The organism is Metabacillus mangrovi (assembly GCF_009711125.1).
In the GTDB taxonomy this organism is placed as follows: domain Bacteria; phylum Bacillota; class Bacilli; order Bacillales; family Bacillaceae; genus Metabacillus_B; species Metabacillus_B mangrovi.
Genome location: NZ_WMIB01000006.1, coordinates 57,275 through 114,340, shown reverse-complemented (window position 1 = coordinate 114,340; position 57,066 = coordinate 57,275). Strand labels below are relative to the sequence as shown.

At 45.9% G+C, this 57,066-nt stretch carries 53 protein-coding genes, 1 tRNA gene, 1 pseudogene and 3 riboswitches (1 of these 58 running past the window's edge); of the genes and pseudogenes, 37 read left to right on the top strand and 18 right to left on the bottom strand.

Annotated features, from left to right (window positions below):
• Window positions 1–11 precede the first annotated feature (11 nt).
• Window positions 12–85, top strand: a tRNA-Gly gene (locus GKZ89_RS08690).
• A gap of 78 nt (window positions 86–163) precedes the next feature.
• Here the strand turns inward: GKZ89_RS08690 and GKZ89_RS08685 are convergent.
• The gene (locus GKZ89_RS08685) at window positions 164–829 is read right to left on the bottom strand and encodes a B3/B4 domain-containing protein (RefSeq protein WP_155112015.1); all 666 of its coding nucleotides are present in this window, start codon (window positions 827–829) and stop codon (window positions 164–166) included.
• Window positions 830–905: 76 nt separating this feature from the next.
• Here GKZ89_RS08685 and queG point away from each other — a divergent pair, with 76 nt between their 5' ends.
• The 8 genes from queG to GKZ89_RS08645 all read left to right on the top strand — a co-directional run bounded on the left by queG (window position 906) and on the right by GKZ89_RS08645 (window position 10,039).
• The gene (gene queG / locus GKZ89_RS08680; RefSeq protein WP_155112014.1) at window positions 906–2,039 is read left to right on the top strand and encodes a tRNA epoxyqueuosine(34) reductase QueG; all 1,134 of its coding nucleotides are present in this window, start codon (window positions 906–908) and stop codon (window positions 2,037–2,039) included.
• Window positions 2,040–2,445: 406 nt separating this feature from the next.
• A complete protein-coding gene (locus GKZ89_RS08675; RefSeq protein WP_155112013.1) occupies window positions 2,446–3,336 on the top strand; it encodes an amidase domain-containing protein in 891 nt (296 codons plus the stop codon).
• Window positions 3,337–3,382: 46 nt separating this feature from the next.
• Window positions 3,383–3,856 (top strand): tRNA (uridine(34)/cytosine(34)/5-carboxymethylaminomethyluridine(34)-2'-O)-methyltransferase TrmL, encoded by a 474-nt coding sequence (trmL, locus tag GKZ89_RS08670; RefSeq protein WP_155112012.1) that lies wholly within the window; start codon window positions 3,383–3,385, stop codon window positions 3,854–3,856.
• A gap of 327 nt (window positions 3,857–4,183) precedes the next feature.
• Window positions 4,184–6,079 carry a PrkA family serine protein kinase gene (locus GKZ89_RS08665; RefSeq protein ID WP_155112011.1) on the top strand — a complete coding sequence of 632 codons (1,896 nt, stop codon included), beginning with the start codon at window positions 4,184–4,186 and terminating at the stop codon, window positions 6,077–6,079.
• A gap of 652 nt (window positions 6,080–6,731) precedes the next feature.
• Window positions 6,732–6,881: a hypothetical protein gene (locus tag GKZ89_RS08660; RefSeq protein WP_155112010.1), complete on the top strand. Its 150-nt coding sequence runs from the start codon at window positions 6,732–6,734 to the stop codon at window positions 6,879–6,881.
• Window positions 6,882–7,154: 273 nt separating this feature from the next.
• Complete coding sequence (yhbH, locus tag GKZ89_RS08655; RefSeq protein ID WP_155112009.1) at window positions 7,155–8,315, top strand: sporulation protein YhbH; 1,161 nt, start codon at window positions 7,155–7,157, stop codon at window positions 8,313–8,315.
• Between the two features lie 124 nt (window positions 8,316–8,439).
• Window positions 8,440–9,393 carry a sugar kinase gene (locus GKZ89_RS08650; RefSeq protein ID WP_155112008.1) on the top strand — a complete coding sequence of 318 codons (954 nt, stop codon included), beginning with the start codon at window positions 8,440–8,442 and terminating at the stop codon, window positions 9,391–9,393.
• A gap of 1 nt (window position 9,394) precedes the next feature.
• Window positions 9,395–10,039, top strand: a complete 645-nt coding sequence (locus tag GKZ89_RS08645) for a bifunctional 4-hydroxy-2-oxoglutarate aldolase/2-dehydro-3-deoxy-phosphogluconate aldolase (RefSeq protein WP_155112007.1) — start codon at window positions 9,395–9,397, stop codon at window positions 10,037–10,039.
• Window positions 10,040–10,087: 48 nt separating this feature from the next.
• On the opposite strand, the pseudogene GKZ89_RS08640 reads toward GKZ89_RS08645, so the two are convergent.
• Window positions 10,088–10,306: pseudogene (locus GKZ89_RS08640) on the bottom strand (substrate-binding domain-containing protein); the annotation flags it as partial.
• Window positions 10,307–10,420: 114 nt separating this feature from the next.
• On the opposite strand from GKZ89_RS08640, the gene GKZ89_RS08635 reads away from it, so the two are divergent.
• Genes GKZ89_RS08635 through GKZ89_RS08625 form a run of 3 tightly spaced genes read left to right on the top strand, consistent with a single transcriptional unit; the run spans window position 10,421 to window position 12,658 of the window.
• Window positions 10,421–11,221, top strand: coding sequence for a transporter substrate-binding domain-containing protein (locus GKZ89_RS08635; protein WP_155112006.1), 801 nt, complete (start codon window positions 10,421–10,423; stop codon window positions 11,219–11,221).
• Between the two features lie 18 nt (window positions 11,222–11,239).
• Complete coding sequence (locus GKZ89_RS08630; protein WP_155112005.1) at window positions 11,240–11,905, top strand: amino acid ABC transporter permease; 666 nt, start codon at window positions 11,240–11,242, stop codon at window positions 11,903–11,905.
• A 12-nt stretch (window positions 11,906–11,917) separates the two neighbouring features.
• Window positions 11,918–12,658 (top strand): amino acid ABC transporter ATP-binding protein, encoded by a 741-nt coding sequence (locus tag GKZ89_RS08625; protein WP_155112004.1) that lies wholly within the window; start codon window positions 11,918–11,920, stop codon window positions 12,656–12,658.
• Window positions 12,659–13,038: 380 nt separating this feature from the next.
• Here GKZ89_RS08625 and GKZ89_RS08620 read toward each other — a convergent pair whose 3' ends face one another.
• A complete protein-coding gene (locus GKZ89_RS08620) occupies window positions 13,039–13,461 on the bottom strand; it encodes a pyridoxamine 5'-phosphate oxidase family protein (protein WP_155112003.1) in 423 nt (140 codons plus the stop codon).
• Window positions 13,462–13,647: 186 nt separating this feature from the next.
• On the opposite strand from GKZ89_RS08620, the gene GKZ89_RS08615 reads away from it, so the two are divergent.
• From GKZ89_RS08615 to GKZ89_RS08590, 6 genes are all read left to right on the top strand, one after another.
• Entirely contained in the window at window positions 13,648–14,274 is a 627-nt protein-coding gene (locus GKZ89_RS08615; protein ID WP_155112002.1) for an FMN-dependent NADH-azoreductase, read from the top strand.
• A gap of 192 nt (window positions 14,275–14,466) precedes the next feature.
• Window positions 14,467–14,934, top strand: coding sequence for a divergent PAP2 family protein (locus tag GKZ89_RS08610; protein ID WP_155112001.1), 468 nt, complete (start codon window positions 14,467–14,469; stop codon window positions 14,932–14,934).
• A gap of 175 nt (window positions 14,935–15,109) precedes the next feature.
• Window positions 15,110–16,498, top strand: a complete 1,389-nt coding sequence (bcaP, locus tag GKZ89_RS08605) for a branched-chain amino acid transporter BcaP (RefSeq protein ID WP_162356613.1) — start codon at window positions 15,110–15,112, stop codon at window positions 16,496–16,498.
• Between the two features lie 91 nt (window positions 16,499–16,589).
• On the top strand, window positions 16,590–16,919 hold the full coding sequence (locus GKZ89_RS08600) for a DUF3889 domain-containing protein (RefSeq protein WP_155112000.1): 330 nt from the start codon (window positions 16,590–16,592) through the stop codon (window positions 16,917–16,919).
• 111 nt (window positions 16,920–17,030) lie between these two features.
• Window positions 17,031–17,138, top strand: a riboswitch (SAM riboswitch).
• A gap of 87 nt (window positions 17,139–17,225) precedes the next feature.
• Window positions 17,226–18,578, top strand: a complete 1,353-nt coding sequence (locus GKZ89_RS08595) for a Na+/H+ antiporter NhaC family protein (protein ID WP_155111999.1) — start codon at window positions 17,226–17,228, stop codon at window positions 18,576–18,578.
• 418 nt (window positions 18,579–18,996) lie between these two features.
• Window positions 18,997–20,109 (top strand): acyltransferase, encoded by a 1,113-nt coding sequence (locus GKZ89_RS08590; protein ID WP_162356610.1) that lies wholly within the window; start codon window positions 18,997–18,999, stop codon window positions 20,107–20,109.
• A gap of 70 nt (window positions 20,110–20,179) precedes the next feature.
• On the opposite strand, the gene GKZ89_RS08585 is transcribed toward GKZ89_RS08590, so the two are convergent.
• Genes GKZ89_RS08585 through GKZ89_RS08570 form a run of 4 tightly spaced genes read right to left on the bottom strand, consistent with a single transcriptional unit; the run spans window position 20,180 to window position 24,113 of the window.
• The gene (locus GKZ89_RS08585) at window positions 20,180–20,446 is read right to left on the bottom strand and encodes a hypothetical protein (protein WP_155111997.1); all 267 of its coding nucleotides are present in this window, start codon (window positions 20,444–20,446) and stop codon (window positions 20,180–20,182) included.
• Complete coding sequence (locus tag GKZ89_RS08580) at window positions 20,424–21,539, bottom strand: GerAB/ArcD/ProY family transporter (protein ID WP_155111996.1); 1,116 nt, start codon at window positions 21,537–21,539, stop codon at window positions 20,424–20,426. Before GKZ89_RS08580 ends, GKZ89_RS08585 begins: the two co-directional genes overlap by 23 nt.
• Before the next feature lie 13 nt (window positions 21,540–21,552).
• The gene (locus GKZ89_RS08575; RefSeq protein WP_155111995.1) at window positions 21,553–22,728 is read right to left on the bottom strand and encodes a Ger(x)C family spore germination protein; all 1,176 of its coding nucleotides are present in this window, start codon (window positions 22,726–22,728) and stop codon (window positions 21,553–21,555) included.
• Window positions 22,725–24,113: a spore germination protein gene (locus GKZ89_RS08570; protein ID WP_155111994.1), complete on the bottom strand. Its 1,389-nt coding sequence runs from the start codon at window positions 24,111–24,113 to the stop codon at window positions 22,725–22,727. The genes GKZ89_RS08575 and GKZ89_RS08570 overlap by 4 nt, the downstream gene beginning before the upstream one ends.
• Before the next feature lie 449 nt (window positions 24,114–24,562).
• Between GKZ89_RS08570 and GKZ89_RS08565 the strand changes: the two genes are divergently transcribed.
• From GKZ89_RS08565 to abc-f, 4 genes are all read left to right on the top strand, one after another.
• Entirely contained in the window at window positions 24,563–25,231 is a 669-nt protein-coding gene (locus tag GKZ89_RS08565) for a cobalamin B12-binding domain-containing protein (protein ID WP_155111993.1), read from the top strand.
• The gene (locus GKZ89_RS08560; RefSeq protein WP_155111992.1) at window positions 25,209–26,315 is read left to right on the top strand and encodes an ATP-binding protein; all 1,107 of its coding nucleotides are present in this window, start codon (window positions 25,209–25,211) and stop codon (window positions 26,313–26,315) included. Before GKZ89_RS08565 ends, GKZ89_RS08560 begins: the two co-directional genes overlap by 23 nt.
• Before the next feature lie 155 nt (window positions 26,316–26,470).
• Entirely contained in the window at window positions 26,471–26,584 is a 114-nt protein-coding gene (locus GKZ89_RS21485) for an RAxF-45 family protein (protein WP_338324907.1), read from the top strand.
• A gap of 177 nt (window positions 26,585–26,761) precedes the next feature.
• Window positions 26,762–28,558, top strand: a complete 1,797-nt coding sequence (abc-f, locus tag GKZ89_RS08555; RefSeq protein ID WP_155111991.1) for a ribosomal protection-like ABC-F family protein — start codon at window positions 26,762–26,764, stop codon at window positions 28,556–28,558.
• A gap of 59 nt (window positions 28,559–28,617) precedes the next feature.
• Here abc-f and GKZ89_RS08550 read toward each other — a convergent pair whose 3' ends face one another.
• The 4 genes from GKZ89_RS08550 to GKZ89_RS08535 all read right to left on the bottom strand — a co-directional run bounded on the left by GKZ89_RS08550 (window position 28,618) and on the right by GKZ89_RS08535 (window position 31,139).
• Window positions 28,618–29,313, bottom strand: a complete 696-nt coding sequence (locus GKZ89_RS08550) for an LrgB family protein (protein ID WP_155111990.1) — start codon at window positions 29,311–29,313, stop codon at window positions 28,618–28,620.
• On the bottom strand, window positions 29,303–29,677 hold the full coding sequence (locus GKZ89_RS08545; RefSeq protein ID WP_155111989.1) for a CidA/LrgA family protein: 375 nt from the start codon (window positions 29,675–29,677) through the stop codon (window positions 29,303–29,305). The genes GKZ89_RS08550 and GKZ89_RS08545 overlap by 11 nt, the downstream gene beginning before the upstream one ends.
• A gap of 45 nt (window positions 29,678–29,722) precedes the next feature.
• Window positions 29,723–30,124, bottom strand: a complete 402-nt coding sequence (locus tag GKZ89_RS08540) for a carboxymuconolactone decarboxylase family protein (RefSeq protein WP_155111988.1) — start codon at window positions 30,122–30,124, stop codon at window positions 29,723–29,725.
• A gap of 115 nt (window positions 30,125–30,239) precedes the next feature.
• The gene (locus GKZ89_RS08535; protein WP_155111987.1) at window positions 30,240–31,139 is read right to left on the bottom strand and encodes a LysR family transcriptional regulator; all 900 of its coding nucleotides are present in this window, start codon (window positions 31,137–31,139) and stop codon (window positions 30,240–30,242) included.
• Between the two features lie 146 nt (window positions 31,140–31,285).
• Between GKZ89_RS08535 and GKZ89_RS08530 the strand changes: the two genes are divergently transcribed.
• The gene (locus GKZ89_RS08530) at window positions 31,286–31,897 is read left to right on the top strand and encodes a flavin reductase family protein (RefSeq protein WP_155111986.1); all 612 of its coding nucleotides are present in this window, start codon (window positions 31,286–31,288) and stop codon (window positions 31,895–31,897) included.
• 105 nt (window positions 31,898–32,002) lie between these two features.
• On the opposite strand, the gene GKZ89_RS08525 is transcribed toward GKZ89_RS08530, so the two are convergent.
• Window positions 32,003–33,229 (bottom strand): M14 family metallopeptidase, encoded by a 1,227-nt coding sequence (locus GKZ89_RS08525; protein ID WP_155111985.1) that lies wholly within the window; start codon window positions 33,227–33,229, stop codon window positions 32,003–32,005.
• 130 nt (window positions 33,230–33,359) lie between these two features.
• On the opposite strand from GKZ89_RS08525, the gene GKZ89_RS21480 reads away from it, so the two are divergent.
• Complete coding sequence (locus GKZ89_RS21480) at window positions 33,360–34,856, top strand: methyl-accepting chemotaxis protein (RefSeq protein WP_338324906.1); 1,497 nt, start codon at window positions 33,360–33,362, stop codon at window positions 34,854–34,856.
• A 77-nt stretch (window positions 34,857–34,933) separates the two neighbouring features.
• Window positions 34,934–35,512: an NAD(P)H-dependent oxidoreductase gene (locus GKZ89_RS08515; RefSeq protein ID WP_155111984.1), complete on the top strand. Its 579-nt coding sequence runs from the start codon at window positions 34,934–34,936 to the stop codon at window positions 35,510–35,512.
• A gap of 104 nt (window positions 35,513–35,616) precedes the next feature.
• Here GKZ89_RS08515 and GKZ89_RS08510 read toward each other — a convergent pair whose 3' ends face one another.
• Together GKZ89_RS08510 and GKZ89_RS08505 are read right to left on the bottom strand one after the other, a co-directional pair.
• Window positions 35,617–37,380: a glycoside hydrolase family 66 protein gene (locus tag GKZ89_RS08510; protein ID WP_155111983.1), complete on the bottom strand. Its 1,764-nt coding sequence runs from the start codon at window positions 37,378–37,380 to the stop codon at window positions 35,617–35,619.
• 74 nt (window positions 37,381–37,454) lie between these two features.
• Complete coding sequence (locus GKZ89_RS08505) at window positions 37,455–39,998, bottom strand: glycoside hydrolase family 31 protein (protein ID WP_155111982.1); 2,544 nt, start codon at window positions 39,996–39,998, stop codon at window positions 37,455–37,457.
• Between the two features lie 456 nt (window positions 39,999–40,454).
• Here GKZ89_RS08505 and GKZ89_RS08500 point away from each other — a divergent pair, with 456 nt between their 5' ends.
• Window positions 40,455–41,285 carry an aldo/keto reductase gene (locus GKZ89_RS08500; protein ID WP_155111981.1) on the top strand — a complete coding sequence of 277 codons (831 nt, stop codon included), beginning with the start codon at window positions 40,455–40,457 and terminating at the stop codon, window positions 41,283–41,285.
• Between the two features lie 373 nt (window positions 41,286–41,658).
• On the opposite strand, the gene GKZ89_RS08495 is transcribed toward GKZ89_RS08500, so the two are convergent.
• Window positions 41,659–42,546 (bottom strand): RluA family pseudouridine synthase, encoded by an 888-nt coding sequence (locus GKZ89_RS08495; RefSeq protein ID WP_338324905.1) that lies wholly within the window; start codon window positions 42,544–42,546, stop codon window positions 41,659–41,661.
• 148 nt (window positions 42,547–42,694) lie between these two features.
• Between GKZ89_RS08495 and GKZ89_RS08490 the strand changes: the two genes are divergently transcribed.
• Window positions 42,695–43,096, top strand: a complete 402-nt coding sequence (locus tag GKZ89_RS08490) for a DUF5365 family protein (RefSeq protein ID WP_155111980.1) — start codon at window positions 42,695–42,697, stop codon at window positions 43,094–43,096.
• Between the two features lie 234 nt (window positions 43,097–43,330).
• Here the strand turns inward: GKZ89_RS08490 and GKZ89_RS08485 are convergent, their stop codons facing one another.
• Window positions 43,331–43,801: a thioredoxin family protein gene (locus GKZ89_RS08485; RefSeq protein WP_155111979.1), complete on the bottom strand. Its 471-nt coding sequence runs from the start codon at window positions 43,799–43,801 to the stop codon at window positions 43,331–43,333.
• Window position 43,802: 1 nt separating this feature from the next.
• Window positions 43,803–44,234: a disulfide oxidoreductase gene (locus GKZ89_RS08480; protein WP_155111978.1), complete on the bottom strand. Its 432-nt coding sequence runs from the start codon at window positions 44,232–44,234 to the stop codon at window positions 43,803–43,805.
• A 325-nt stretch (window positions 44,235–44,559) separates the two neighbouring features.
• Here GKZ89_RS08480 and GKZ89_RS08475 point away from each other — a divergent pair, with 325 nt between their 5' ends.
• The 6 genes from GKZ89_RS08475 to GKZ89_RS08450 all read left to right on the top strand — a co-directional run bounded on the left by GKZ89_RS08475 (window position 44,560) and on the right by GKZ89_RS08450 (window position 50,823).
• Window positions 44,560–45,561, top strand: a complete 1,002-nt coding sequence (locus GKZ89_RS08475; protein WP_155111977.1) for a LacI family DNA-binding transcriptional regulator — start codon at window positions 44,560–44,562, stop codon at window positions 45,559–45,561.
• A gap of 11 nt (window positions 45,562–45,572) precedes the next feature.
• Complete coding sequence (locus tag GKZ89_RS08470; RefSeq protein ID WP_155111976.1) at window positions 45,573–47,255, top strand: glycoside hydrolase family 13 protein; 1,683 nt, start codon at window positions 45,573–45,575, stop codon at window positions 47,253–47,255.
• 117 nt (window positions 47,256–47,372) lie between these two features.
• Window positions 47,373–47,804, top strand: coding sequence for a CBS domain-containing protein (locus tag GKZ89_RS08465; protein WP_155111975.1), 432 nt, complete (start codon window positions 47,373–47,375; stop codon window positions 47,802–47,804).
• Window positions 47,805–47,907: 103 nt separating this feature from the next.
• Window positions 47,908–48,576: an HAD-IA family hydrolase gene (locus GKZ89_RS08460; protein WP_162356608.1), complete on the top strand. Its 669-nt coding sequence runs from the start codon at window positions 47,908–47,910 to the stop codon at window positions 48,574–48,576.
• A gap of 50 nt (window positions 48,577–48,626) precedes the next feature.
• Window positions 48,627–50,171 (top strand): bifunctional GNAT family N-acetyltransferase/carbon-nitrogen hydrolase family protein, encoded by a 1,545-nt coding sequence (locus GKZ89_RS08455; protein ID WP_155111973.1) that lies wholly within the window; start codon window positions 48,627–48,629, stop codon window positions 50,169–50,171.
• 100 nt (window positions 50,172–50,271) lie between these two features.
• Window positions 50,272–50,823 (top strand): glycerol-3-phosphate responsive antiterminator, encoded by a 552-nt coding sequence (locus GKZ89_RS08450; RefSeq protein ID WP_277753213.1) that lies wholly within the window; start codon window positions 50,272–50,274, stop codon window positions 50,821–50,823.
• Window positions 50,824–51,063: 240 nt separating this feature from the next.
• On the opposite strand, the gene glnA is transcribed toward GKZ89_RS08450, so the two are convergent.
• On the bottom strand, window positions 51,064–52,407 hold the full coding sequence (glnA, locus tag GKZ89_RS08445) for a type I glutamate--ammonia ligase (RefSeq protein ID WP_155111971.1): 1,344 nt from the start codon (window positions 52,405–52,407) through the stop codon (window positions 51,064–51,066).
• 107 nt (window positions 52,408–52,514) lie between these two features.
• Window positions 52,515–52,654: riboswitch (cyclic di-AMP (ydaO/yuaA leader) on the bottom strand.
• A gap of 33 nt (window positions 52,655–52,687) precedes the next feature.
• A riboswitch (cyclic di-AMP (ydaO/yuaA leader) is annotated at window positions 52,688–52,816 on the bottom strand.
• Window positions 52,817–53,280: 464 nt separating this feature from the next.
• Between glnA and GKZ89_RS21185 the strand changes: the two genes are divergently transcribed.
• The 4 genes from GKZ89_RS21185 to GKZ89_RS08425 all read left to right on the top strand — a co-directional run.
• Window positions 53,281–53,685 (top strand): hypothetical protein, encoded by a 405-nt coding sequence (locus GKZ89_RS21185; protein WP_241680178.1) that lies wholly within the window; start codon window positions 53,281–53,283, stop codon window positions 53,683–53,685.
• A 207-nt stretch (window positions 53,686–53,892) separates the two neighbouring features.
• Window positions 53,893–54,711, top strand: a complete 819-nt coding sequence (locus tag GKZ89_RS08435) for an MIP/aquaporin family protein (protein ID WP_155111970.1) — start codon at window positions 53,893–53,895, stop codon at window positions 54,709–54,711.
• Between the two features lie 13 nt (window positions 54,712–54,724).
• On the top strand, window positions 54,725–56,215 hold the full coding sequence (glpK, locus tag GKZ89_RS08430) for a glycerol kinase GlpK (RefSeq protein WP_155111969.1): 1,491 nt from the start codon (window positions 54,725–54,727) through the stop codon (window positions 56,213–56,215).
• 155 nt (window positions 56,216–56,370) lie between these two features.
• A protein-coding gene (locus tag GKZ89_RS08425) for a glycerol-3-phosphate dehydrogenase/oxidase (protein ID WP_155111968.1) crosses the window boundary here: on the top strand, window positions 56,371–57,066 show its beginning. Its footprint extends 963 nt past the window's final position; 696 of the gene's 1,659 nt are visible here — the first part of the coding sequence; its start codon is at window positions 56,371–56,373; its stop codon lies off the right edge, out of view.

Here is a 57,066-nt window from a genome sequence, read left to right as displayed (position 1 = left end):
CATCAAGACATGCGGGTGTAGTTTAATGGTAAAACCTCAGCCTTCCAAGCTGATGTCGTGGGTTCGATTCCCATCACCCGCTCCATACATATGTTACTAACGCAGTGCTTCGTTGAGGTATTGCGTTTTTTACTGTGCAAAAAAGCCTGCGGTTGGCAGGCTATTATAAAATAATTTTATGTTCTTCCGTTCCGCCGTGAATCTGGACGAACATTGAGGTCAATGCTGATAACAGTTTTTCTGCTTCGGCTTCTTCCATGGAAGGGGCGAAGTAGATCAGCTGCAGGGCATTAACCGTTTCAGGTGAAGCAGCCGTTCTTCTGCTGTCGACATATGGACTTCCAAATGCTCCTGCTGAATCGGAGGAAAGGATCTTTTTGTCCATAGAAACGTCCCTTCCGTTTATCGCTTCATATGTATCAGCTTCCCGCCCTATGCGGATCTCTACATCGCCATGTATTCGGTTCAGATCATAGATGCCCATCGGAATTTTATATTCCAATGAGAAAAAGTTATTCAAATCAACAGCAGAATGAATGGTTTCGAGATATTGCTGCTTTTTAATCCGGCGGAACAGTGCTTCCTGTGAAGGGCGGTACCGGTTCGGGTCTGTGCCTGTCTTTTTAAAAAGACTCCGCCATTCCTGTACTTCAGGAATGTCTTTGATTTCCTTTTGCTCAAAGTCAAAATATAACGATTCCTGAAACAGCCTCATTCTGCCCTGCAGCATCTGGGGGGATTCCCCCACTTCAATGCCGCGGTAAAAGGCCGCTCCTATTTTAAATGACGGTTCAAGACGATTAAGCTCTTGATTTACTTTGATTTCCATTTATCCGGCCTCCTTGATTTGGTACCATAATCTTATCATAGTGTCACGGAAATACAGAAGAAAGGAGACTAAGGCGATGAACCTCCAAACATTAAAAAGTGAAGTGATCGATTTCAGCAAATCCATCGGAATTGATAAAATCGGATTTGCGAGTGCAGATACATTTGAAACATTAAAAGGCCGCCTGCTTATGCAGCAGGCACTTGGCTATCAGTCAGGCTTTGAAGAGCCCGACATCGAAAAGCGCACGAATCCCGGACTGCTTGTTCCGAAAGCTAAGTCAATCATCGCGATCGCTCTTGCCTATCCATCAAAATTGAAAGATGCACCGAGAAGCACGAAGGAAGACCGGCGCGGGATTTTTTGCCGTGCTTCCTGGGGAAAAGACTACCACGATGTCCTGCGTGAAAAGCTAGCAAAGCTGGAAGCTTTTTTAAAGGAGAAATCTCCGGATATCCTGGTCAAGTCGATGGTGGATACCGGTGAGCTTTCGGACCGGGCTGTTGCCGAACGTGCCGGTATCGGCTGGAGCGGAAAAAACTGCGCCATCATCACACCTGAATTCGGCTCTTACGTTTACCTCGGTGAAATCGTGACAAATATTCCGTTCGAACCGGATCAGCCAGTTGAAGACCAATGCGGAACCTGCAATAAATGCGTGGACGCCTGTCCAACAGGAGCTCTCGTCCAGGGCGGCCAGCTGAACGCCCAGCGCTGTATCGCTTACCTGACGCAGACAAAAGGTTTCCTGCCGGAAGAATTCAGACAAAAAATCGGCAACCGGCTGTACGGCTGTGACACGTGCCAAACGGTCTGCCCGGAAAACAAGGGGAAGGATTTTCACCTGCATGAAGAGATGGAGCCGGACCCAGAGCTTGCCAAACCAAGCCTGAAACCATTGCTCACCATTTCGAACCGGGAGTTTAAAGAGAAATTTGGTCATGTATCCGGCTCCTGGAGAGGGAAGAAGCCAATTCAGCGGAACGCCATCATCGCACTGGCCCATTACAAGGATGATACCGCTGTTCCAGACCTGTACAAGCTGATGAAGGAAGACCCAAGACCGGTCATCCGCGGAACCGCCGCCTGGGCGATCGGGAAGATCGGGCATGCGGAATCAGAAGAATTTTTACAGCAGCAGCTTGAAACCGAAGAAGACAGCGACGTGCGGAAAGAAATCGAAACCGGACTGAAACTTTTGAGAACATAGCATAACAGGGAAAAAAGCCGGGATCCCCGGCTTTTTTTCTTTGAACGGATGGTGGGATGCCAGGCAACACTGGAAAAGGTGGGATGCCAGGCAAAAATGCCAGGCAACGCTGGAAAAGTGCGGGATCCCCGGCTTTTTTTCTTTGAGCGGATGGTGTGATGCCAGGCAACGCTGGAAGAGGTGCGATGCCAGGCAAAAATGCCAGGCATCGCTGGAAAAGTGAGTGATCCCAGGCGAAAATGCTATGCAACACTGGAAAAGGTGTGATGCCAGGGAACGCTGGGAAAAGCGCGATGCAGGACAATACCAGAAGAAGGTGCGATGCCGAGAACCTGCGAAAAACACTGATACTCCCGCCCGCCGCTTCATATTCATATAAATGAAGAACGGGAAGCGGGGGGACAGGATGGAGGAAATATTGGTAACGGCAGCTGAGAGCCGGCTGGATTATATTGTGAACGGGAAAGCACGGAACCTGCCTTTTATGGAGGATAAGGAGAAGCTTGCGCTGGAAAGAAAAGCGGAAGAGCTTATGGTGCGGAAAACTCCCGCGGTCAAAGGCTCGTCTAATATAAAAGTAAAAGAAGTGCGGGAGCTGCAGGGGAAAAAGGAAGTAGCCTACGTGCTGCATGAAAAATGGCTGATCCAAAATGAGGACAGCTTTTATCTGGAGGAAAAGGTGAGCCGGCGAAGGGCTTCTCTAACAGATTCAGAGGTGCTGGAGGATTGGGCGGAAGAGCGGCTGGGCGAAACGGGGGAGCCTGATCTTACTTTGGAGGAGTCTGATGGGCGGAAAGGCTTCCGCTATGACAGGATGGGAGCTGTTCAGTATGCGGAGCGCTGGTGGAACAGCCACAACAGCCAGTACAAAAATTTTGATGTGAACTGCACGAATTTCGTTTCCCAGTGCCTGCACAGCGGCGGGGCGCAAATGCGGGGGTATCCAGGTAAGGGAACAGGCTGGTGGATGCAGAACAATGCCTGGAGCTACAGCTGGTCGGTTGCCCATTCGATGAATCTGTTTTTGCCGAGGTCCAAAACGGGACTTCGGGCGGCGAAAGTGCAGTCGGCAGAAGAGCTCAGACCGGGGGATGTCATTTGCTATGATTTTCAGGGGGATGGGCGTTTTGATCATACGACCTTTGTCGTTGCAAAGGATAAAAACAATATGCCCCTCGTAAACGCCCAGACGTCCAACAGCCGGATGAGGTACTGGTCGTATACGGATTCGACTGCCTATACTCCGAATATCCGCTATTCCTTTTACCGGATTCAGGATGATTCAGAGAAGGGCTGAACCGTGCTATAATGGACAGGATTGAATACTAGCAGAGGTGACGATTTTGGGAATACATGTAGTATTGTACCAGCCGGAAATCCCGGCCAATACGGGAAACATCGCCCGTACGTGCGCAGCGACGAACACGGTCCTTCATTTGATCCGTCCGCTCGGGTTCTCAACAGAAGATAAAATGCTGAAGCGTGCCGGGCTCGATTATTGGGAGCACGTGGATATCCGCTATCACGATTCACTTGAAGAGCTTTTTACTGAATACAGCGATGGGGAGTTTTTCTACTTGACGAAGCATGGAAAGCAGCCGCATACTGTTTTTGACTATTCAGACGCCAAGAAGGAGTATTTCTTTCTTTTCGGAAAAGAAACGACAGGACTGCCGAGAGACCTGATTGATGCCAATCTGGACCGGTGCCTGCGCCTTCCGATGACGGAGCATGTTCGCTCCCTTAACCTTTCCAACACTGCCGCGATTCTCGTGTATGAAGCATTAAGGCAGCAGGATTATCTGGATCTTACATGAAAAAACGGCCTTCCTGACGGAGGCCGTTTTCGTTATTTCCGGATTTTCGGTTTATCATTGTACCCTGCTGTAAAGATGGAAACGAGAAAAGTGAGGCAGACTCCAAGCACCAATGCGGTCTTCATATAAGCCCTCCCAAAGTATAAGTCCAATATGTCCCAATTATACGCCAATATGTAAGCGCTGTGAATTGTATTCGGGCTCTTTTTTAAAAAATTCAGTCATATCGATTGCTTGTCAAACAATATGAAAAACAAGAATGATAAGCCCCCCTCCTTCATAAAGTTTAATAATCTCTACGATGCACCAAAGATGAAGGAGGTCCTTATGGATATCTTAAAAAAGATTGAAAGGTTCAGAGAAGATGAAGAGCGGTTGAAATGGGAAGGAACCTTTGTGGAATATTTGGAGATATTGAAGACCCGTCCATATGTAGCACAGTCTGCCCACTCACGGGTTTATAATATGATCAAGGATTTTGGAATTGAAGAAGAAAACGGGGTTAAAAAATACAAGTTTTTCGATCAGCAGCTGTTTGGGCTGGAGGAAGCACTTGAAAGGCTCGTGGAGGAATATTTTCATCCCGCAGCCAAAAGACTCGATGTCCGCAAACGGATCCTGCTTCTCATGGGACCGGTAAGCGGAGGGAAATCGACACTTGTAACGATGCTTAAGCGAGGCCTTGAAAAATACTCCCATACGGATAATGGCTCAGTCTTTGCCATAAAAGGCTGCCCGATGCATGAGGATGCCCTTCATTTAATTCCTCATCATCTCAGACAGGATTTTTACGAGGAGTACGGGATCCGGATTGAAGGCAACCTGTCGCCGCTTAATATGATGAGGCTCCAGGAAGAGTATGGCGGACGGATCGAAGATGTGGTCGTGGAGCGTGTCTTCTTTTCCGAGGATAAGCGTGTCGGGATTGGAACGTTCAGCCCGTCCGATCCAAAATCACAGGACATTGCCGATCTGACAGGCAGCATCGACTTTTCCACGATCGCTGAATACGGTTCAGAATCAGACCCGCGTGCATACCGTTTTGACGGCGAGCTGAACAAGGCGAACCGGGGGATGATGGAGTTCCAGGAGATGCTGAAGTGCGATGAAAAATTTTTATGGCACCTGCTGTCTCTGACTCAGGAAGGGAATTTCAAGGCTGGCCGCTTTGCCTTGATCAGTGCCGATGAGCTGATCGTCGCTCATACGAACGAAACGGAGTACCGCTCGTTCATTTCCAATAAGAAAAATGAAGCCCTTCACTCCAGGATCATCGTCATACCGATTCCTTACAATTTAAGAGCCACAGAGGAAGAACGGATTTACGATAAAATGATCAGTGAGAGCGATGTGAACGATGTCCATATTGCTCCGCATACCTTGAAGGTTGCTGCGATGTTCTCCATTTTAACAAGGCTGAAGGAAGCAAAGCGAAGCGATATCGATCTGGTGAAGAAGATGAGGCTGTATGATGGAGAAAGTGTGGAAGGCTACAATACAGTGGACCTTGAGGAATTAAAGAAAGAGTACCAGGATGAAGGCATGAGCGGGATTGACCCCCGCTACGTCATCAACCGGATTTCCTCTACCATCATACGTAAAGAAAATCCGTCCATCAATGCCCTAGATGTGCTGCGGTCCCTTAAGGAAGGGCTCGACCAGCATCCATCGATCTCCCAGGAAGACCGGGAGCGCTACCTGAACTTTATTTCCGTTGCCCGGAAAGAGTATGATGATATTGCGAAAAAAGAAGTGCAGAAGGCCTTTGTGTACTCGTATGAAGAGTCCGCGAAAACGCTTATGGATAACTATCTGGACAATGTAGAGGCATACTGCAATAAAAACAAGCTCCGCGATCCGCTGACAGGGGAAGAGATGAATCCGGATGAGAAGCTGATGCGCTCGATCGAGGAACAAATCGGCATTTCCGAAAATGCCAAAAAAGCATTCCGCGAAGAAATCCTGATCCGCATCTCCGCCTACGCACGCAAAGGCAAGCGCTTTGACTACAATTCCCATGAAAGACTGCGCGAGGCCATTCAAAAGAAGCTGTTCGCCGACCTGAAGGATGTTGTAAAAATCACAACCTCCACCAAAACACCGGATGAGCAGCAACTCAAAAAAGTCAACGAAGTCGTCGCAAGACTCATCGACGAACACGGCTACAACTCCACCTCTGCCAATGAATTACTGCGCTATGTAGGAAGCTTGCTGAACCGATAAAATTCTGTAAAGCCGGGGAAACCCGGCTTTTTCTGTTGGAAAGGAATCTCTGGCAGCAGCGGATAAAGGGAATTGCTGACTTACCGGGGATAATTGCTGACTTTTTTCAATAATTGCTGACTTAACGGGGATAATTGCTGACTTTTTTCATTAATTGCGGACTTTCGAGAAGTAATTGCTGACTTCTAAAGATAATTGCTGACTTAGTGCAGTTGGCTGCTGAACGGGTTGAAGGTGCTCTGACCCCACTTCTGCTAAAGCACTAAACCTCCGTCCCCTATGCCGTCCATGTCTGTGCTGTCAAGGGATCAGCCGGGCCTGCCTTGTTCCCCGGCTGCGTTAAAGCGGTGAGGGTCAGAGCTGAGCTCTGACCCCACTTCTGCTAAAGCACTAAACCTCCGTCCCCCATGCCGTCAAAGTCTTTGCTCTCAAGCAATCAGCTGGGTCTACCCTGTTCCCCGGCTGCGTTAAAGCAGTAGGGGTCAGAGCAAAAAAAACCAGACCTCAAAATCAATCCAAGAAAAACCCTGGTCCATCTCCTAAAACCCGAGTACACCGTAAACCCCATCTCATCCCGGATTTCTCCCCCTGTTTCACCCCGGCTGACGACGGGTATTAGAAAGATATAACCACATCTAAGGAGATGATCTTCATGGATCAGAAGAATCCTAAATCAGAAGAGAACAGTGAGATGAAGGATAAGCGTGATGTGACCGAGTATTCGACCATCATGGAGCATATTAAAACGAATCAAAAAGTGAAAAAAGCAGAGTCTGATGATCAGAATAAGAATAAAGAGTAAACCATGAAAAACCCCTTGCTAATCCGGCAAGGGGTTTTTTACATAGTATCGCGCTAACTGCCTGAAACGGGGTCTTGTCTCTTTTCTTTTTGCCCAGGTGCCCAATTTTCACAATTGTTTGTCAATAATCCGTATCCCCCGCATAGGATAGAGTAATCTAAAAAAACAAGTCGCGGGAAAGATTTTCATTCACCGACAGCTTATGCATGAGATATAAAGATGGTGAACGATTTAGAAAAATTTTCTTAAAAAAGTTTGGAGGGGAAGGGGAACATGCCAAAGGGCAATTTTGTCATTTCAAATGAAGATTGGTCCCTCCACCGCAAAGGCTATGACGATCAGCTGAGGCATCAGGAGAAGGTGCAGGAAGCCATTAAGAATAACCTGCCTGACCTGATTACTGAGGAAAGCATCATTATGTCCAATGGAAAAAACGTAGTGAAGATTCCGATCCGGTCACTTGATGAATATAAAATCCGCTATAACTATGATAAGAATAAGCATGTTGGGCAGGGTGACGGCGACAGCAAGGTGGGAGACACGGTGGCGCGTGACGGCTCCCAGCAGGGGCAGGGCCCGGGAAAAGGGCAGGGTGCAGGCGATCAGGCAGGCGAGGATTACTATGAAGCAGAGATTTCGATGATGGAGTTGCAGGAAGCGCTCTTCAGTGAACTTGAACTGCCGAATTTAAAACGCAAGGAAATGGCAGAAAATGTTGTGGAAGACATTGAATTCAATGACATCCGCAAAACAGGTCTGATGGGGAATATTGATAAGAAGAGAACAATGATGTCTGCTTATAAGCGCAACGCGATGAAGGGGCAAGCCCAGTTTTATCCGATCTATCCGGAAGACTTGAAGTTTAAAACCTGGAATGAGGTCATTAAACCGGAATCAAAAGCAGTCGTGATTGCGATGATGGATACGAGCGGTTCGATGGGATTATGGGAAAAATACATGGCCCGCAGCTTTTTCTTCTGGATGACCCGTTTCCTCCGTACGAAATATGAGCACGTTGATATTGAATTTATTGCCCATCATACGGAAGCCAAGGTTGTATCAGAAGAGGATTTCTTCAATAAAGGAGAGAGCGGCGGAACGATCTGCTCTTCGGTTTACCGGAAAGCACTTGAGATCATCGATGAAAAGTACCAGCCGGCGCGCTACAACATTTATCCGTTTCACTTCTCGGACGGTGACAATCTGACTTCGGATAATGCACGGTGTGTCAAACTGGTCAGTGAATTGATGAAAGTATCCAATATGTTCGGGTATGGGGAAGTGAATCAATACAACCGCCATTCCACTTTAATGTCCGCCTATAAAAACATCACCAATGAAAATTTCCGCTATTATATCCTCAAGCAGAAAGCCGATGTATTCCATGCGATGAAGAGTTTTTTCCGAAAAGAGCAGGCTGAGATGAGCAGCTGAACGGAGCCCCTGCGGGAAGCAGGGGTATTTTTAATGAGCAAAAGTCATTGTAAAAGCGCTTTCATTTTAATAGACTTATGGTATAGCTGACTTGACAGCAGGTAAGGAGAGGGGAGATGAAGAGTTGGACGTCGTAACATTCGGAGAAGCGATGGCGATGCTGATGGCTGATGAGGCGGGTCCGCTGCAGGAAGCAGAGCATTTTACCCGTTCTATGGCCGGAGCAGAAATGAATACAGCGATAGGTCTTGCAAGACTGGGTTTGAAAAGCGGCTGGGCTGGCAAGCTTGGGGAGGATGCTTTTGGAAGGTTTATCATCGAACGCCTTCAGACAGAAAAAGTAGATATCCGGCATGTTCAGATCGATCCCCGCTTTCCAACAGGGTTTCTATTAAAATCGAAGGTTCAGCACGGTGATCCGGAGGTTCACTATTACCGCAAAGGGTCTGCAGCCAGCACCTTGGCACCGGAAGACGCAAGAAGTGATTACTTTCTTTCTGCTGCCCATCTTCATTTAACAGGGATTACTCCGGCCTTGTCCAGCGAGGCGAGAGCGTTTTCCCGTCATATCCTCACCTTAATGAAAGAAGCAGGAAAAACAGTATCCTTTGATCCAAATCTGCGCCCTGTTCTATGGAATACGGAAGAGGAGATGGTGAGAACGATTAACGAACTTGCCTTTCAGTCAGATTACGTCCTTCCAGGGGTAAAGGAAGGGCTGATTCTGACAGGATCCAGTGCGCCGGAGGAGATAGCCGACTTTTATTTGGAGCAGGGGGTAAGGGCGGTAGCGGTGAAACTCGGTGCGGAAGGGGCTTTTTATAAATCAAACAAAGAAATGGGAATGGCAGAAGGTTTTGAGGTAAGCAGAGTGATAGATACTGTTGGGGCAGGAGACGGCTTTGCAGCAGGGTTTATCAGCGGCATTCTTGAAGGTCTTAAATTAGAAGAGTGTGCACGAAGGGGAAATGCCATCGGCGCGCTCGCTGTTCAGTCGCCGGGTGACAGCGACGGTTATCCTGATAAAGAAAAGCTGGAAGAATGTATGAAACGCAATGAGGTAAAGGGAGGGCTTTAATATGAAAAGCAATGCCATTCAGGAAAGCGGTATTGTTGCCGTGATCAGAGGGGCTGATCCTGATACCATCGTTCCAATTGCCCAAGCATTGAAGGATGGCGGAGTGACAGCGCTTGAAATCACAATGGAGAATCCGCTGGCGGTAAAAGTGATTGAACAGTTAAGACTGGAGTTTGGCGATGAACTGCTTGCAGGTGCAGGCACTGTGCTGGATGCAGAAACAGCCCGGACAGCCATATCTGCAGGAGCGAAATTTATTTTCTCTCCCACTGTCAGTCTGGACACCATCCGTGTGGCCAAACGATATGGAGTGATCAGCGTTCCGGGTGCGATGACGCCAACAGAGATTCTGACAGCCTTTGAAGCGGGGGCCGATCTTGTCAAAGTATTCCCTGCAAGTGTGCTCGGAGCTGATTACTTTAAAGCGTTGGCCGGCCCTTTGCCGCATATTCCGCTTATGCCGACAGGAGGGATCGGTCTAAATAACATCAGAGATTTTGTTAAGGCAGGTGCTGCTGCAGCAGGCGCAGGGAGTACGCTTGTAAACGGCACGATGGATGCGGATCGTGACAGCCTGACCGCACTCACGGAAAGAGCCCTCGCTTTCAGCGAAGCGTTTCATGGAGTAAGGCTGCAGGAAAAATAAAATTGAAAAGAAGAAAACCACCTTATGCTTCAGGTGGTTTTCTCTGTATTATGCTTCGCAGACAGACTCTCCTTCAACGAGAGAAACATACACCCGCTCATCCTCTACCAGTTCGTTCCGGATCAGCTTAAGAAGCTGTTCGGATGCGAGTGCTCCCCATTTCCTTTTGGAATAGCCAATGGTTGTCAGCCTCGGATGGAGGTAATGTGACACTTCGATGTTGTCAAAACCGGCGACATGAATATCCTTGCCGATTTGATAGCCGGTTTCTTGCTCCCTTATTTTTACTTCTTAATAGTCAGAAAAGATTAAAAATATCGAAAAATGGGTATGTATTACCAGTGGCAAATGACCGTTGCCATGAAAGAAGGGAGAGAGGATATGAAAAAACTGCCGATTGGGTTTATGGCTGCCGTGCTAATGGCTGCTCTGCTAACAGGCTGTGCGGAAAAAGACAAGGGTCCCGGCGGTCTGGAACTGGTGAATGAAGGTGAATTCATTTTTGCGGCTTCCGGTGAATTTAAGCCTTTCAGCTATGTTCAGGATGACATGAGTATGGTTGGCTTTGATGTAGCTGTGGGAGAAGCGATCGCAAAGGAACTTGGTCTGAAGCCTGTTCCGAAGAGAATTAAGTTTAAAGGAATTGTGGAGGGGGTTAAAACAGGAAGGGCAGACGTGGCGGTTGCGAGCCATACGATCAATGATCAAAGGGCGCAGCATGTCCGGTTTTCAACACCGTATTATTACTCAGGGCCGCAGATTTTCACCCGTGAAGACAGCGATATTCAGACTGCTGAAGATTTGAAGGGGAAAGAAGTGGCGGCTGCGAAAGGTTCTACATACGCAAGCATTGCGGAAGAGTACACCGGCAATGTGAAGATTTACGACAGTGACATAACGGCTTTGAAAGCACTGAGTGAAGGGCGTCATGATGCGGTTATCACAGACTTTGTTACGGGGGCGGCCTCTAAAAAAGAAGGATTTAAGATCACCGGCCGCGAGCTTATCGAGCGGAGTGCCCAGGCAGTTGTGATCCCTGAAAATAATCCGCTGATGGAAAAGAAGGTTAATGAAGCACTTGAGAAGCTCCGTGAGGATGGGACACTCGCTAAAATCAGCATTGAATACTTTGGCGAAGACATTACAAAAGAAGAAGCAACAGAAGAAGAAAAAAAATCTTAATGAGAGGATGTTGGATCCTTGCCTAGCTTTTCGCATTTTATTCAAGTATTCGGGAGTACGTATGACGTCTTTTTAAAGGCCATGCTGCTTACGCTGCAGCTGACCGTTGTATCTATTTTAATCGGGATTGTGATCGGCCTCTTTTTTGCCCTGCTGAAGATCTCCAATATCAAAGTGCTCGGAATTATTTCGGATGCTTATATTTATTTAGTCAGGGGAACGCCTTTAATCGTTCAAATTTTCATTTTGTATTTTGGGATCAGCGGGATTTTTTTACTGCCTGATTTCTGGGCCGCATCGCTTGCGCTTGCCTTCCATAATGGTGCTTACATCGCTGAAATTTTCAGGGGCACCATCCAATCGATCGATAAAGGGCAAATGGAAGCGGGACGGTCACTTGGGATGAGCAGATCCCTGGCAATGCGCCGCATTGTATTGCCTCAAGCATTCAGGAGGGCGCTTCCGCCGCTTGGAAACCAGTTTATCATCGGGCTGAAGGATTCCTCGCTCGCTGCGTTCATCTCTATGAATGAGCTCTTTAATGTAGCGACAACGCTCGGCTCAAATAATTTTGATGAAATGACGTACTTACTGATCGTTGCCGTTTATTACCTGATCCTTGTTGGAATTTTGACCCTCATTGTGAGTGCGATTGAGAGAAAACTGGCAGTCAGTGACCGATAGGAGGACGAACCGATGGAAAAGGAAATGATACAAGTGGAAAAGCTGAATAAATCCTTCGGCGATCTCCACGTTTTAAAGGATATCGATTTAACCGTATATGAAAGTGAAGTGGTCTGTCTGATCGGTGCGAGCGGATCAGGGAAAAGTACGCTGCTCCGCTGCCTGAACTTTTTAGAGAAGCGGGATAACGGGAAAGTTATTCTTGAAGGACAGGAAATCAAAAAAGACACACATGACATTAATGAGGTGCGCCAGAAAGTCGGCATGGTTTTTCAGCACTTTCACCTTTTTCCGCACAAAACCGTTCTTGGCAATGTGATTGAAGCACCATTGATGGTGAAGAAAATGAATAAGGAAAAGGCCACACAGCTTGGACGCGAGCTTTTGAAAAAGGTAGGCCTTGAAGATAAGGAAAAAGTCTATCCGAGTAAGCTTTCCGGCGGACAGAAGCAGCGAGTCGCCATTGCCAGGGCTCTTGCGATGGAGCCTGACATCATGCTGTTCGACGAACCGACTTCAGCCCTTGACCCGGAGCTTGTCGGTGAGGTGCTTGAAACGATGAAGCAGCTTGCACTGGAAGGAAAAACGATGGTGGTTGTCACGCATGAAATGGGCTTTGCAAGGGAAGTGGCAGATTCGATTGTCTATATGCATGAAGGCCGGATCGTTGAGAGAGGCACACCGGACGAATTTTTTGAAAATCCGAAAGAGGAACGGACGAAAGAGTTTCTGATGTCGACCAGTTTTAAATAATCGAAGGAAAAAGCCCGGTGCAGTATACACCCGGGCTTTTTGTTTGCAAAATTACATGGTGTCTTAGGGGGGGCCTGATCCGGCGGAGTGCAGCCCGGTCTATCCGTCTGAAGGTTATATCGAAATCTGTCGAAAAGTCGATATTCGTCCATTTTGACCGATATCTTGCGAAATTGACCGATATATTTCATTTTCGACCGAAATATCGAGAAATGGGCCGATATCTGAAAAAATTGACCGATAACCTTTATCAGTTATATGAAAATCACTTCACAACCCATATAATGGACAGGCTCAGCCTTATTTACCGCCAGAATTTCGATTCAATAAAAAAATAAGCAGACAATCCCATCCGGATTGCCTGCTTATTTAAAGAAAATCTATACTTCCAGTGTATGAGGGGGCTCGCCCTTTTTATTCATCAGTCTGATCTGCTCGGGCTTTATTTTCAGGATAATAAAGTTCTCATCCTCTGGTCCGTCAAACCAAAGTTTCAGCATATCGTCCCATAACCGCTGCTTGAGTTCTGATGATTTTTCGATGGAGGCTGTTCCTTCAACTTCCACATATGAATCGCCAAAGCCTTCTCCGTCATAGCCGAGAAGAATATGGACGTTTGGGTTTTCGTCAATTTCTTCTACCTTGTGTGTTTCAACATCTGTTGGTGTGTAAAGTGTAAGGTTTTCATTAAAAAAGGTCATGTAGCGTGAATGCGGCTTCCCGTTCTTTACGGTCGCCAATGTTCCAATTTTATTTTGATCGATGATTTTAACGATTTGTTCTTTTAGTTGCTGCTGATCCATGTTCATTCATCCTTTCATTCAATAGCTTATATAGAAGTTACCTCAAATGAACGGGAATAAAACCATCGAATCGGCTGAAAGCAAACCTGTTGACAGAACCGGAAGGCTATATTAAAATAAATCTCGAAGTTGAGATTATTTAAATCATAATAATTAAATTGATAATATTTGAAGGAGAGATAAATAATGGGAACAGTTTTATATGTCAAAGCAAATCCGAAGGGCGACGAAATGTCCTTCTCAGCCAGAGTTGCGAACACGTTTATGGACACGTATCAGTCTGAACATCCGGAAGATCAGGTGGAAATGCTTGATTTGTACAACACGAATCTTCCTTTGATCGATTCTGAAGTATTGGGCGGCTGGGGTAAGCTTGCTTCAGGCAACGAACTGACTGAATCTGAGCAGGCTAAAATTACTCGTCTTTCACAGCTTGTCGATCAATTCCTGAAAGCAGACAAAGTGGTTTTCTCTGCTCCAATGTGGAACTTCGGCTTCCCGCCGCTGATGAAAGCATATATTGATGCCATTGCAGTAGCAGGAAAAACGTTCAAGTACACTGAAAATGGTCCTGTCGGCCTTGCCGGAGACAAAAAAGTCGTGCTGATCGAAGCGCGCGGCGGTATCTATTCTGAAGGACCTGCTGCTTCCATGGAGCATACGGAAAGCTATTTCCGCGCTGTAATGGGCTTTATGGGCATTGAAGATGTAGAGGTTGTACTGGCAGAAGGCATGGCAGCCGATCCTGCAGCAGCTGACCAGATCTTTGGCAAATCTGTAGAAAATGCAAAAGAAGCTGCACTCAGCTTCTAAATAGACAATCAGAGGCCGTCCGCCGATAAAGCGGGCGGTCTTTTTTTTATGGCTGAAAGAGACTGTGGCTAAACTGCAGATTCTGGAATCGATACAAGTTAGCCGTTCCGGTTTTCGGGTATAAGCCTATAGAGAAGATGAATAGGCACTGGCAAAAATTCGAACACTAATTTCTACAAGAGGTGAGGTACTATGCAAAAGGCAAATCGGGGAATCGTGACAGCACTTTCTGCAATTGGAATTGCCCAGGGTCTTAAGATCTTCGGACATAAGCGGTTGACTGGAAGATGGGATTGGCGCCCGGCGTTTCAGACCGGGGGCATGCCGAGCTCGCATTCTGCAGGAGTTTCATCACTCGCTACATATGTGGCAGCCAAAAATGGAAGCTCTTCGATTGAAACAGCACTTGCGGTCGTATTTGGCATTATCGTTATGTACGATGCACAGGGAATCAGGAGACATACAGGTGAAATTGCGAAGCTTGTGAATGATATTGATGCGGACATTGAAGTGCTATCCGGCCATTTTCCGGGGCTTGGCCATGTTAAAAAGGAAGAAGAGCTCAAGGAATTGCTTGGCCATCAGCCTGAGGAAGTCGCTTATGGAGCGCTGCTTGGAATTATTCTTGGCTTCATTAGTGCCAAAACTGAAACGGAATGAAGACTGAGCCGGGTTTCCCGGCTTTTTGTCTGTAAAGTATTTTAGCGGACACAAGATGTACTAAACAGAATAGATTAAATTTTCTAAAAAGTTGTTGATTTTTCGACAAAGTTCGATTAGATTAGATTTATCTCAAATATTATGAAAATTTTAAAAAAGGCAGCGGGTGATTAGAGTGAACGTATTCAGAAAGAAGTCAGTAGAGCAGATTTTACTGGAAACAGGGAATAAAGGCATCAAAATGAATCAAACACTCGGCGCTTTTGATTTAACCATGCTGGGAATTGGAGCCATCATCGGGACAGGGATTTTCGTTCTTACAGGAGTGGCAGCTGCTGAACATGCAGGTCCTGCACTTGTCATCTCCTTTATCCTTGCAGGGATCGCCTGTGCATTTGCTGCTTTGTGCTATGCTGAATTTGCCTCAAGCGTTCCTGTATCAGGAAGTGCTTATACATACAGCTATGCTACTTTCGGAGAGCTGATTGCCTGGATTTTAGGCTGGGATCTGCTGCTCGAGTACGGACTTGCTTCAGCAGCTGTTGCCAGCGGGTGGTCGGGCTATTTTCAAGGATTCCTTTCCGGTTTCGGCATTAGTCTCCCGAAAGCAATCACAAGCGCATACAATCCGGCAGAGGGCACGTATTTCGATTTGCCGGCCGTCATTATCGCCTTCCTGATTTCATTTTTGCTTGTTCAGGGGGTAAGGGAATCCGCCCGTCTGAACTCGATAATGGTTTTTATTAAAATTGCTGTGGTCCTCCTGTTTATAGCAGTGGGAATATGGTATGTCAGACCAGAAAACTGGACTCCGTTTATGCCATTTGGCTTTTCAGGGGTGGCGGCAGGGGCTGCGACGGTGTTCTTCGCCTATATCGGGTTTGACGCTGTTTCCTCTGCAGCAGAAGAAGTAAAAAATCCGCAGCGCAATATGCCGATCGGGATTATCCTCTCTCTGGCAATCTGTACTGTACTCTATATCGTTGTTTCGTTTATTTTAACCGGGATTGTCCCTTATACAGAATTAAACGTGAAAAATCCTGTTGCATTTGCTCTACAGTATATCAATCAGGACTGGATCGCCGGACTGCTGTCACTAGGGGCGATAACGGGGATGACCACGGTTCTCCTTGTTATGATGTACGGTCTGTCCCGTTTGTTTTATGCGATCAGCCGTGACGGTCTTCTGCCTAACGGGCTTTCCAAAATCAACAAGAAAACAAAAACGCCGATCCGCACGACCATACTGGGCTGCCTGCTTGTTTCACTTTTGGCCGGCTTCATTCCATTAGACCGGCTGGCTGATTTAACGAGCATCGGAACTCTTTTCGCTTTCGTATCCGTTTCAATCGGAATTCTTGTACTGAGGAAATCGGGGCAGGGAGTAAAAGGAGGTTTCAAAACTCCTTTTGTTCCGGCGATTCCGATTCTTTCCGTACTGGCCTGTGTTTATCTCATGGCCCAGCTTCAGGCAGAAACATGGATTGCTTTTCTAATCTGGATTGCCGCCGGGCTCGTGATCTATTTCATTTATGGGAGAACGCGGAGTCATTTAAACAAATAATGGATGGAAAGACGTGCACATTGCGCGTCTTTTTTTATGTTCTTTTGCAAAACCTAAAGGAAAGAATGAAGGGAAAAGGAAGTGGAAACTGATGAAAAAATGGTGCATCTGTCTCGCGGTATCTGCATTTCTGACTGGTTTTACGGTGCAGGCGCCTGCTCGTTCCCTCGTTCAGCAGCAGGAGCCTGAATATGCAAAGTGGTCCAGAATTGCGATTCAGGAGGCAAAAAGAAAATATCCGGATGCCAAGCTGATTGATTATCTATATATAGGCCGTGAAACGCAGAATTCTCAAATAAAGGAGAAGTTCAAGCTCTGGGTCAGACAGGGAAACAGGGAGTTTGGTTTGTATGTAACACTTGAACTGGATCAGCAGGGGCAAAAAGTGAACAAGGTGGTTTTCAGGGAAACCGACCGATAGAAGTGTTATCTTGAAAAAATAAAATTGCGGACAATTATTTGTTGACATTTCATAAGTAAGCCTTTAAGGTAGTAAAAGATTGTTTTTGAAAGATCAAAATGTCATATGAACTTTTTATCAAGAGAGGCGGAGGGACTGGCCCTGCGATGCCTCGGCAGCGGACTTAATCAAGAGTGCTGTGCCAAATCCAGCAAGCTGAAGAGGCTTGGAAGATGAGAAGAGTGTCCTCTATTTGCATATGAAGGCCTCTTCTTAGGATAAGAAGGGGTCTTTTTTAGTAACAGCATTAAAGGCGAGGTGGAAAAAATGAAAGCAACGAATGAGATCAATCCAAATCCGCTGGCCCTTTTGCCGCTCGGTGTATTCATCTCTCTTTTTATCGCGGCAGGGATCATTACCGGGGATTTTTATAAGCTGCCGATGGTCGTGGCCATTTTGGCTGCGGTAACAGTAGCTTTATTCATGAACCGCAAGGAAAACCTGACTTCCAAGGTTGAACGGTTTGCGAAAGGTGCCGGTCATCCTGATATCATGATTATGGTCTTTATTTATATTTTGGCAGGGGCGTTTTCGGAAGCAGCCAAAGGAATGGGAGCAGTCGAATCGACTGTTAACCTGGCACTCACTTATTTTCCGCAGAGCTTTCTCGTTGTCGGCCTGTTTATCATAGCGGCCTTCGTGTCTCTTTCTATGGGAACATCGATGGGGACGATTGCTGCACTTGGACCGATTGCGGCTGGAATCAGCGGAGAAACGGAGATTCCGGTTGCTCTCGCTGTCGCTTCAGTGATCGGCGGAGCGATGTTCGGTGATAATCTTTCCTTCATCTCTGATACAACGATTGCAGCAGTAAGAACACAAAAGACAGAAATGCTGGATAAGTTTAAAACCAACTTTTTCATCGTGCTGCCTGCTGCACTTGTGACGGCTGTCATCCTTGTCGTCCTTTCTCTCGGCATGAATTCGAGCGTTGAACCAAAGGACTTCAGCTTTGTTAAGATGCTCCCTTATCTCGGAGTGCTGATCGCGGCGCTAGCAGGATTAAACGTTGTGGCTGTTCTTGGAGGCGGGATTGTGCTAACAGGAATAATTGGTATAGCGGATGGCAGCTTTAATGTTCTGACATTCTCCCAGAAAATGATGGACGGAGTATCCGGTATGGCTGAACTCATCGTCTTATCCATTCTGATCGGTGGAATGGTTGAATTGATCAAGCACAATGGAGGAATTCAGTTCCTTCTGAATGCCATGACGAAGAACATCCGAACGAAAAAAGGAGCGGAGTACGGCATCGCCGGACTCGTCAGTGCAACAAACCTGTCTGTAGCAAACAACACGATTTCAATCATTACAGCCGGGCCGCTTGCTAAAAATATTGCTGACGAATATGGAATCGACAGAAGGAAATCAGCAAGCATATTGGATATCTTCTCCTGCAGTGTTCAGGGACTGATTCCATACGGAGCCCAGATGCTTGCCGGAGCCCAGCTTGTGAAAGCATCTCCAATCAGTATTCTGCCTTACACCTTCTACCCGATGCTCACTCTGGTGTGCGGATTGCTGGCCATTGCATTCGGCTTCCCTAAGTTTAAGAAAAAGCAGCACAGGGATGATGAGACCAGATCAGTCAGTTTAAAAGAGAAGGTTACAAATGGATAAAAGATCCGCAGCACCCTTTTAGAAGGGTGCTGTTTTCATTTCTGCGGAATTTAGAGGATATAATCAGCAGGTATAATGCCTCTGGTGTCTACTGTACGGTTTACTATGGTAAAGAACGGGGAGGTGATACGACTTAATTCGACAAAATTTTTATAGTTTTCAACGAATGAGCTGTACAAAAGGGCTTTTTTTCTTTCGGCAAAAGATGACAAAACCATCATTTTTATCAGACGATTTCAAATGGTGACTATCGGCTTATTTGATTTCATTGACCAGATAGCGCTTACATAAAAATGTGTGTATCTTAAGGCCTTGTGGCAAAAACAAGCCAAAAGAATCCTTTTCCTGAAACGCGTCCATTTGGCTTGCATTGTAGCTTAAAATGATGGAGGAACTCACATTTAAAGGAGTGATAGTCATGGCATCTGAAGCCAGCCAGAAAAAAAGTAAAGCGTATTTGTTTGAAATTCATTTTCTTCGTGCTTTTGCTTGTTTAGCTGTTGTGGCCGTTCACGTATCCGCAACCAACGCTGGGATGAACAATGATACATTTGATGGGTTCTCGTACTTTCTGAACCAGATCGGCCGGTTCGGGACACCGATCTTTGCTGTCATCAGCGGTTTCCTCCTGTTTTTCCAAGTGCGCAATAAAGGGTTTCAAATGGGCAAATACCTGAAGTCGCGTTTTGCAAAAGTCATTATTCCATTCATCCTTTGGAGCGTGGCCTACCGGTATATGCTATACATTTATAATGGACAGGGTATTGGAAATCCACTTGAAGAGATCAGCGGGTTCCTTCAGGGAAAAGCTTTTTATCACCTTTACTTTATTTCCATTGTTGTTCAATTTTACTTGGTTTTCCCGCTTCTTCAAAAGCTGTTCCGGACGCAGACGACCATACTGATCTTCCTTTTTGTCTCCTTTTTGATCAGCTACAATCTGTACGGATTACAGCCGCCTTTTGACGGACCTGTCGGGGAGTTTATTGCCAGTAAAGCATTCATGCCTATTTGGATCTTCTATTTCGCTTTTGGTGCCTTCCTTGCGTATTACTGGGAGGGAATACGCAATTATGCACTGAAACGGCCTATGATGATGTCTCTCCTCGCCCTTGCTGTCGCAGCTGGAGCGATCATTGAATACAATATGAAGGGGTATATATCCAACCGCGGGCTATCAATGCTTGCGAATATCCCGCTTCTGAGCATCGCCATAATTGGAATGTATCCTCTATTATCGAAACTTTCGGTTATCAGACAGCCGCTTGTACTGATCGGAAAATATTCCATGGGGATCTATCTAATCCATCCAATGGTGCTCTACTTGATGGCAAGGCACCTTCCGGAAGTTTATTGGAATTTTCAATTCGTTGCCCCGATGTTCATCGCAGTCATGCTGATTTGTGTAGTGGCAATTCGACTTATTACCTTTATCCCGCTGACTACTTTCCTGCTGCCTGTGCCAAAAATAAAAAAACAGGCCAAGTCACCGGCTGCTGCCTCAGAAGAAGCAGCCAGACAGACGGCATAAAAGCAAAAGTCCTGTGCGTGAGTGTTCATGCACCGGGCTTTTTTTATTGTTTAAGGGGCCGCTTGAAGGCTTACTTCTTCCCTTCAGCATTTTTCTTCACAGAAGTCAGGTACAGATAAGCAGCAATCAGCAGGAAGAAAACGAGAAGAGAGAAAAAGTCGTTCATAGTGGAGGTTTTCAGTTCAAACGTAAAGGTCTTAAAAATCATTTCGGAAGAGTACCCTTGAAAGTAATCGAGCGCCATGATGCCTATGTACAGGCAGAAAACTGCGCTTAAGGCGAAGAAGATCGTTTTAAGTTCATTCACCATGTTTTTAAGCTTCTTTAAACGTTTCATGTTTGCTCCCTTTTCTCTTTTTTTTCAGCCATAAGCCCAATAAAAGCAGTGCAGGAATGACAATTTGAAATGGAACATGCAGGAATAGGGGGACGATGGAAAGACCTTCCTGAAAATGCTCATACTGAGTGCTGGCGATGAACAAAGAGGCGAAGATGATGGCGATCCCATAAATAACTGAGACAGGAACCTTATTTTTCGTTCCCGTTACTTCGCAGGTCCCTTTAACTGCTGCAAAGAAGAACAGAAGGACCTTAATGAAACCAACGACAATCATAAGGATGACGATAAGAGAATCAAGCCGCTGAATAAAGTCTGAGATATTGATAAGGGACACTGTAGCAAGGATGGGAAAGATGAAGTTTTTAGTAAGCTTGGCACCAAGAATGGCGGTGTGAAGAAACGCGGTCAGGCTTAGGACAAAGACAGATGCCAGGACGGAAAGAAGCGTAATTCTTATATAACGCACCCCTTTTTCGGCAAGTGGGTAGAACATGGTGAAGACGACCATTTCACCGAATGGAAAGGTCAGGACAGTCGGAAATATGGTTTTCAGGATGGGCATGGGTCCATGCTCCGCTACAGGGAGTATCTCTTTTACATCTACGATGCCCGACATGAATTCGAACATGACGACTAATACGAAAGGGATGGTGATCCAGTAGAACATTGGGGCCGCGGCACTTGCGATCACTTTAAACGGCTTGATGGAAAAATACATGGCGGTAAGCATCATGAAGCTGCTGATTACAATGAGGAAGGTTTCGTTATAAGCGGTAATGATCAGCAATTCTCCAAAATCTCTCAAAACACGTGAACATATATAAAGGAAATAGAGGATATACAGGAAAGAGACCAAGCTCCCTGCTTTTTTTCCGAGCAAAAAAATCAGGATGCCGGTCAGCGTTTTTTTTCCTGATACTTTGGTTAGTGCGATGTACATAAGAAGGAGAGGAATCGCTGCCAGAAATCCGAGCAGAATAGCCAGCCAAGCATCCTTCATGGCCCCTTTAGCAGGATCGAGAAGGATCGCGCTGCCGATTTCATAAATAAAGATTAAATAAAACAGCTCCTTCCCGGATACTCTTTGCATTTTTCATCCCCCACTATATATGACTTTCAACAACGCCGCCGCGCAGAAGCTCTGTATCTGCATGTACCTCTATCTCGGCCTGTCCGAAAAGTTCAGGCCACTGGTTTTTAATGCTCTTCCATTGCTGCGGATTTTTATCGGATAGCATTTCTCCAAAGCCATAAATATCTGATTGCTTTTGCTGTGATGCCGCAATGGCGTCTGTTATTTCTTTCTCCAGTTCTTCTGTCATCTGTTTCTCTAAATCCCTTATAACAGCTCTGGACATTTTCGTATCTTTTAAGCAGCCGAGAGAAAAGACCTCGCTTCTTGTTTTGACATTAACGCGGATTTTTACTTTTCCTTCTGTATACCTTACTTTTGATTCTGACTTCACATAAGGAAGGAGATAAGAGACGTACTCGTGATCACAGGGAGTGTTGATATAGGCTCTTTTGGCCTGGTTATGGACAATCAGCAGTGCTTTCGTTTCCTCCGGCCCGAGCCAGTATTTGAGCCTTGTATCCTTTCCATAGACAGCGGTGTAACCGACCGCTGTAGAATAAGGCTCGCTTTGTTCAATGTTTTCCTTCCTTTTGAATACATTTGGATCGCCATGGTTATAAATTCCAGGCATGAATGCGTCCATGCCGCTTTGGTTATTCATTTTTGCCCAGTCAATGATGTTGATTCTTGTTACCGTACTGAAATTCTCAAGGTTGTTTTCTGTTTTTCCCAGTGCGGAAAGAGCTGGGACCTTTGTAAGCGGTGGGAGAGCAGAGAGTACCTCTAGTGCGGTTTGGTCTTTGGCTGTCATTATGAGAAGGCTGCTGCGGACTTCAGAGCCACGCTCCAGATGCTCGATCATCTCGCCAATTCCCCTTTTCGCCAGATCCTCTCCGATGACAACTACAGCGAGGTGGCTGTAGAACGTTTTCCTTGAGATTTTAGAGACAGCAGCCTGAAACGCTTCATTGATGGAAGCCCCTTTGCCGACCATGTTAATGACAGGCACAGCCTTCCCGCCTGGCGAAATTCCTGCAGCAGATGAGATTTCACTTGGATCTACGAGTTGCAGGGTGATCTGGTAGCCCTCTTCTGCAGCATCCACTCCCATTCCGATGACAATGGTAAGGTCATTGAGCTCCTGCTGGGTTCCGCAGGAAGACAGCAAAGGAAGACAAAACAGCAGGAACATCCATTTCCTCATCCGCCGCCCTCCTCTCCGGCCTGGTTCCCTTTTGCCATGTAGGGGGTACCGAGTGTTGTTAAGTGATAAAGATGTCCGAGCAGGATAAACGTGGCCAGTATAAGCCCATAGTAGCCGAGAAAATACGTGACAAACATAAGAATGAACCGGACAATCCGGGCAGTAATGGCAAGACTGTAATTAGGCAGTGTGAAGCTTGAGATCGCTGTAATGGAAACGACAATCACGACTGCGGTAGAAACAATCCCCGCCTGGACCGCAGTCTGGCCGATGACAAGCGCTCCTACAATGGATACTGCCTGTCCGATTGCCCGCGGAAGCCGTACACCTGCCTCTCTTAATATTTCAAAGGTAACCTCCATTAAGAGGACTTCTACTATAGCGGGGAAGGGCACGCCTTCCCTCTGTGAATACAGACTGATCAGTAAAGAAGTGGGGATCAGTGCCTGATGATGCGTGACCATCCCGACATATATCGCAGGCGCAAACAGGGAAAGGAAAAAAGAAAGATACCTTAAATAAAGGATCAGTTTTCCTGCAATGTTTGATTGATATAAATCTTCAGGCGACTGAAAATAGTGCTTAAAGCTCGCAGGGCAGAGAAGAACAAAGGGAGTGCCGTCAATTAAAAGCGCAATCCTTCCGGCAAGAAGACTGCTGGCTGCTTCATCCGGACGCTCCGTATTATTAATAGTAGGGAAGAGAGTGATTTGATGGTCTTCAAGAATTCTCTCCAGATAACCGGATTCCATCGTGATATTTGCTTCGTTATTGGTCAGGCGGCTCCTGACAAGACGGAGCGTTTCTTTATTTACTTTGTTGTCGAGATACATGATGTTTACTTTTGTCCCGGCTATTTTTCCGACATGAAGCTCTTCCAGCTTCAGATGGGGGGTTTTCAGCCTCCTTCTAATTAAAGCGGCATTCGTCCGGATGGTTTCATTAAAGCTTTCCTTAGGGCCCCTGATTACAAGCTGTGAACTAGGCTCTTCAACCGGCCTGTGCTCGCCGCCTGATGTTTCGAGGTCGATGAAGCCTTGGTAGCCATCGATCAGGAGCACCGTATGCCCTTCGAGAATGGATTGTACAGCCTCCTTGCTTGTAAAGCCAAGGGAAAGGTCGCTGGCAAGAATCTGCTTGGTCAGTTTTTTTAGAAAATCCCTTTTTAATGGGATGTTTCCGGAAAGCAGGATGGGGTGCAGGATTTCTTCTGTCACTTTTGCATCATCCGATATTCCTTTTAACCGGATCAGGCAGCCTTCAACTGAAGGTTCGGAAGGGAGAAGGATGGAGTGAAAGGCCAGATCCTCCATCGGATGGAGAATGTTCTTTACATACTGTATATTTTGCTTCAGGTTTCCAGAAAGCTGCTGACCGGAGTTCATCTTCTTCCCTCCCTTTTACGTACGGGTATCTTTCAACTATTATTCAGCTGAGTGATTAATTTTATGTAAGGAAAGGATGAAAAGCATGACCTGGAATATCGATTATGTTACGATGCATGTATAACAGAGATAAATATTTTTTCTTGACAAAGGGTTTATACGAGTCAGCAGCGAATGTAAAACAATGTATCTTTTTCTCCCCAATCAACCTCTAAACATACGCTTCTTACAGCCTTCCTATTATACCGGCTGCCATCTGCAAAAAGTAGGCGGCCGGCAGACCATGTGCCGCGGCCCTTTTTCCCGGAGTTTATTTGTTTGTCTGATCGGGTATATATATTACTCAACTTCTGAAATAAGCATGAACATATCTTAATATTTGCACATATGTTACCCTTTAAGAAAGGTGGTCTTCCGCGAAAGAAAACCATAAAGGCAGGTGAGGAAAAATGAATATTCAGGTAGAGGAATTAAGCGGGTATATGCTAAACGGGAATGTGGCAAAGTCCTGGAGTTACCTGGAGACGGCCACGTATGGAAAAGACAGCATGGCGTTTTATGATGCCTTGAAGGAATGCATGTATTTTATCGGTGAGCTATGGGAAGAAAATGCGATAACAGTAGCGGACGAACACATTGCTTCTCATGTCTGCAAGACTCTGCTATCGTATAAATACTACCATTCGGTAAGAAAAACACCTGAAGTCAGGCCTTTGAGAAGAAAAAAAGCGATGTTCTTATGTGTTGACGGAGAAATGCATGACCTCGGGATTCATATGGTGTCCAACTATTTTCATGAACACGGCTGGGAAACCCAGTGTCTTGGCGCCAGTCTCCCGCTGAATGAGGCAGTGGAATATGCAGAAAAGTTTCAACCGGATGTAATTGGGCTGTCTGCCAACATTCCATATCATCTGCCGGCGATTAACCAATATATATTGGCACTCGAGCAGCTGCCGTTCGGACCGGCCATCATGGTCGGAGGAAAACTCGCTTCAAACCACGATCTTGAGTTTCATTGCCCTCCCAACACGATGATCATACGCAATTTAACCGAGATCGAGGATTTAATCAAATATATGGGGACTGTTCAGCATGGAAATGCAATTAATGTCTAGCAAATATGAAAAAATCCCTTTTTCATATTTTATGGTGGACCGTAAATTAAATATATTGTCTGTATCAAAAAGGACGATGAACGAGTTCGATGGAGCTGTTAATTTTATTGAGCTTGTCGGAATAGGCAGCAAAAAGAAAGCGGCATCCTTTATTCTCGAGACTCCTTCCATTTCTAAAGTGGAGCTCAACATGAAAACGAAAAGCAAGCCTCATTGCTTGTTTGATCTATACATCCAGTATGAGAATAAGGATACCATTCACATTTTCTGCATCAATAAAGAAGAATCTCTGGAGCCTGTCTACCAGGCTATGAAGAACCTGGAATCGGATTTGATGAAGGCAAATCTGTCTCTGATGGAAAAGAATACACAGCTTGAAAAGTCGTTAAAGGAAATGAAGGAACTCGCTGTACAGAATCATCATCTTCGTTCCTTTAAAGAGCTTGCAGCCAGCATCTCGACGGATTTGACAAGTCCGCTCACAAGCATAAAGGGCTTTTTCAACCAGGTTAAGCCACACCTGATTGATCCTGCTGAAAGACCATTGACTTTTGAGGGCTTAAACCGCGCCAATCATGATCTGTACGAATACCTTTTTGATGAAAGGCCGCCTGTTATGTCCAAAAGGAAAATCCTGCTCTCCCAGCTGATGGATGAAGCTGCTTTGGTCGTCAAGAAGGAAGCTGTATCGTTCAATTGCCTCATCAATTACCAGGCAAGCATCCAGAATCCTGTTCTGCATGTAGATACTAAAAAAATAACGCAGGCGATATTAAATATAGTCCGAAACGCAATGGAATCCTTTACAGCTCTGGAAGACTGCGGTGGCCAAATTGAAATTTTCACAACACTTAAATCTGAAACCATCGAAATATCCGTTGAAGATAACGGCTGCGGAATGGGCCAGGAGCTGCTGGAAAAGCTCTTCACTCCATTTTTAAGCAGCAAAAAAGACGGCAAGGGTCTTGGGTTGGCTGTCAGCCTTGAGATCCTGAAAAATCATGATGGAGAAATTAAAATAGAAAGCCAGAACGGAGAAGGAACAAGGGTCACCCTCATTCTCCCGTATGAAGAGCTTTATTAGAAGGAGCACTCAAACCGGAGTGCTCTTTTTTTTGCTCTTCTGTCTATTGGAGCGAACACCAGCAGCCGCAGATTTTTTTGAAATGTGAATATTGTCAAAAAAGAAAAAACTGTATATACTGAGAATAATCAAGGTTCGAAGGAGGTGGATAAGAGATGAAACATTCTGGAATTGCAAGGCCGGAGAGATTGACTTTCCTTTATTTGTGCCGCGCGATTTTTCATGATTCAGCAGCCAACGGGACAGCTCTGTCCATTTTTCGCAGCTGAATAGGATGACCGGAATGTTAAGAAGACTCTTATCTGCCTAAAAAATGTGCGGTTATGAGAGCTTGCGGGCTCTCTTTTTTATACCCTTTTTTAAAGGCCGGGATGGGCGAATTGTGCTGATCCTGTTTTAATATGGGATCTTCTTAATCAATCACTTGATTAAGGGAGAGAATGAATATGATTCTTTGTTCAATGAAAAATGTGTCAAAATCCTTTGGAGGGCATCTCCTTTTTACTAACCTGGATCTAGAGGTTCAGGAGCATGCAAAAATAGGTCTTGTAGGGAGAAACGGTACCGGGAAAACGACAATCTTTAAACTGCTGAAGGGGATGGAGCAGGCTGACAGCGGAACGGTTTCGATCAAAAAGCAGACGAAAATCGCCTACCTGGAACAGATTCCTCAGGCACGGCCGGATGAAACGGGAGAGGATGTACTCCGCCGGGCATTCGCTGAATTGACGGCCATCAGGGAAAAGCTGACCCTGCTTGAAACCGAGATGGCAGACATGGAGTCTGCAAAGCTTGAAAAGGTGCTGGTGCAGTATGGCAGTCTGCAAGAGCAGTTTGAGCGTCTGGGAGGCTATGAATCGGAAGCTAAGCTTACGAAGGTAGCAGAGGGGCTAAAGCTTGCAGAACTTCTCGGGAAAGAGTTCAGGAGCCTGAGCGGCGGTGAGAAGACGAAGCTTGGACTGGGGATGGTCCTGCTTGAGGAGCCTGATCTCCTTTTGCTGGATGAGCCGACCAATCACCTCGATGTTGGAGCTGTAGAGTGGCTTGAGCAATTTATAAAGGAATATCGGGGAACAGTGCTCCTGATCTCGCATGATCGTTACTTTCTGGATGAGACGGTCAACCGGATTATGGAGCTGGAAGATGGAGAAATAACTGTGTACCATGCGAATTATTCCCGTTATACAGAAGAAAAGCAGAAGCAGCTTCTGCTGGAGTTTCAGGCCTACCAGGAGCAGCAGAAAAAGATAAAAAAGATGAGAGAGGCGATCAAGCGCCTCAGGGAATGGGCCAACCGGGCCAATCCGCCAAGCGAAGGCCTGCACAAGAGAGCCCGAAATATGGAAAGAGCTTTAGAGCGGATGGAAAAGCTGAAAAAACCAGTGGTTGACCAGAAAAAAATGGACCTTCATTTTGAAGGGACGAAACGGAGCGGGAAAAGGGCAGCTGTAATTGAGAGTGCATCAAAAAGCTTTGGTGACCGCGAGCTTTTCTCTGGTGTGAACCTGGAGGTGCATTACCGCGAACGGCTCGCTTTAGTTGGGGAAAATGGTTCAGGAAAGTCAACGCTTCTCCGCATGATCCTTGGAGATGAAGAAGCAGATACCGGCAGAGCCGTTATAGGGAGCAGTGTCCGGCTCGGCTACCTTTCCCAGCAGGTGATTCCGGACTGCGCAGGAAGCATGACATTGATTGAGTTTTTCCGGGAGGGGCTTCCCATCACCGAGGCTGAAGCGAGGCATATTCTTGCCAAGTTCCTCTTTTACGGGCCGGCCGTCTTTAAGAAGATGAGCGGTGCGAGCGGGGGAGAAAAAATGAGGCTTCAGCTTGCCCGGCTCATGCAGCTGGACCTGAATTTTCTAATTCTCGATGAACCAACCAACCATTTGGATATCGATTCAAGAGAAGTGCTGGAGGATGCGATTGAGCATTTTGAAGGGACCGTTCTGGCTGTTTCCCATGACCGTTATTTTTTAGAAAAGCTGTTTCCGAAAACAGCCTGGCTTGCCGGCGGGAACCTCCACCTTTTTGAAGGAAGCTATAAGTACGCAAAAGAAAAAATGAATGAAAAGCGTCCCACGGAGAGGACTGCCTTAAAAACAGCTGCAGAGCTTGAGAACGAATTGCTTCAGCTGGAGATGAAAATTGAGCGGATATTAAGAGCGTCTCCGCTTTCAGAAGAGATTCCCAGGCTTGAAAGGCAGAGGGGAGAGTTGTATGCGGAGCTTGAATCCATTCTTTAAGTTCCCGCTTGATTAATTGAGAAAAAGCTTGCCCTTATATCCAAGGTGCAAGCTTTTTTTTATGAGATGAAGAGGATGAGCAATGGAATAAGAGAGTACCCCCACAGGATGGTTATAAATCCGGCAAGAATCATAGAAAGACTGGAAAATGTCCCTTCCAGTTCCCCGTATTCCATGGCTTTTGCCGTTCCTACTCCGTGGGCAGCCATTCCGAGCATAAGCCCTTTTGCAATAGGTGTGTGAATGGGAAGCCATTTGATCATGGCAGGGCCAATCATGCCGCCAATAATCCCGGTAAGGATGACAAAAGCCGTGGTCAAAGCCGGCAGCCCTCCTATCTCTTTGGATACCTCAATAGCGATGGGGGTGGTAATGGACCTTGGAAGCATACTGATCATCCAATCCCCGTTCAGGTGCACCCAAAATGCAAATAGGAAGGAGGAAAGAATGGCGGCAGCAGAACCTGCCGTTACACTGAAGAAGATTTCCCTCGTGTACCTCTTTATCAGCCCGGCATGTTTATATATCGGAACAGCAAATGCTGCAGTGGCAGGGCCAAGCATGTAGGTTAGAAGGCGGGATGCCTCTGTATATTGTGCAGCAGAAACAGACGACACGCTGATTAGCACGATTAAAAGACCCGGAGTGATCAGAAGCGGGTGCAAAAGGGGAAAGCCGGTTTTTCTGTATAGCCATTTACTAATCCGATACAGCATGTATGTGATGGTGGCAGCCGCGAGTAGCTTAATTAGCATGAAGTGCCCTCTTTCTGCGGAGATGGATGCGCTCTGCTGTTAATGCGGTAGCTCCCATAACAATCAAGGTGCTGACCAGAATGATGCCCAGCATCTTAATTCCAAGCCATCCGAATAATTCGTGATAATCCACAATCCCAACTGCAGAAGGAACGAAAAACAGCAGCAGTTCAGCAAGCAGCCAGGCAGCTCCTTTTTCGACCCATTTCAGCTTGATGATCTGGAGGAATAAAGCTGCCAGGAGAAAAAACATTCCGAGAATTCCAGCAGGAACCGGAAGGGAGAGCACTTCCTTCACCCAAACTCCCCCCAAGTAAAAGCAGTGAATGAAACCAATTTGAATGATGATACGGATGACGTTCATGGGTACCTCCTTTCTCATAAAACAAAGAGCCTGTCAGGCTCTTTGCTACGAATTTTCGCGTTGGGAAAATACTTTTTTCGCAACGGTTAAAGCGTTAAGAACTTTTGGGAACCCAGTATAAGGAACAAGCTGGATAAATGATTCCGTGATCTCCTTAGGTGTCAGTCCCGCTGTCAGTCCGGTATTTATATGAAGCTCCAGCTGCGGCTCCGTGCCCTGTGTTACAAGGGAAGAAATGGTAACGAGCGCTCGTTGTTTATTTGTCAGTCCTTCTCTTGAATAAACCTCTCCATATGCAAAGTTAATAATCATCTCCCCTACATCCGGGGCAATATCCTTCAGCTCCTCGACGATGCGGAGGTGGGTTGAAATGTCATCATTGTTGTGCAGCGTGTATTCTCCAAGCTTGTCAAGGCCAATCTTGTGACGGTCATTGCATTTAGTCATCTTGATTCTCCTTTTTGTATTGACTCTGCAATAACCGTAACACAGTGATGGATTATTCGTGAAATATATAAAAATTATCCCTTTTATAACTTTTGGTTATGGTTAGGGTAAACCTTTATTCAGACATTCTCAGCCTATCCTTCATGCCGATGATAAATTCGATGAAGGCCCGTCCTGCATAGGTCGTATACGTATCTTTTGCCTGGATAACAGCAAGGCGCCATGGAACGACAGGGTTCCGAATGGGGATTTTCCTAATCCGGGTTCCTATTATCCTGCTGCAGATTGATTCGGGGAGAATGGTCACTCCGAGCCCCGCTGCTGCCATTTCCGACATGAAATCCCATTGAGAGCTTTGGAAAAGGATGTTCGGCTCGAATCCTGCGTTGATGCAGTATTCTCTCACAAGCTCATAGAGGGCGAAATCTTCACTGTAAAAAATAAAGTCTTCATGCTGGAGACTGGACAGATGAACCTCTTCCGCATCTGCAAGCGGATGGCTCTCATTGACAAGCAGCACCATTTTTTCATCGATGAGCGGGTGAACGATAAAGTGCTCTTCTGCCACTGGAAGCACAGCCACACCCATCTCGATTTCACCGGCAAGCACACTTTCCGCTACTTTTTTGGCACCATATTCTTTAATCTGAATCTGAACGCCCGGATGTTTTTTATGAAAGGCCGCAAGCACCTTTGGGAAAAATAAGCTTCCAATAATCGGCGGAATCCCAATTCTGATTGTTCCTTTGCTCAGCCCCTGAACATCTACTACGGAGGAAAGCAGGTCCTCCTCTACACTCATCATCCTCACTGCGTGCCGGTAGACAGACTCACCCGCATCAGTCAGTGCAAATCCTTTATGGCTGCGGATGATCAGCGGAGCTCCGAGTTCATCCTCGAGTGACTTGACCATTTTGCTCAACGCAGGCTGGGAGACAAGCATTTTTTCAGCAGCTCTTGTGAAATTTTTTTGTTTAACTGCTTCAACGAAGTATTTCAGCTGTCTTAGTTCCATTTTTCACCTCATAAAGTTAATGTCCTCACTGTAACGCTGTCATCCGGCTCTGTCAAAATCGTGTCGAACGGTTCTTGATTACAGACGGAAAAATAAGGGTATCAGGGTACAATGTAATGTTTCGTTTCTCGAAAGGATGGTTAACAATGATATCCATTTGTCCAGATGATTTATCAGCGCTTGAAAATTATAAGCTGCTGATTGGAAGTGTAATCCCAAGGCCCATTGCGTTTGTAACGTCGATCACAGAGCAAGATGTAGTGAATGGAGCACCATTCAGTTTTTTTAATGTAGCTTCATCGAGCCCTCCGCTTCTGACTCTCGCTATTCAGCGTTCAGAAGGGAAAATGAAGGATACTGCTAGAAACATATTAAACAGCGGAGAATTTGTCATTCATGTAACAGACGAAGAAAATGTAAAAAGCATCAATGAAACCTCAGCACCGCTGCCGCCGGATCAGAGTGAGATCGACATCAGCGGACTGACTCTCGCACCGAGCAGCCAGGTTCAGGTGCCGGGGGTGGAAGAGGCAAAAATCAGATTTGAATGCATACTCGAAAAACATATAGAGCTTGGCGGAACAGAGCACGAGCCTGCTGTTGACTTCGTCATCGGCCGTGTGGTCCATTACCATTTTAAAAAAGGTGTGTACAAAGAAGGTAAAATCATGGAAAGGGAACTTGCAGCAGTGAGCCGTCTGGCCGGAACCAAATACGGAAAAATCGGGGAAGTATTTTCAATGGAGCGTCCCAGGTAGCTGGAGCGTCATACGGACTGCACAATTGAACCGGAATGTAAGCTGCTGACAGGCAGCCCGGCACGGAAAAAAGCAGGAAGCCTCTATAGAAGCTTCCTGCTTTTTTTATAATGCTTTTTTATAAGTAAGGACTCCGGTGAGTGCCTGGGAGAAGTCAGCGGTGGCTTTGCTGCGCCATTTGTTTTCATGCGGGTAGAACAGCTCTTTGTAGCGGCCTTCTATGATCAGACGTGAAAGGCTGCTGCTTGCCCCGTAGTGATACAGCTGATTCTCTTCAATTGTCCGTTTGAGTGACTGGATGGAGTCAACCGTTCCATCGCCAAGTGTACCGAACTCAAAGGTAGTCGAGTAGAACGTTTTTTCAGGTGCCTTTTCTTTTGCAAGAGCCGTGAAATATTCTGTGAGGTCCCCTGTTGATGCATAATATTCTTCTGAATCTGGTGTGAAGACGAGCGGATAGCTGTATGCGGCTTCCGCTTCTTCCTGAGTCAGCGTTTCAGCCGAAGAACTGAAAATGCTCATCTGGTAGCGTGGACCGTAGCCAGTGTGCAGATCAATGTGGATAATCTGCTTATAATCTGTTTCCAAGATACTATTGAATTCCCGCTTCATTAAAACGGTAGATTTCTCATCACGGGATCCGCCGTAATACACTCCTTTTGGATTTGTGTACTGTCCGGTAAGGAGTGCGCTTTCCACCTGATCTGTCCCGACTGTGAGAGCGGTTTTAGCAAGTGAAGCGGTAAATTCCGCATCATGTTTGACAATGCTCCCAATTTTCTTTTCCGGTTCAAAAAAGTTTTCAAGCTGTTTGTACGTCTTGTTTACATTGAGGTCAAACGTACTCCAGTCACTGATAAAGTTACGGTTCAAATCTACATTGTTTTCGTTGTAGCGGCGGTTGTTTTTCATTCCCCAAGGATTGATGGAGTGGATTAAATACACGCCGGTTGTATCCGGGTTAAGCTTCCCCGCAAAATCCTTCATGAACAGATCCTGCATAGCAGACCCTGTGTACCCTTCAATTCCATGTGTGCCGCTCGATAACACAATCAGTGTATCCTTTGAGGCATTTGCTTCAGCCTTCAGGAGGTCAATGCTCAAGTTCTCCGCTTCAGAGACGGGAATGCTTGTTTCTGATACTTCACTCCATCTTTTTGATAGAACTGTATCATAAGTCCTGAAACGGTCTCTGGACTGTTCATAAGTGTCCGGGAAGCTTGGATCCCCTTTATGAATTGTTGCGGAGACCTCGGCAAGCAAATGGTTTGGGATGATGGTTGTGTAAAGAAATACAGCTGCAACAGCGAAAAATAATGCCTTTTTGATCAAAGCGATTCCTCCTTTTTATAGTTCTATAGTTATATCGACTATTTTCCTATCAACTTGAATGAAAGAGTGAAAATTTTTCTGATATTGCCGATATATATTAAAGTGAGATCGAAAAGGAGAGGGATTTTTAGTGATAGGAACTCAAATGAAAAGCAGCAGCAGCCAGCAGATTACAAGAATTATTAACCGGCTGTTTTTGATTGCCGGAATCCTTATGTTTGCCAACAGCATCGTCCAGAAAATTCTATATGGGATGCCTGAATGGACTTTTATGAATGTCGCTTATAATTTTTATTTCCTTTTGTTTTTAATTCCAGCATTGCACTATAGATGGAAGAAGAATGAAGAACAGTTTAAAGTTCTTTCCGTTTGGTCGATGACTGTGTTTGCCTTCCTGCTGAATACAGATTCATGGGTAAACGTCCCTTTTGTCTGGCTCGTTCCCCTTGGAATTGCGGCTCTCTTTGCAGATTCAAAACTAATGAAAAAAGCATTCATCGTTTCTCTGCCTCTGGTGCTGGCGGCCCAGTTCGCGCATCTTTACCTGGCTGATCCGCTGGTTATTGAAACGAGCATGTACAGAAGCATTATGACCGCGATTTACTATGGACTTCAGTTCCTGTTTGTCGGATTGCTGCTGTCAAGCAGTACAAACCGCTTTGATAAAATGCTTGGCGAGAGCGAAAAGCTTAAAAATGAGATTGATCAAGTACTGCAGGTGAACAGGAAAGCCTCAGCTGAGATCGGCGGCCATGTGGAAGAGCTCAATTCCAATATTTTGGATACGAGCGGCGGAGTGGTGCAGATCAATGAAGCAGTCCAAACGATTCATTCAGATTCAGTCCGCTTTCAGGAGGATATGAAAAGATCTTCTGAAGAAATGGAGTCAATGGTTAATGATTTGAAGGCATCTAAAGACCTGACGGATCAGATTTCAGATTACTCCGGAAAAGTGAACGGTCTGATTCAGCTCAATAAACAGCATCTGACTCATGCCATTCAAAGCATTAATGAAGTGAAGCACTCTTCCGGAAGCTCGATTCAGCATGTGCAGGTATTAACAGAGAAAACCTCTGAGGTGGAGAAGGTGCTAAGTGCAATCAGAACGATTGCTGATCAGACCAATCTTCTTGCATTGAATGCAGCCATCGAGGCAGCAAGAGCAGGAGAGCATGGAAAAGGATTTGCTGTTGTGGCGGATGAGGTCAGAAAGCTTGCCGAACAATCTTCCAAGTCCTCTCACATTATTCAGGATATCCTTGGAGAGATTCTCGATGCGAAAGAACAAGTTGCCGCTTCTCTTAAACAGACATCGGAGACAGTCAATGAGAGCGTAGCTGTGATTGAGAGAACGACAGCAGACTTTGACAAAATGACATTCATTCAAGCGGAAAGCGAAGAGCATCTGGGGAGGGTTACAGAGCGCTTTGATCAGTTTGCAGCGAAGGGGAGCGAGGTAGGAAGCATAATTGGCTCCCTGCAGGAGCAGCATGAGAACAATGAAGAAAGAATTGCCTCCGCTGCATCTGCCATTGAACAAATCAGCGCCTCCATCCAGCAGGTTTCTTCCTTTGTTGAACAGGTTGACGCGAAAGCAAAAAACTTAGCCGGCAAGGATCATGTATAAGCTGCCTGTCAGGGTGAATAATACAGAAGGATACGTACAAACGAATGATTTCATCATTCCAAGGGAGTTCTCTGTAAATGAAGACCCTGATCATATATGCCCACCCAAGGCAGGACAGCTTTTGCGGGCAGATTCTTGAGGCGGTAATAGAAGAGCTGAAAATCCTGAAAGCGGAAATCAGGCTGAGAGATTTATATCGCATTCAGTTTCAGCCTGTGCTGCATGAGGATAATTACTCCGAATTTTTTCAGACGCAGGTATCAGAGGATATCCTGGAGGAGCAATCTTATCTGTTATGGGCAGATACGCTTGTTTTCATATTTCCTACTTGGTGGTGCGGCATGCCCGCTATACTGAAGGGCTATGCAGACCGGGTCTTAACGAACGGTTTTGCTTTCCGCACAGTCAAAGACGGTACGGAAGGACTCCTGAACGGAAAAAGAGGGCTGGTTTTTCAGACGACCGGACAGCCTGAACAGGCACTGAAGCCCTCACAGCTGTCAATGGCGATGGAGGCAGTAATGGATTACGGCATCTTTCACATGTGCGGGATTGAAACGGTCACTCACCAATTTTTGTACGCAGTTAACGGAGCAAATCTAGAAACGAGGAAGCGTATGATAAAGGAAGTCCGGGGAGTTATTGAAGTGCTATAAAGCACTTCCGGCCGCCGGTTCTGATGCATGCAGGCGAAAGTCCTCACAAGAATAAAAGCAGGAGAACACCCATACGGGTTCTCCTGCTTTTATTTATCATCCGGTTACTGCTCAAATTCAAATATGGCCATTGTCCAGTAGTTTAAAGAAGGGAGGGTAAGTTTCACCTCTCCATCCTTTTGAGTGAAATGGACCGGTACAGGGGCCGCTTTTCTTGAATCAGGTGAGGCAGCCCATATTTTCCGGACAGGCCTGCTTTCTTTTATTGTCATTTCAAATCGTTCCAGCTTGCCTGGTTCAGCCTGTGTGCCGCCGGTATCCCGCCATTCCAATGAATTTGCCTTAGTAAAGTTTATAAAATGAAGCATGCGCCTCTCATTGGAAGATTTTGAAAAACCCCATATGCTCCCTTTTTCAGGCTTGTTCCTGACAGCAGGAGAAGACTGGATATCCAGTGGAGTTTCCTTCATGCTGCTGCCCCTCAGAAGGTTTTGATAGGCCGTCAGAAAGTCGTAATAAACAGTCAGCTTCTCTTTCAGCCCTCCATCTGCCTGCAGGTTATCATGAGGAAAATACTCGCTCGAAAGCATATGCTCCCCAAGCTCCAGATGGGCGCCTCCCGCTGAAAAGATCACACTGTTCGCGAGCAGGATGCCCGGTGTGTTAAAAAGACCCTCCTGCTGTTTGGAAAGATGATAGTTCATATAGGCAGCAAGAACGGTGCTTTTGCCTCCCGAGTAATCCGCGTTTTCATCGATGATTCTCTTCAAGTCGCCATACTCTTTATACTCATCCCATACTTCTGTATACATAAAATCAACCGGTGCCGTACCCGTCTGCTTTTGCCCATACTGGTTGACCGCGTTCAGTACAAGGGATTTTTCAGGAGCTTTGCTTTTTGCATGATGAAGAAATTCATCAAATCCCTCTTCAAGCTGCAATTGCTTTCCTGCGTAATCATACACTTCTCCGCGGGGGCCAAGCTGGTCAATATGCCAGCCGTCAAACGGAAGCGCACTGTATACCTCATTTTGTCTGCCGATGATATAGTCCTGCCACTCGCGGTTCCCGGAATCAAGCAAATACACATCGCTTTGCCATTCTTTCGGAAGGGGGTGCAGGTCTTGTGTTTCATGGCGGGGGTCTTTATATACCCGCCACTCATCCTTTACTCCATCCGGTCCGGCATCCTCAAAGGATCCATAAAGCAGATTGTAAGCCATCGTTTTCATGCCGTGAGACTGGGCCTGCTCGATGTAGCGTTTTAATGTTTCTGCAGATACTTGCCGCCCTGCGATGTCCTGCCAGGAATCCTGCATCGTTCCGCCAGCTTTTTTTAAAGGATCATGGTGCTTATAATGCCAGTCGTAAAATTGCAGGCCGTTCACATGATAGCGGTTGAGATCCTTAATGATTTCACTGGACTGTGTGCCTGCCTGAGCAGAGAAATCCGATAGAAAGCCGTACCTCGGAAACCTGCTCCAATCGCTTGAAACATCTATGGCAATTGTATGACGTTTCCCGTCAATACGCGTCTCTGCCAGGTAGCCTTTAAAGTCATCAGTGGGAGGGACCCAGTTCCACTCCGTTTTTCCTTTTTTTAATGCGATTGTTTGAGAGTCAATCTGTTTATCTAAATGATAATATCGGATAACAGCCGTACGCTGTTTTGGGCGGCGACCGGATTGATAGGAAAAAGCTGCAGTTTCTCCGGGATCAAACCGTGCCTTATTGATTTCAAGCTGTGCAGCCATCCTTTTTTGCGGTTCCGGACTAGGCTTTGGCGAGATGGAAAGATAAAGAATGAACATACCCAGAACTGTCAGGATAAGGGCTGAAACAGCGGTTGTGCGCAGCTTGCTTTTCATCGGAATTTCCTCCAGATAAGAAAAGGGACTGCCGGCATTGTACCGGCAGTCTCTTTTAAAGGTTGGGCTTCTGCTTAGCGGATTTTTACATCGCGCTTTTCATTAGCTGGGATGCTCACATACAAAGTCTTCGTTTTTTCATCGAAGAAGTATGTGCGGCTTCCGTTTGTCACTTTATCCACAGAGTTTACAGCTTTATATTTCTTCATTCCGGCTGTTACTTTTCTTGGATTTTCTGCGTTATGAAGCTTAAGAGTGTATTGCTCAAGTTTTGAATCATCATAGTTTGCAGTCAGTTTCTTCTGGCTGAATACTACATTGTGCTTGCCTTTGCGTTCAACAGTGAATTTCGTTTCGTTGAATTCACCATCTTCTTTTGCATCAAGAGTAGCAGCATCATCTTCGTAGAAGCGGTATTCTGATTTTTTGTCCAGGTATGTGTCAAGAACAAGGTTTTCAAGCGGTTTCTCACCTGTGTATTGCTGAACGTCGCGGGTAGGAATCATTGAATCCTTTTTCACAAACATCGGCATTTCTTCAAGCTTCGCACTCACGTGAATCGTGCGTCCGCCTTTGTATTCTTTTCCAGAAACAAAATCAACCCATGTGTGGCCTTCAGGCAGGTAAACATTACGTGATGTCTGTCCTTCTTTCAAAGCAGGTGCAACCATCAGAGAATCACCGAACATAAACTGATCTGCGATATTGTATGTTTTTTCATCTTCCTGGAACTGATACACGAGTGGCTGCTGAACCGGTTTTCCTGTTTCTGCAGCATCCTGGAATGCATTGTACAGGTATGGAAGAAGCTTATAGCGCTGTTCGATATACTTTTTGCTGATCGCTTCAACTTCCGGACCGAATGCCCAAGGCTCCTGTCCTTGTTTAACGGTTGCTTTTGCATCACTATCATAGTGGATACGGGAGAACGGATACAGAGATCCGATTTGGATCCAGCGGGCGTACATTTCAGCAGTTGGGCGCTGTGCAAATCCGCCAATATCTGTTCCTACATTCGCTACACCGGACATTCCGATGTTCATGTGGCTAGGAAGGGACATCTGTAAATGTTCCCATGTGCTGACTGTGTCGCCTGTCCATAGAGCAGAGTAACGCTGTGTTCCAGCATACATGTCACGTGTCAGAACGAAAGGACGCTCGTTTGGTTTATGCAAGCCCCACGCATTGTAAGTAGCTTCTGCTTCATCATGGCCGTAAATATTGTGATACTCAGTATGAAGGATTTTGTTATCTTCGTAGCCGAAGTATGCATCCAGCGGCAATGTATGGTGCATTTTGTCGTTATCAATGAAGACCGCCGGTTCATTCATATCGTTCCATACACCGTCGATTCCTTCATCAAATAATGCAGTATGGTTTTTGCTCCACCAGTCACGTACTTCTTTTTTTGAGAAGTCAGGGAATACGGAGTCTCCAGGCCATACAGGTCCTACGAAATTGCTTCCGTCTGCATTTTTTGCCCAGTAATCATTTTTCGTACCTTCTTGGTAAGACTTATTGTTCTCATCCACTTTTACAGCAGGATCATTAATCGCGATTGTGTGGAAGCCTTCCATCGCTTCAACTTGTTTAAGAGCATCCTTAAATTTATCGTTCCAAGTGAATACGCGGTAGCCATCCATGTAATCAATGTCAAAGTGCATTGTATCAACAGGGATGTTTTTATCGCGGTAAGTTTTTGCTACATTTACGATCTCATCTGCGTTGTACTCCCATTTACTCTGGTGAAGTCCCATGGACCATTCCGGAGGAAGCTCCTGTTTACCGGTCAGCTCAGTGTAGCGGTCAATAACATCAGAGATTTCGGGACCGTTCATGAAGTAGTATGTAAGGTCTCCGCCGTTAGCGTAGAAGTAGTAGTAATCATCAGATTCTGAAGCCATTTCGTAGTATGAACGGTGAGTATTGTCAAACATGATTCCGTAAGCTTTCTCATTTTTAAGACCGATGAAAAAAGGAATCGTTGTGTAGATGTATTTTGTGTCCTTGTCATAGCCGTAAGCATCTGTATTCCACATGCCGATGCTTTCGCCGCGCTGGTTCAGGTTCAATCCTGCTTGTTCACCAAAACCGTAGAATGCTTCATTTTCATCGGTTTTCTTGTATACGTATGGTTTGCCGTTCTCATAGCCGGAAGTGCTTCCGTTTTTCATATAATCTTCATTAATCACATTGCCTTTGTGATCCATGAATTTTACGCCGAACGTATCTTTTTTAATATGAATAATAAGTTCTTTTGTTCTAAGCTCGTACACATTGCCTTTATCTTTCGCTGTGAATCTTGGAGTCTTCCAATCTTTCTTTGCAATTCCGCGGGATGTGTACTCTTCTTTGCCTTTTTCAAGAATGGATACTTTCGCAAGATCATCTGCAAAAAGACGGATGAAAGCATCTTTGTTTCCAAGGTCGAATTTAACCCCGTTATCAAGCCTTTCAATGCCTTTAACAGATAATTTTTCCAAATTGTCTTTTGCAAGCGGAGTATCCGGCTCCGGCTGTGTAACAGCCTGTGCGCTTGGAGCAAGTGCTGTTGCTGCCATTCCCATCGCAAGGGAAGCGGAAATGACTCCTTTAAACATGCGTTGTGACTTTTTCATCTTCCACCTCGTAAAAAGAAAGTTACAGACAATGCGTACGTTCATCGCTGCACAAGTCAAAATATAGATGGAATCACATAATTCCGCAATCCAGTTTTTGTATGAGAGGATGAGCGGAAACATACAGGTCAAAATACCTTAATACCTTTCTCATAAAGGTTTTGAAAACGTTTTTCACAAAATGTGGAACCAGTTCCTCTCTAATTGAAAAATAAACCGATATGTCTATACAAGTACCTCGTGTCATAGTAGAGGGGTATAAAGACCTTCTTCTGACACAAATGTAACAAAACGATAGAGAAACCTTGTTAACACTGGGATTGATTATAAACCGTATGTAAAGGGCTGATATAAATTCAATAGTTTGAATATAGAGGACAGGCATCCTTTTTGATATTTTCTGCAACTTAAAGGATAATTGTCTTCGATAAACGGTAATGGAGAGGAGTCAGGATAATGGTTAAAAGTTTGCAGGAAACCGTAACACTTCATAATGGAACAGAGATGCCTTGGTTTGGACTCGGTGTCTGGAAGGTGGAAGACGGAAATGAGGTTGTCAATTCCGTCAAAACCGCGATTCAGTCAGGCTACCGCAGCATCGATACGGCAGCAGCCTACAAAAATGAAGAAGGCGTTGGACAAGCCATTAAAGACAGCGGAGTACCGCGCGAAGACCTCTTTATTACGACGAAATTATGGAATGCGGATCAAGGCTATGATTCAGCTTTAAAAGCGTTTGATGAAAGCTTGGAAAAGCTTGGTCTTGAATACCTGGATCTTTATCTGATTCACTGGCCTGTGGAAGGCAAGTACAAAGATTCATGGAAAGCGATGGAGAAGCTGTACAAAGAGGGGAAAGTCAAAGCGATCGGCGTCAGCAACTTCCAGGTGCATCATCTTGAAGACCTGATGAAGGATGCGGAAGTAACCCCAATGGTAAATCAGATTGAATTCCATCCGAAGCTTGCACAGGAGAAAGTCCGTGCATTCTGCAAGGACAACGGAATTCAAGTGGAAGCCTGGTCTCCGCTCATGCAGGGGCAGCTTTTTGATGAACCTGTCCTGAAGGAAATCGCTGACAAGCACGGAAAATCCGTTGCCCATGTTATTCTTCGCTGGGACATCCAGAGTGAAGTTGTAACGATTCCGAAATCCGTAAAAGAACACCGCATTAAAGATAATGCAGATATCTTTGATTTCGAGCTCACTCAAGAAGATATGGAAAAAATTGATGCGCTGAACGAAGACAAGCGTGTCGGTCCGGATCCTGATAATTTTGACTTCTAATAATGAAAAATAAGAAAGCCGCCCGGTGTACGGGCGGCTTTTTAGATGGAGCGGAAACTCATTCAGGGTGGTCAAGGCCGACAGTAAGTGAATTTTTTTGGCTGCGAAAATCGAATTTGACCACCATGGATTCGAATTCAATCACCTGGATGTAGTATTCGATCACCTAACCAAAAAATTCAATCATCTAACCTAAGAATTCAATCACCTAACCTAAGAATTCAATCACCTAAACGTAGAATTCAATCACCTAAACGTAGAATTCAATCACCTAAACGTAGAATTCAATCATCTAAACGTAGAATTCAATCACCTAAGCTGAGAATTCAATTGCTACAGGTAATTATCCCATCATTCCTTCCTTTTTATCACCCTATTCCCACTCTTTCATGTCCTCCGGAAAAGGGGCAGTCAGCAGGAGGTCCTCTCCTGTAATCGGATGCCGAAAGCTTATAGCAGATGCATGCAGCGCCTGTCTGCTGATTTTGCTTGAAGGACGCCCATACAAGGGATCGCCAATGATAGAATGGCCGATATGACTTAGATGGACGCGAATCTGATGCGTTCTGCCGGTCTCGAGCCGGATCTTCAATAATGCTGAGCTGTTTAGTACTTTTACTGTTTCATAATGGGTGACCGCGGCCTGCCCTCCTGGAGATACCCTTCTTCTGGATGGATGATGGCGGTCTCTTCCAATTGGCTCAGCAATCGTTCCTGCCGGCGGATCCGGCACTCCGTTAACCACAGCAGAGTAGGTCCTGAAAATGGAATGGTCCTGAAGGTCCCGGTCCATAATGGCCTGGGATAATGCGTGCTTGGCGAAGAGGATGGCCCCTGTCGTATCCTCATCAAGCCTGTGTACGATCCTAACAGGAGTGTCTTCCCCCTGCATCATGTAGTGAAAAGCAAGAGCGTTGGCTAAAGTTCCGGTTTCACCCGGTTCGTTCGGGTGGGTTTTCATTCCGGCCGGTTTATTTATGGCGATGAGGTGGTCATCCTCATACAAAATGCTAAGCTCTTTATACTCAGGTATGGTGCCGTCTTTTTCCTGTCTGAAGACCTCTAATGCGACAGTGTCTCCTGCCGCAACGATTGGATTGGCGGAGCCTATGGAAGCATGGTTTACCATCAATCCATGTTGTTTCCGGTATTGGGAAATGACCCCTTGGGAAGCCTTGACGGATTCCCGGAGCCATTCATTTACATGCATCGGATTCTTGTTTTCAGCTTGAAACTCAAGCCATGTGCCTTTTCGTTTCACAGTCCATTCTCCCCGTTCTGTTTCAATCATTAGGAAAAGTATAACGGACAAGGAGCAGGCACCGCAAACGAGGAAACACTTACCTGTCAACTGAGCGGACTTCCTGTGCTATTCTGGATACACAATCAGCAGGGGAAGGATGGGTTGCATGAAAATTGTTCAAGCTTCTACTAATGAGCAGGAGCAGTACATTGAAGAACTGGTGGAGGAACTTTATTATGAGGTGTTTCCTCTTTATTTAAGCGAGGAAAAAATCAGTCAGCTGGAAAGTGAGTCGGCTCTAAAGCCTTCTGAAGAAGCAAGAATATACAATGGTACATTAAAAGAGGCATTTGAGATTATGTCGAGTCTTCAAACGCTCATTGCGGTGCTGAAAAACCGGGATCAAACCGAGCAGCAAAAATACATAGGCTTATATAGCAGGAACCTTGAAATCCTGAACAGCTACGGCTACCATCTTCCGCTGGAGCTGCCGGATTTTTTTCATGAAAGCGGCCTGCAGCGCTCCTTTAATAAGTACGGCAGAGCCGCTAATCGTTATTTAATCTAATAGTTCTGTTAAACTTGGCTGTTGATTGCAGCTAGCAGGCGTTCGCTCATCCAGGGGCGGGCGGTGAGCCTCCTCATCGCTTCGCGACTGTGGGGTCTCACCTGTCCCGCTGCTCTCAGCTCGGAGTCTCACGCCTTCCGCTCCAATCAACAGATGTGAAAAATCAACACTATGCTTTAACAAAGCCAATCTAATAAAAAACACGGAACGCTGCAGAATGCGCTCCGTGTTTTTTTATTTTCCTGACCACTCTTTTAATAAAGGTTCAAGCTGTTCCTTTGTTTTTTCACCTTCAGATGCTGCCACTTCTTTTCCGTCTTTAAAATGAACGAGTGTCGGTGTTCCTGTGATGCCATAGGTTTCCCAATAATCAGGGAATTCCTTTAAATTAAACTGATCAATTTCAATGCCCATCTCTTCAGCAAGAGGCATCAGGACAGGGGTCGTTCTTTTGCAGTACGAACAATCTGAAGCGTAAAAGTAGACAATAAAGTCTTCCCCGCTTTTAACTTTTTTCTCGAGTTCATCAGGAAGAATATTGTTTTGGTAATTAGGGTCGTCCAAAATGGCTTCAGTAGAAGGGTGAAGGGTCGTTTTTCCGTAAGGGTTCCCTTTGACCGCTTCTTTCTTTTGCATATTGGTTACAATGGCTAAAGCGCCAAAAATAACGACAAAAATGGCTCCGAATAGTAGGATTTTTTTCAATTCAACGGCCTGCCTTTCGTATTTTTAAAATCATAATGCTTGAAACAATAATGATGGCAAATCCAGAGAGTGCAAGAAACGGAATGGTAATGAATCCGAGCCAGTTGATGTATTCTCCGGTACAAGGGACTCTGCCGCAAACTGCAGCATGGTCTCCCAGGAAAGGAACCTTTTGCAATCCATAATGATAAATGGAGAAGGCAGCACCGATGCAGGAAAGAACAAGACTGTATAAGGCGATGCTATAGTCTTTTCTTGCAGCTGCAAGTCCGAGAAGAATCACTTGGGGATACATGAGAATTCTTTGGTACCAGCACAGCTGGCAAGGTTCAAAGCCGACAATTTCCGAGAAATACAAGCTGCCGAGAGTGGAGACAAAGGAAGCAGCCCAGCCGGCAAGCAGCCAGTTTTCAAGAGCTTTTTGGTTGTTCATACAGATCTCCCCGGTTTCAGTATTAGACATGAAAATTATAGTACAGCAGATGAAGCCTTGTAAACAAAGTTTCGGTTCTATGAAATTGACACCGTTTTCAATTGTAGTCTAAAATAAGATAGGATAACTATGGAAGACAAGCTCCTTTTGAATGATCGAATCAATCATCAGTGGACGGCCCTGAAGTCAGCTTTATAGGGTGTTGATGTGGACCTGAAAATAACACTTTAGGTCTGCTCACAAGGCAGCAGCGGATCGGCATTCTTCAGGGAAATTACAACCGTTAGCGTAAACGTTTACGCTTATAAAAAGGAAGTGCAGAGCTTTGAGACCTACTATTAAGGATGTTGCAAGGCTTTCAGGTGTATCAGTGGCGACTGTATCACGGATTGTGAATGGTTTGCCCGGCTATTCACCTGAAACGATGAAAAAGGTAACGGCTGTGATCAAAGAGCTGGGCTATACTCCGAATGCGGTTGCCAGAAATCTTGTCAGCCGGAAATCAAACACCATAGGGGTTCTTCTCCCGCAGCTTTCCAGTTATTTTGCGGCCCGTCTGCTGCAGGGGATCGAGGGGGAAGCCAGAAAGAGGGGGTATAGCGTAATCGTCTGCAATACGGACTCGAACGGGGTCAGGACGATGGAATACTTGAATTTGCTCAGGGAGAAACAGGTGGACGGCATTTTATTCGCCAGTGAATGGCTGAAGGAAGAATATGCTGATGCTCTCACCAGTCTCGGAATCCCCGCTGCTGTCATTGCAACTGTATCCACGGCCCCTAAAATCCCCTATATCAAGGTAGATGATCAGGCAGCTTCCTTCTCAGCCGTACAATATCTGATCAGGAGGGGACATCGAAAAATTGGAATGATCAGCGGCACGAAAGATGATCCAATTTCAGGTACTCCTAGGATTGCCGGACTGAAAGAGGCGCTTTCTGAGGCGGATCTGCCATTTGAAGAGGGATTGATTGAATATGGGGATTTCGGATATAAAAGCGGGTATGAAGCAATGAAACGCCTTGCGGAAAGAAATCCAAGCATGACAGCGGTCTTTTCTGCAAGTGACGAAATGGCTCTTGGTGTCTTCTCCTACTGCTATGAAAAGGGGATCAGCGTTCCGGGAGATCTTTCAGTCATCGGGTATGATGATACCGATATCGCGATGATGTCCATCCCGCCGTTAACTGCGGTTCATCAGCCGATACAGGAAATGGGGAAGCAGGCCATGAAGATGGTAATGGAGCTGATTGGAGGAGGCCAGGCGGAGAGTGTTTTCATGCCTTACGAAATTACAGAAAGAGATTCAGTGAAAAATCTGCATTAGGAGCTGTTAACATGGAGAAAACCTGGTGGAAAGAAGCGGTTGTGTATCAAATTTATCCGAGAAGCTTTATGGACAGCAATGGGGATGGAATCGGGGATATTCAAGGAATCATATCGAAGCTGGATTATCTAAAAGAGCTGGGAGTGGATGTAGTCTGGCTGTCTCCGGTTTATCAGTCTCCGAACGATGATAACGGGTACGATATCAGTGATTACCGAAATATAATGGATGAATTCGGTACGATGTCGGACTGGGAGGAGATGCTTGAGGAGATGCATGCACGCGGGATCAGACTAGTGATGGATCTTGTTGTGAATCATTCCTCTGATGAGCATGCCTGGTTTGCTGAATCCAGAAGCTCCAAGGACCATCCTTACCGTGATTACTACATTTGGCGTCCTTCTAAAGAGGGCAGGGAACCGAACAATTGGGAGTCCGTATTCAGCGGTTCTGCGTGGCAGTTTGATGAAGCGACAGATGAATATTACCTCCATTTATTCACAAAAAAGCAGCCTGATTTGAATTGGGAGAACGAGAAGCTCCGCCGGGAGATCTATGACATGATGACTTTCTGGCTGGATAAAGGAATAGACGGCTTCCGTATGGATGTCATCAATTTCATATCAAAACATGAAAGCCTTCCTGATGCCCCGAATCCTGAAAACAAACCGTTTGCTCCAGGCGGGGAATATTTTATGAACGGTCCGCGAATTCATGAGTACTTGCAGGAAATGAACCGGGAAGTGCTTTCTAAATATGATGTGATGACGGTAGGAGAAATGCCGGGGGTCTCCCCGGATGAAGGCATCCTGTATACCGATCGTGAACGGAATGAATTGAACATGGTGTTCCAGTTTGAACATATGGATCTCGACACCCAGCCCGGCAAAAGCAAATGGGATGTTAAACCTCTTGATTTAAGGGATTTAAAGCGGTCACTTGCCCGCTGGCAGGTGGGGATGCATGGGAAGGGCTGGAACAGTCTTTACTGGAATAACCATGATCAGCCCAGAATTGTTTCAAGGTGGGGGGATGATCAGAACTACCGCGTAGAATCAGCGAAAATGCTGGCTGCCTGTCTTCATATGATGCAGGGAACGCCGTACATTTATCAGGGGGAAGAAATCGGGATGACCAACGTCCGGTTTGAGGCCATACAGCAATATAAGGATGTTGAGACACTGAACATGTACAAAGAGCGTGTTATAGAAAATAAGCAGGATACGGCAGCAGTAATGAATTCAATCTACATTAAAGGCAGGGACAATGCCAGAACACCGGTCCAGTGGGATGACAGGGAAAACGGCGGCTTTACAGACGGGACACCGTGGATCGAAGCGAATCCGAATTATAGCCGGATTAATGTGAAAGAAGCACTGGATGATCAAGACTCTATTTTCTACTTTTACCAAAAGCTGATCAAGCTGAGGAAAGAGCATGAAATCATCGTGTACGGTTCTTTTCAGCTGATCCTAGAAGAGGATCCAGAAATTTTCGCCTACATCCGGGAATATAACGGGGAGAAACTGCTCGTTATGGCAAATTTCTCGGGAAATAATCCGGATTTTCGACTTCCGGATGGGCTGCTGGAAGGGAATCCCGAAATCCTCGTAAGCAATTATTCCGATCACAGCGGTACTTTCAGTGAATGTAAAATGAGGCCATGGGAAGCAAGAGTTTACCGGTTTTCTTAAGGCTTAAGAAAAAAAAACGGCGGCTGCTCCGCCGTTTTTTTCATGCATTGAGAAGATTTTCTATTCAAGCTGCCAGCCATTAAAGCTCATACTATGCCTTGAAAGGGGAGGATCATCATGAATTCAGTCAACTCCATTATGTCCAAAAATGTAGCAAGTGTTTCTTCCAGCCAGTCTATCCAGGAGGCAGCACAGCTGATGAGCCAGTATAATGTTGGTTCTATTCCTGTTGTGGACAACGGCCAGATGAAAGGAATCATTACGGACCGTGATATCACTCTGCGCACGACAGCTGAAGGAAGAGAAAGCAGCACGAAGGTATCGGACGTTATGACTTCCAGCGTCGTTTCAGGACGTCCCGATATGAGCTATGAAGAAGCAACCCAGCTTATGGCTCAGAACCAGATTCGCCGTTTGCCGATTGTAGAAAATAACAATCTGGTTGGAATGGTGGCTCTTGGGGACCTTTCTGTCAACCAGCTTTCGAATGAAACAGCAGGCAGTGCCCTTTCAAGCATTTCCGATCAGCATAGCCGTGAACAAAAATAATGACGGAGAGGGGACAGCCGGCCAGCCGGTTGTCCTTTTCTTTTCAAGAAAGCTTTGATACGTTTAAAATGGTATTGATACATAACGACAGGAGCTGAGAACGGTGTATAAAGCTGTAATATTTGATTTTGACGGATTAATTCTTGATACAGAGACGCTGCACTACCGGATTCTTCAGGAAATGTTTGAAGAGCACGGCTCCGTCCTTCCTCTTGAAGTATGGGTGAAAGATGTCGGGACAAATTCCGGGTTTATGCCATTTGCCTATCTCGAGGAACAGCTGAAGGAGAAAATTGATCAGGCTGCTCTGCAGACAGACAGGGAAAAGAGATTCGCGCAAAGAATTAAAGAAGAGCTTGCCAGACCTGGAGTGGAAGCGTATCTTACGGCAGCCAGGGAGCTTGGCTTTAAAATCGGCCTGGCATCAAGTTCAGATTATGAGTGGGTCAGCACGCATTTAAAAAACATAAACCTATTCGATTACTTCGAATGCATTAAGACCAGTGATGATGTTGAAGAGGTAAAGCCGAATCCCGATCTGTATCTAAAAGCAGCGGAATGTTTGGGCGTTAAGCCGGAAGAGTGCATTGCTTTTGAAGATTCAGTCCACGGGTCGACCGCTGCAATGCGGGCAGGCATGGCCTGTGTCATCGTGCCGAATGAAATTACAGCCGGATTAACCTTTGGTGAAACAGAGCACCGGCTTGAATCAATGGCTGAGCTGGACTTTAAAATGCTGCTCGAAAAGCTGGAAGAACAAAAAAGGGTTTAATTTCAGCTGAACAGCGGGTAAATGACTCTAATGATAAAGGAGTTGGCATGATGTCTGAAAAACTGGATTTGTCCAAATTCGAGAAAAAAATGATGATCCGCAATATTGAGCACAAAGATATAGATGCCATCATTGAGATGCAGAGAAAATGCTTCCCCGGAATGGATCCGTGGAAACCTGAACACCTTGAAAGCCATCTGGAGCATTTTCCGGAAGGCCAGTTCTGTGCGGAGTTTGAAGGGCAGATTATCGGTTCCTGCTCGAGTCTTCTTGTTAACTTTGATGAGTACGATGACAGGCATACCTGGGATGATATCACCGATAACGGCTATATTACGAACCATAATCCGGATGGATACAACCTGTATGGAATAGAGGTTATGGTCGATCCGGAGTTCAGGAGAATGAGCATCGGCTACAGACTATATGAGGCACGGAAAGAACTTGCCCGCCTGATGAATCTGAAAAGCATCATCATCGGCGGGCGCATCCCGAATTTCCATAAGCATGCGGGAGAGCTGACACCGAGGGAGTATGTGGAAGAAGTTATTCATCACCGCATTTATGACCCGGTGCTTTCTTTTCAGCTGATGAACGGATTTACGCTTATGAGGATCAATCCCAGCTATCTTCCGGATGACAGGCAGTCCAACCAGTATGCTACCTTAATGGAATGGAACAACGTGGATTACCAGCCGAATACAAAAAGGTACTACAAGACCTCCTTCCCGGTAAGGATCTGTGTCGTCCAGTATATGATGAAGCAGATTGAATCATTTGATGAATTCGCGAAGCAGTCGGAATATTACGTGGATGTAGCCTCAGATGCCGATGCAGATTTTGCAGTCTTTCCGGAGCTGTTTACGACTCAGCTCATGTCGTTTGGAAATGAGAAGACGCCGAGCCAGGCAATACGGAGGCTGACGGAATTTACTGAGGATTATATCTCCCTGTTTACAGACCTGGCTGTAAAATACAACATCAACATTATCGGCGGATCTCATGTGGTAGAAGAGGATGACGGGGATATTTACAACATCGCCTACTTGTTCAGACGGGATGGAACGATCGAAAAGCAGTATAAAATCCATATTACACCGAATGAGCGCAAATGGTGGGGCATCAGTGCAGGGGACCATGTCAAAGTATTCGATACAGACTGCGGTAAAATCGCGATCCAAATTTGCTATGATATTGAGTTTCCGGAGCTAGCCCGCATTGCGACAGACATGGGAGCGAAAATCATTTTCACACCGTTCTGTACCGAAGACCGTCAGGGTTACTTGAGAGTCCGCTACTGTGCACAGGCGCGGGCTGTCGAGAATCAGGTGTATACCGTCATCTCAGGCACAGTGGGCAACCTGCCTCAGACGGAAAACATGGACATTCAATATGCACAGTCCGCTATTTTTTCACCGTCCGATTTTGAATACGCACGTGACGGAATTGTCGGGGAGTGCAACCCGAACATTGAAATGGTGGTAATCGGTGATGTAGACCTGGAAATTCTCAGAAGGCAGCGCCAGTCCGGTACGGTCCGGCAGCTCAGAGACAGGAGACGCGATCTGTATTCACTGAATTATAAGAACAGGTAAGAAGAAGACCGGCGAAAGCCGGTTTTTTTGCATCTTCCCAAATAGCGCTGCCTGGAATGTGGTAAGATAAACAAAACAGTTTTGGCAGGAGCGTGCGATGATGGTGTTTGAAGGGCAGAAAATAGTGCCTGCGTTACGGAATATGAAGCAATTTGATCAATTTTTGAGAAGTGATTATACATATGGAGTGCTGCTTGATACCCACCTCGGCCAGCTGAAGGGAATTGTAGGAGCTTCTGAAAAGGCAGGAAAAAAGCTGCTCATCCACGTCGACCTTATTCAGGGCTTAAAGCACGACGAATATGCGGCTGAATTTATCTCCCAGGAAATTAAACCGGCCGGTCTCATTTCAACCCGTTCCAATGTGATTGCAAAAGCAAAACAGCGCAACCTGATTGCAGTGCAGCGTCTGTTTCTGCTCGATACAAGCGCGCTTGCAAAGAGTCTGGAGTTTATCAAGAAAATCCGGCCTGATTATATAGAGGTGCTTCCGGGCGTCGTTCCCAGTTTAATCGGGGAAATAAGAAAAGAAACGGATATCCCGATTCTTGCAGGAGGATTTGTCCGTACGCATGAAGAGGTTGACGCAGCGATTAAAGCAGGGGCTGCTGCGATTACAAGTTCGGAAACCTCGCTTTGGAAAAAAGGATAAGTTCAAAGGAAAAAGGACGCCTGTGCTGAAAAGGCGTCCTTTTTTATTCACGTCTGTTCCATTTGGCTGTTGATTGAAGCTGCCAGGCGCTCCCTCATCCAGTGGTGGGCAGTGAGCCTCTTCACAGCATCGCGGCTGCCGGAGTCTCATCTGTCCCGCTCTTCAACATAGTTTTACGCCTTCCACTCCAGTCAGCTGGTGTTGAAAATCAGCTGCTTGCGTTACCATCGCCTTCAATTTTTAGAATTTCGTATGATAATGTTCAAGTTCCCATGCATGAACGGTATTCTTAAACGATTCCCATTCTGCTTTTTTCAAAGCAGTGAACTGTTCATAGACATGGCTGCCCAGAATAGTCCGAGCGAGCGAACCCGCTTCCAGCTTGTTCAATGCGGCTTCCAGGCTGTTTGGGAGATGAACGATGCCTTTGTCAGTCCTGGCTTCTGAGGTCATTGCAAAGATATCCTCTTCTATAGGAGGTTCAGGCAGAATTTGTGAACCTATACCCGAAAGCCCTGCTTCTGCAATAACAGCGTATGCGAGATATGGATTGGCAGAAGGGTCCGGATGCCGAACCTCCACCCGCGTTCCTGCCCCCCTTTTAGAAGGGATGCGAATAAGCGAAGAGCGGTTGCAGGCAGACCACGCAATGTAACATGGTGCTTCATATCCAGGGACAATCCGTTTATAGGAATTCACGACGGGGTTGGTGATGGCCGTCAGTTCTTCAACATGGTCTAAAAGCCCGCGGATAAAGAAATAAGCACTTTCAGAAAGCCCGCGTTCGTCCTTCTCATCATAAAACATATTTTCTCCGTCTTTAAAAAGCGAAATATTTACATGCATACCTGATCCGTTTGTTCCCTGAACCGGCTTTGGCATGAAGGATGCATGCAGATTATGCTGTTTTGCAACTGTCTTTACAATCCACTTATAAGTCGTTGCGTTATCTGCCGAGGCAAGGGCATCCCTGAATTGAAAATTGATTTCATGCTGCCCCATTGCAACTTCATGATGCGAGGCTTCAATCTTGAAGCCCATTGCTTTTAGTGTACGGTATATTTCCAGCCTGACCTTTTCTCCAAGATCATGGGAAGGCTCAAAATATCCTCCCTTATCATGGGGATGAACGGTAGGGTTTCCCGCTTGGTCCATTTGAAAAAGAAAGAACTCCAGTTCCGGCCCAATGCTGATTGTATATCCAAATTTCCTGGCGTTTTCGACAGAACGGATCAGAACGTTTCTTGAATCTCCCTCATATGGAGTACCGTCCGGGTTTTTGACCTGGCAAAGAAACCGTGCTTCCGCATAATTCTTTTCCACTGACCACGGAATAATGGCGAAGGAGTCCAAATCCGGCTGCAAAAACAGATCGGAGCGGTTAATCGGGCTGAATCCCTTAATGGAGGAACCATCAAACATAATTTTGCCTTCGACTGCATCCTCGAACTGATCAGCCGTTATCGTAACGTGCTTCAAAATTCCTTCAATATCAACAAACTGAAGGTGAAGCAGATCGACCTTATAAGTAAGCATCATTTCTTTAACACTTTCAATACGCTCGTCTTCCAATAATTGAATCATCGGTGCCGCCCCTTTAATTCCTGAATTTGAACTGCAAAAAGAAGCTGCGGATGACCGCAGCTTCTAATAAGCATCAGCAAACAAGCCTCTGCCATTTAAGCCAAAGATCACTCTCACAAACGACGCTTACGAAGTTAGCTGACGGATTCGGGCGGCTGGAGTCGCCCTACCTGGTAAAGGATTCACCCCTGCCTGAATAAAGGCGTTTGGTTCCCCCGCTCCATAAAGGATTAAGCGATAAAGTGTTTTAGTTTTGATGAGTCTGTCGTATAACGGCACCTTCCTCTCTCATGCAGCGCTTACGGAGTTAGCTGACGGGTTCGGGTTGCACGAGTCACCCTTCCATATTGCAGGATTCACCCCAAAAACCTGGTTCCCCCGTTCCGAATGGATTCAGCGGCTTAAGGATGGAATTATCTTAATCTCCTGAATTTAAAAAGTAAAGCATAGTAAATAGGCTTGAAATTGGAAAAAAAACCATATATTTCTTTGTTTTTCTACTGTTATCTGATTATTTCACTGTTTTTAGTGTGAGGTAGAAACGTGAACGCCTGCATTTGCCGGATTAAAGGTAATGCCGAAAAAACTCAATATTTCAAGCTAATGAAAGGAAAAGTGGCTTGGTGTTCAAAAAGCGCGCTTTATCCGCAGATTTTTAGCGCTTTACAATTGTTTGATTTTCACAGTAGAATGACCTCAATTATATGTCTGGAAGACCAAGCACAAAGCAGGCGGGGCCTGCTGGGTGTTTCGTAGGCCGGTGATTACAGTTCCTTTTCGTCTGCTGACGTAAAGGCCTGTGTTCATGGGCCTTTTTGTTTTTTAAAAGGCTCATGCTGCATTTCTGAAAGCGATAGAAAGAGGGGAAATACCATGGAAATAAACAGTTTAAGCCAATGTTCACTTATTTGCATCCCCAGTATAAGAGAGCTTGAATATTTTAAGTCTTTTGCAGGGAATGCCCATTCCTCCATATTCTACCTGACAAGCGATGAAGAAGTGAAAGAAGCTCTGGAATCTCAAGGAACGCAAGGCGTGATGCTCTCAAGCTTATATTCAGAAACCATCTTATGCGAAAGAGAGTTCAGCCGGATCATATTGCTTGAGCACAGCCTGCTGACCACCAGTTTGCTGCTATCAGCGCTCCGAAACAGCCTGAACGCACCGATTACGGTAGTAACAAGGTTCAAAGCCTATCCTTCTGAACTGTATCGGCGCCTTGGAGCAAAATATGTGATCTACTCCAATTCAAATAAAATCAGCTTTCTGGTTCAATAGATTGGGATGAATTTAGTCCAAATGCTTGACACCGCTTACAATCACCTTTACTATTAAGGACAAGTTAATGTATGTGACGGAGACCCGGAGATCCACGACTGCTTCTTTACTCAAAGGAGATAGTTGTGGATTTTTTACTTTTTTGCAGCTTTTGTGAAAGCGCTGTAATGTAAACCCATTCTAGACTATATAGAGGAGGGATTGGCTTTGACTGCATTTTGGGGTGAAGTGGTCGGCACGATGATTTTAATTGTTTTTGGCGCCGGAGTTTGTGCCGGAGTTAATCTGAAAGGGACCTTTGCCAACAATTCCGGCTGGATTGTCATTACGTTCGGCTGGGGACTCGGGGTAGCGATGGCTGCTTATGCAGTAGGCGGCATCAGCGGGGCTCACTTGAATCCTGCCCTTACGGTAGGCCTTGCACTGGCGGGGGATTTTTCATGGGGACAGGTTCCAGCCTATATATTGGCGCAAATGATTGGAGCCATACTTGGGGCCTCTTTGATTTATCTGCAATACTTGCCGCACTGGAAGGTGACGGAGGACCCGGGTACAAAGCTTGGGGTGTTTTCGACAGGTCCAGCCATTCCTAATACGTTTGCCAATGTGATCAGTGAGATTCTGGGGACCTTTATCCTGGTATTAGGCATACTTGCGATAGGAGCAAATGAATTTACAGAGGGGTTAAATCCTCTAATTGTCGGTTTTCTCATTGTGGCGATTGGTTTATCATTGGGAGGGACTACAGGTTATGCGATCAATCCGGCACGAGATCTCGGGCCCCGCATCGCGCACTTCTTCCTGCCGATACCGGGTAAAGGACCTTCGAACTGGCGCTATGCCTGGGTACCTGTTGTTGGGCCCCTGGCCGGCGGAGCATTCGGAGCTGTGTTTTACACCACGGTGTTTAAGGGAACGATGACTTTATCCTTCTGGATTGTAACCGCTCTATTGGCTGTTCTGCTCATTGCAGCTTTTGCTATGACAAAAAGCGAAAGAAACCAAAAAATAAATCAAACCGTTTGAGGAGGAATTATTTATGGAAAAGTATATTTTATCTTTGGATCAGGGAACGACAAGTTCAAGAGCCATCCTTTTTAACAAAAATGCAGAAATCGTACATGTAGCACAGCGGGAATTCACTCAGCATTTTCCGAAGCCAGGCTGGGTGGAGCACAGCGCAAATGAGATCTGGGGAACCATCCTTGCTGTTATCGCTACTGCGTTATCTGAAGCAAACATTACAGCAGACCAGATTGCCGGTATTGGAATTACCAATCAGCGGGAAACGACGGTAGTCTGGGATAAAAATACAGGCCAGCCGGTTTACAATGCGATCGTATGGCAGTCCCGCCAGACAGCTCCGATTTGCGAGGAATTGAAGGAGAAGGGACTGAACGATAAATTCCGTGATAAAACCGGGCTGCTGATTGACGCCTATTTTTCCGGAACAAAGGTAAAGTGGATCCTTGATAATGTGGAAGGAGCACGGGAAAAGGCGGAGAAGGGCGATCTTCTCTTCGGGACCATTGATACGTGGCTCATCTGGAAGCTCTCCGGAAGGAAAGCCCACGTAACCGATTATTCAAACGCTTCCCGAACGCTCATGTACAATATTTACGATTTGCAGTGGGATGACGAGCTGCTTGAAATTTTGGAAGTTCCAAAAAGCATGCTTCCTGAAGTTCGTCCGTCATCTGAGGTGTACGCAGAAACGGTGGATTATCATTTCTTCGGCCACAATATCCCGATCGCCGGTGTAGCAGGTGATCAGCAGGCGGCTTTATTCGGACAGGCCTGTTTTGAAAGAGGAATGGCCAAAAATACGTATGGCACCGGCTGCTTTATGCTGATGAACACTGGAGAAGAAGCAATAAAATCTGACCATGGCCTGCTTACAACCCTTGCATGGGGGGTAAATGGAAAAGTAGAATACGCTCTTGAAGGAAGCATCTTTGTAGCGGGATCTGCTATCCAATGGCTGCGGGACGGATTGCGCATGATCAAAGATTCGAAGGACAGCGAAACGTATGCAGAACGAGTAACTTCGACAGATGGTGTTTACGTCGTTCCGGCATTTGTCGGGCTTGGAACCCCTTATTGGGACAGTGATGTCCGGGGCGCAGTATTCGGTCTGACACGCGGCTCATCCAAGGAGCACTTTATCCGTGCAACACTTGAATCGCTTGCATATCAGTCACGCGATGTACTTGACGCGATGGAGGCAGATTCCGGCATTTCGCTTAAGACACTCCGGGTAGATGGAGGAGCGGTTAAAAATAACTTCCTGATGGAATTCCAGAGCAACCTTCTTGGTGTCCCGGTAGAACGTCCGGAAATTAATGAGACCACAGCGCTTGGATCAGCCTATTTGGCCGGCTTGGCTGTGGGGTTCTGGAAGGATCAGTCCGAAATCTCAGAACGCTGGGCGATTGATCAAACATTTGAGCCGGATATGGAAGAGAAAGAAAGGGAAGGATTATATGAGGGCTGGAAAAAAGCAGTGAACGCTGCCAGGGCTTTCAAATAATTCAAACCTGTGCTATAATATCCTTAAGTTAATTAAAGTACGGTTGGAGATAAGGAGAGACCGCAGCGCTGAACAATGGAACCCATTGCTTCAGTTCGTTGCGGTCTCTTTTTTTGCGCCTTGTCTTCTGCCACAAAATACAGGGAGGCCAAATTATGAGTTTTTCAAGTTTAGATAGAGAAAAACAGCTCGAAAAAATGACGAAGGAAGAATATGACCTGTTTGTCGTTGGCGGAGGCATTACCGGTGCCGGCATTGCTTTGGATGCCGCAACAAGAGGTATGAAGATCGGACTGGCTGAAATGCAGGATTTTGCAGCCGGAACTTCCAGCCGCTCTACCAAGCTGGTACATGGCGGACTTCGCTATTTGAAGCAGTTTGAAGTTAAGATGGTGGCTGAAGTAGGAAAGGAACGGGCAATCGTATATGAGAACGGTCCCCATGTGACCACTCCGGAGTGGATGCTCCTGCCGATGCATAAAGGAGGGACATTCGGAAAGTTCTCCACAGGGATCGGGCTCCGGGTCTATGATTTTCTCGCCGGGGTCAAGAAGAGCGAATGGCGGACGATGCTGACGGCGGATGAGGTACTTGAAAGAGAACCGCTCGTGAAAAAGAACGATCTTCTTGGAGGCGGACGCTATGTGGAATACAAGACAGATGATGCCCGCTTAACGATTGAGGTCATGAAAGAGGCCGTCCGCTTCGGGGCGGAGCCTGTGAACTATGCAAAAGTAGATGGCCTGATTTATGAAAAAGGAAAAGCGGCCGGTGTAAAAATTGTTGATGTATTATCTGGCAAAACATATGAAATCCGCGCAAAGAAAATCGTGAATGCGACAGGGCCATGG

What these genes read in the sequence shown, in the direction of transcription:
- GKZ89_RS08490 (WP_155111980.1), top strand. Translation starts at nt 42,695, where the DNA reads ATGAAAATTGTTCAAGCTTCTACTAATGAGCAGGAGCAGTACATTGAA.
- GKZ89_RS08465 (WP_155111975.1), top strand. Translation starts at nt 47,373, where the DNA reads ATGAATTCAGTCAACTCCATTATGTCCAAAAATGTAGCAAGTGTTTCT.
- GKZ89_RS08570 (WP_155111994.1), bottom strand. Translation starts at nt 24,113, where the DNA reads ATGAACTCCGGTCAGCAGCTTTCTGGAAACCTGAAGCAAAATATACAG.
- GKZ89_RS08635 (WP_155112006.1), top strand. Translation starts at nt 10,421, where the DNA reads ATGAAAAAACTGCCGATTGGGTTTATGGCTGCCGTGCTAATGGCTGCT.
- GKZ89_RS08610 (WP_155112001.1), top strand. Translation starts at nt 14,467, where the DNA reads ATGCAAAAGGCAAATCGGGGAATCGTGACAGCACTTTCTGCAATTGGA.
- GKZ89_RS08550 (WP_155111990.1), bottom strand. Translation starts at nt 29,313, where the DNA reads ATGCTAATTAAGCTACTCGCGGCTGCCACCATCACATACATGCTGTAT.
- glnA (WP_155111971.1), bottom strand. Translation starts at nt 52,407, where the DNA reads ATGATTCAATTATTGGAAGACGAGCGTATTGAAAGTGTTAAAGAAATG.
- GKZ89_RS08540 (WP_155111988.1), bottom strand. Translation starts at nt 30,124, where the DNA reads ATGACTAAATGCAATGACCGTCACAAGATTGGCCTTGACAAGCTTGGA.
- GKZ89_RS08500 (WP_155111981.1), top strand. Translation starts at nt 40,455, where the DNA reads ATGGTTAAAAGTTTGCAGGAAACCGTAACACTTCATAATGGAACAGAG.
- GKZ89_RS08515 (WP_155111984.1), top strand. Translation starts at nt 34,934, where the DNA reads ATGAAGACCCTGATCATATATGCCCACCCAAGGCAGGACAGCTTTTGC.
- GKZ89_RS08450 (WP_277753213.1), top strand. Translation starts at nt 50,272, where the DNA reads ATGGTGTTTGAAGGGCAGAAAATAGTGCCTGCGTTACGGAATATGAAG.
- GKZ89_RS08560 (WP_155111992.1), top strand. Translation starts at nt 25,209, where the DNA reads ATGGAAATGCAATTAATGTCTAGCAAATATGAAAAAATCCCTTTTTCA.
- GKZ89_RS08580 (WP_155111996.1), bottom strand. Translation starts at nt 21,539, where the DNA reads ATGCAAAGAGTATCCGGGAAGGAGCTGTTTTATTTAATCTTTATTTAT.
- GKZ89_RS08625 (WP_155112004.1), top strand. Translation starts at nt 11,918, where the DNA reads ATGGAAAAGGAAATGATACAAGTGGAAAAGCTGAATAAATCCTTCGGC.
- GKZ89_RS08615 (WP_155112002.1), top strand. Translation starts at nt 13,648, where the DNA reads ATGGGAACAGTTTTATATGTCAAAGCAAATCCGAAGGGCGACGAAATG.
- GKZ89_RS08685 (WP_155112015.1), bottom strand. Translation starts at nt 829, where the DNA reads ATGGAAATCAAAGTAAATCAAGAGCTTAATCGTCTTGAACCGTCATTT.
- abc-f (WP_155111991.1), top strand. Translation starts at nt 26,762, where the DNA reads ATGATTCTTTGTTCAATGAAAAATGTGTCAAAATCCTTTGGAGGGCAT.
- GKZ89_RS08595 (WP_155111999.1), top strand. Translation starts at nt 17,226, where the DNA reads ATGAAAGCAACGAATGAGATCAATCCAAATCCGCTGGCCCTTTTGCCG.
- GKZ89_RS08575 (WP_155111995.1), bottom strand. Translation starts at nt 22,728, where the DNA reads ATGAGGAAATGGATGTTCCTGCTGTTTTGTCTTCCTTTGCTGTCTTCC.
- yhbH (WP_155112009.1), top strand. Translation starts at nt 7,155, where the DNA reads ATGCCAAAGGGCAATTTTGTCATTTCAAATGAAGATTGGTCCCTCCAC.
- GKZ89_RS08620 (WP_155112003.1), bottom strand. Translation starts at nt 13,461, where the DNA reads ATGGATCAGCAGCAACTAAAAGAACAAATCGTTAAAATCATCGATCAA.
- GKZ89_RS08675 (WP_155112013.1), top strand. Translation starts at nt 2,446, where the DNA reads ATGGAGGAAATATTGGTAACGGCAGCTGAGAGCCGGCTGGATTATATT.
- GKZ89_RS08645 (WP_155112007.1), top strand. Translation starts at nt 9,395, where the DNA reads ATGAAAAGCAATGCCATTCAGGAAAGCGGTATTGTTGCCGTGATCAGA.
- GKZ89_RS08510 (WP_155111983.1), bottom strand. Translation starts at nt 37,380, where the DNA reads ATGAAAAGCAAGCTGCGCACAACCGCTGTTTCAGCCCTTATCCTGACA.
- GKZ89_RS08530 (WP_155111986.1), top strand. Translation starts at nt 31,286, where the DNA reads ATGATATCCATTTGTCCAGATGATTTATCAGCGCTTGAAAATTATAAG.
- GKZ89_RS08535 (WP_155111987.1), bottom strand. Translation starts at nt 31,139, where the DNA reads ATGGAACTAAGACAGCTGAAATACTTCGTTGAAGCAGTTAAACAAAAA.
- GKZ89_RS08505 (WP_155111982.1), bottom strand. Translation starts at nt 39,998, where the DNA reads ATGAAAAAGTCACAACGCATGTTTAAAGGAGTCATTTCCGCTTCCCTT.
- GKZ89_RS08590 (WP_162356610.1), top strand. Translation starts at nt 18,997, where the DNA reads ATGGCATCTGAAGCCAGCCAGAAAAAAAGTAAAGCGTATTTGTTTGAA.
- GKZ89_RS08660 (WP_155112010.1), top strand. Translation starts at nt 6,732, where the DNA reads ATGGATCAGAAGAATCCTAAATCAGAAGAGAACAGTGAGATGAAGGAT.
- GKZ89_RS08665 (WP_155112011.1), top strand. Translation starts at nt 4,184, where the DNA reads ATGGATATCTTAAAAAAGATTGAAAGGTTCAGAGAAGATGAAGAGCGG.
- GKZ89_RS08480 (WP_155111978.1), bottom strand. Translation starts at nt 44,234, where the DNA reads ATGAACAACCAAAAAGCTCTTGAAAACTGGCTGCTTGCCGGCTGGGCT.
- GKZ89_RS08600 (WP_155112000.1), top strand. Translation starts at nt 16,590, where the DNA reads ATGAAAAAATGGTGCATCTGTCTCGCGGTATCTGCATTTCTGACTGGT.
- GKZ89_RS08455 (WP_155111973.1), top strand. Translation starts at nt 48,627, where the DNA reads ATGTCTGAAAAACTGGATTTGTCCAAATTCGAGAAAAAAATGATGATC.
- GKZ89_RS21185 (WP_241680178.1), top strand. Translation starts at nt 53,281, where the DNA reads ATGGAAATAAACAGTTTAAGCCAATGTTCACTTATTTGCATCCCCAGT.
- GKZ89_RS21485 (WP_338324907.1), top strand. Translation starts at nt 26,471, where the DNA reads ATGAAACATTCTGGAATTGCAAGGCCGGAGAGATTGACTTTCCTTTAT.
- queG (WP_155112014.1), top strand. Translation starts at nt 906, where the DNA reads ATGAACCTCCAAACATTAAAAAGTGAAGTGATCGATTTCAGCAAATCC.
- GKZ89_RS08470 (WP_155111976.1), top strand. Translation starts at nt 45,573, where the DNA reads ATGGAGAAAACCTGGTGGAAAGAAGCGGTTGTGTATCAAATTTATCCG.
- GKZ89_RS08585 (WP_155111997.1), bottom strand. Translation starts at nt 20,446, where the DNA reads ATGAAACGTTTAAAGAAGCTTAAAAACATGGTGAATGAACTTAAAACG.
- glpK (WP_155111969.1), top strand. Translation starts at nt 54,725, where the DNA reads ATGGAAAAGTATATTTTATCTTTGGATCAGGGAACGACAAGTTCAAGA.
- GKZ89_RS08565 (WP_155111993.1), top strand. Translation starts at nt 24,563, where the DNA reads ATGAATATTCAGGTAGAGGAATTAAGCGGGTATATGCTAAACGGGAAT.
- GKZ89_RS08545 (WP_155111989.1), bottom strand. Translation starts at nt 29,677, where the DNA reads ATGAACGTCATCCGTATCATCATTCAAATTGGTTTCATTCACTGCTTT.